The 57,671-nt window shown below is 62.1% G+C and carries 49 protein-coding genes and 3 pseudogenes (2 of these 52 cut by a window edge); 25 read left to right on the plus strand and 27 right to left on the minus strand.

Annotation, left to right across the window (positions count from 1 at the left end; translation table 11 throughout):
• Positions 1-2,818: the 5' portion of an efflux RND transporter permease subunit gene (locus tag BHE01S_RS06170; protein WP_042261694.1), read on the minus strand. 371 nt of this gene lie to the left of the window's left edge; only the first 2,818 of its 3,189 coding nucleotides appear in the window; it begins with the start codon at positions 2,816-2,818; its stop codon lies beyond the left edge, outside the window.
• Positions 2,819-2,893: 75 nt separating this feature from the next.
• A complete protein-coding gene (locus tag BHE01S_RS06175) occupies positions 2,894-4,123 on the minus strand; it encodes an MFS transporter (protein ID WP_042261696.1) in 1,230 nt (409 codons plus the stop codon).
• 142 nt (positions 4,124-4,265) lie between these two features.
• Here BHE01S_RS06175 and BHE01S_RS06180 point away from each other — a divergent pair, with 142 nt between their 5' ends.
• The 10 genes from BHE01S_RS06180 to BHE01S_RS06225 all read left to right on the plus strand — a co-directional run bounded on the left by BHE01S_RS06180 (position 4,266) and on the right by BHE01S_RS06225 (position 12,221).
• Positions 4,266-5,186: a LysR family transcriptional regulator gene (locus BHE01S_RS06180; RefSeq protein WP_042261698.1), complete on the plus strand. Its 921-nt coding sequence runs from the start codon at positions 4,266-4,268 to the stop codon at positions 5,184-5,186.
• Between the two features lie 93 nt (positions 5,187-5,279).
• A complete protein-coding gene (locus BHE01S_RS06185) occupies positions 5,280-6,179 on the plus strand; it encodes a LysR family transcriptional regulator (RefSeq protein WP_042261700.1) in 900 nt (299 codons plus the stop codon).
• Positions 6,180-6,486: 307 nt separating this feature from the next.
• Positions 6,487-6,768 (plus strand): BufA1 family periplasmic bufferin-type metallophore, encoded by a 282-nt coding sequence (locus BHE01S_RS06190; RefSeq protein WP_042261703.1) that lies wholly within the window; start codon positions 6,487-6,489, stop codon positions 6,766-6,768.
• A complete protein-coding gene (locus BHE01S_RS06195) occupies positions 6,765-7,259 on the plus strand; it encodes a DoxX family protein (RefSeq protein WP_084068605.1) in 495 nt (164 codons plus the stop codon). The genes BHE01S_RS06190 and BHE01S_RS06195 overlap by 4 nt, the downstream gene beginning before the upstream one ends.
• 109 nt (positions 7,260-7,368) lie before the next feature.
• Positions 7,369-8,133 (plus strand): alpha/beta hydrolase, encoded by a 765-nt coding sequence (locus BHE01S_RS06200; RefSeq protein WP_042261704.1) that lies wholly within the window; start codon positions 7,369-7,371, stop codon positions 8,131-8,133.
• A gap of 89 nt (positions 8,134-8,222) precedes the next feature.
• Positions 8,223-8,492 carry a BufA2 family periplasmic bufferin-type metallophore gene (gene bufA2, locus BHE01S_RS06205; RefSeq protein WP_042261706.1) on the plus strand — a complete coding sequence of 90 codons (270 nt, stop codon included), beginning with the start codon at positions 8,223-8,225 and terminating at the stop codon, positions 8,490-8,492.
• Positions 8,493-8,560: 68 nt separating this feature from the next.
• Positions 8,561-9,412, plus strand: a complete 852-nt coding sequence (bufB, locus tag BHE01S_RS06210) for an MNIO family bufferin maturase (protein ID WP_042261708.1) — start codon at positions 8,561-8,563, stop codon at positions 9,410-9,412.
• Positions 9,409-10,173: an HvfC/BufC N-terminal domain-containing protein gene (locus tag BHE01S_RS06215; RefSeq protein ID WP_042261709.1), complete on the plus strand. Its 765-nt coding sequence runs from the start codon at positions 9,409-9,411 to the stop codon at positions 10,171-10,173. The genes bufB and BHE01S_RS06215 overlap by 4 nt, the downstream gene beginning before the upstream one ends.
• A 59-nt stretch (positions 10,174-10,232) precedes the next feature.
• Complete coding sequence (locus tag BHE01S_RS06220) at positions 10,233-11,567, plus strand: acetamidase/formamidase family protein (protein ID WP_157025164.1); 1,335 nt, start codon at positions 10,233-10,235, stop codon at positions 11,565-11,567.
• Between the two features lie 270 nt (positions 11,568-11,837).
• Positions 11,838-12,221 carry a nuclear transport factor 2 family protein gene (locus BHE01S_RS06225; protein WP_042261710.1) on the plus strand — a complete coding sequence of 128 codons (384 nt, stop codon included), beginning with the start codon at positions 11,838-11,840 and terminating at the stop codon, positions 12,219-12,221.
• Positions 12,222-12,671: 450 nt separating this feature from the next.
• Here the strand turns inward: BHE01S_RS06225 and BHE01S_RS06230 are convergent, their stop codons facing one another.
• From BHE01S_RS06230 to BHE01S_RS06245, 4 genes are all read right to left on the minus strand, one after another.
• Positions 12,672-14,189, minus strand: a complete 1,518-nt coding sequence (locus BHE01S_RS06230) for a CoA-acylating methylmalonate-semialdehyde dehydrogenase (protein WP_042261711.1) — start codon at positions 14,187-14,189, stop codon at positions 12,672-12,674.
• A gap of 235 nt (positions 14,190-14,424) precedes the next feature.
• Positions 14,425-15,948, minus strand: a complete 1,524-nt coding sequence (locus BHE01S_RS06235) for an efflux transporter outer membrane subunit (protein ID WP_042261712.1) — start codon at positions 15,946-15,948, stop codon at positions 14,425-14,427.
• Positions 15,945-16,937 carry an HlyD family secretion protein gene (locus tag BHE01S_RS06240; RefSeq protein ID WP_084068636.1) on the minus strand — a complete coding sequence of 331 codons (993 nt, stop codon included), beginning with the start codon at positions 16,935-16,937 and terminating at the stop codon, positions 15,945-15,947. Before BHE01S_RS06240 ends, BHE01S_RS06235 begins: the two co-directional genes overlap by 4 nt.
• Positions 16,938-17,063: 126 nt before the next feature.
• The gene (locus BHE01S_RS06245; RefSeq protein ID WP_084068607.1) at positions 17,064-18,689 is read right to left on the minus strand and encodes an MFS transporter; all 1,626 of its coding nucleotides are present in this window, start codon (positions 18,687-18,689) and stop codon (positions 17,064-17,066) included.
• Positions 18,690-19,376: 687 nt separating this feature from the next.
• Between BHE01S_RS06245 and BHE01S_RS06250 the strand changes: the two genes are divergently transcribed.
• The gene (locus BHE01S_RS06250) at positions 19,377-20,393 is read left to right on the plus strand and encodes a LysR family transcriptional regulator (RefSeq protein ID WP_084068609.1); all 1,017 of its coding nucleotides are present in this window, start codon (positions 19,377-19,379) and stop codon (positions 20,391-20,393) included.
• On the opposite strand, the gene mug is transcribed toward BHE01S_RS06250, so the two are convergent.
• Together mug and BHE01S_RS06260 are read right to left on the minus strand one after the other, a co-directional pair.
• The gene (mug, locus tag BHE01S_RS06255; protein ID WP_042261715.1) at positions 20,351-20,911 is read right to left on the minus strand and encodes a G/U mismatch-specific DNA glycosylase; all 561 of its coding nucleotides are present in this window, start codon (positions 20,909-20,911) and stop codon (positions 20,351-20,353) included. The two genes, BHE01S_RS06250 and mug, sit on opposite strands and share 43 nt — an antisense overlap.
• Positions 20,904-21,869 (minus strand): GlxA family transcriptional regulator, encoded by a 966-nt coding sequence (locus tag BHE01S_RS06260; protein ID WP_042261717.1) that lies wholly within the window; start codon positions 21,867-21,869, stop codon positions 20,904-20,906. Before BHE01S_RS06260 ends, mug begins: the two co-directional genes overlap by 8 nt.
• A 478-nt stretch (positions 21,870-22,347) precedes the next feature.
• Between BHE01S_RS06260 and BHE01S_RS06265 the strand changes: the two genes are divergently transcribed.
• The 3 genes from BHE01S_RS06265 to BHE01S_RS06275 are packed head-to-tail and all read left to right on the plus strand — an operon-like array spanning position 22,348 to position 26,115.
• Positions 22,348-25,200 carry a 2-oxoglutarate dehydrogenase E1 component gene (locus tag BHE01S_RS06265; RefSeq protein WP_042261718.1) on the plus strand — a complete coding sequence of 951 codons (2,853 nt, stop codon included), beginning with the start codon at positions 22,348-22,350 and terminating at the stop codon, positions 25,198-25,200.
• Positions 25,201-25,206: 6 nt separating this feature from the next.
• Positions 25,207-25,785, plus strand: coding sequence for a DJ-1/PfpI family protein (locus tag BHE01S_RS06270; RefSeq protein WP_042261720.1), 579 nt, complete (start codon positions 25,207-25,209; stop codon positions 25,783-25,785).
• Positions 25,786-25,815: 30 nt separating this feature from the next.
• A complete protein-coding gene (locus BHE01S_RS06275) occupies positions 25,816-26,115 on the plus strand; it encodes an ArsR/SmtB family transcription factor (protein ID WP_042262105.1) in 300 nt (99 codons plus the stop codon).
• A gap of 62 nt (positions 26,116-26,177) precedes the next feature.
• On the opposite strand, the gene BHE01S_RS06280 is transcribed toward BHE01S_RS06275, so the two are convergent.
• The 5 genes from BHE01S_RS06280 to BHE01S_RS06300 all read right to left on the minus strand — a co-directional run bounded on the left by BHE01S_RS06280 (position 26,178) and on the right by BHE01S_RS06300 (position 31,717).
• Positions 26,178-27,473 (minus strand): HlyD family efflux transporter periplasmic adaptor subunit, encoded by a 1,296-nt coding sequence (locus BHE01S_RS06280; RefSeq protein WP_042261722.1) that lies wholly within the window; start codon positions 27,471-27,473, stop codon positions 26,178-26,180.
• A gap of 34 nt (positions 27,474-27,507) precedes the next feature.
• Positions 27,508-29,031, minus strand: a complete 1,524-nt coding sequence (locus BHE01S_RS06285) for an efflux transporter outer membrane subunit (protein WP_042261723.1) — start codon at positions 29,029-29,031, stop codon at positions 27,508-27,510.
• 54 nt (positions 29,032-29,085) lie between these two features.
• A complete protein-coding gene (locus BHE01S_RS06290; RefSeq protein WP_042262107.1) occupies positions 29,086-29,523 on the minus strand; it encodes a MarR family winged helix-turn-helix transcriptional regulator in 438 nt (145 codons plus the stop codon).
• A 105-nt stretch (positions 29,524-29,628) separates the two neighbouring features.
• Positions 29,629-31,191, minus strand: coding sequence for a DHA2 family efflux MFS transporter permease subunit (locus BHE01S_RS06295; protein WP_042261725.1), 1,563 nt, complete (start codon positions 31,189-31,191; stop codon positions 29,629-29,631).
• A gap of 1 nt (position 31,192) precedes the next feature.
• Positions 31,193-31,717, minus strand: coding sequence for a MarR family winged helix-turn-helix transcriptional regulator (locus tag BHE01S_RS06300; RefSeq protein WP_052405724.1), 525 nt, complete (start codon positions 31,715-31,717; stop codon positions 31,193-31,195).
• 276 nt (positions 31,718-31,993) lie between these two features.
• Here BHE01S_RS06300 and BHE01S_RS06305 point away from each other — a divergent pair, with 276 nt between their 5' ends.
• The 5 genes from BHE01S_RS06305 (at position 31,994) to BHE01S_RS06325 (ending at position 35,036) form a co-directional block, all read left to right on the plus strand.
• A complete protein-coding gene (locus BHE01S_RS06305; RefSeq protein WP_042261727.1) occupies positions 31,994-32,416 on the plus strand; it encodes a VOC family protein in 423 nt (140 codons plus the stop codon).
• Positions 32,417-32,720: 304 nt separating this feature from the next.
• Entirely contained in the window at positions 32,721-33,431 is a 711-nt protein-coding gene (locus BHE01S_RS06310; RefSeq protein WP_042261729.1) for an SDR family NAD(P)-dependent oxidoreductase, read from the plus strand.
• Positions 33,432-33,494: 63 nt separating this feature from the next.
• A complete protein-coding gene (locus BHE01S_RS06315) occupies positions 33,495-33,728 on the plus strand; it encodes a tautomerase family protein (protein WP_042262114.1) in 234 nt (77 codons plus the stop codon).
• Between the two features lie 87 nt (positions 33,729-33,815).
• Positions 33,816-34,298: a DUF3331 domain-containing protein gene (locus tag BHE01S_RS35955; protein ID WP_052405725.1), complete on the plus strand. Its 483-nt coding sequence runs from the start codon at positions 33,816-33,818 to the stop codon at positions 34,296-34,298.
• Positions 34,299-34,349: 51 nt separating this feature from the next.
• Positions 34,350-35,036, plus strand: a complete 687-nt coding sequence (locus tag BHE01S_RS06325; protein ID WP_042261731.1) for a type 1 glutamine amidotransferase domain-containing protein — start codon at positions 34,350-34,352, stop codon at positions 35,034-35,036.
• 10 nt (positions 35,037-35,046) lie between these two features.
• On the opposite strand, the gene BHE01S_RS06330 is transcribed toward BHE01S_RS06325, so the two are convergent.
• The 8 genes from BHE01S_RS06330 to BHE01S_RS06365 form a co-directional block, all read right to left on the minus strand.
• Entirely contained in the window at positions 35,047-35,484 is a 438-nt protein-coding gene (locus BHE01S_RS06330) for a carboxymuconolactone decarboxylase family protein (RefSeq protein WP_042261732.1), read from the minus strand.
• A 38-nt stretch (positions 35,485-35,522) separates the two neighbouring features.
• Positions 35,523-36,074 carry a 4-hydroxylaminobenzoate lyase gene (locus BHE01S_RS06335; RefSeq protein ID WP_042261734.1) on the minus strand — a complete coding sequence of 184 codons (552 nt, stop codon included), beginning with the start codon at positions 36,072-36,074 and terminating at the stop codon, positions 35,523-35,525.
• Positions 36,075-36,174: 100 nt separating this feature from the next.
• Positions 36,175-36,690, minus strand: coding sequence for a hypothetical protein (locus tag BHE01S_RS06340; RefSeq protein WP_157025166.1), 516 nt, complete (start codon positions 36,688-36,690; stop codon positions 36,175-36,177).
• 24 nt (positions 36,691-36,714) lie between these two features.
• Positions 36,715-37,968 carry a DUF3734 domain-containing protein gene (locus tag BHE01S_RS06345; RefSeq protein ID WP_042261738.1) on the minus strand — a complete coding sequence of 418 codons (1,254 nt, stop codon included), beginning with the start codon at positions 37,966-37,968 and terminating at the stop codon, positions 36,715-36,717.
• Positions 37,969-37,978: 10 nt separating this feature from the next.
• Positions 37,979-38,761, minus strand: a complete 783-nt coding sequence (locus BHE01S_RS06350; RefSeq protein ID WP_042261741.1) for a 3-hydroxybutyrate dehydrogenase — start codon at positions 38,759-38,761, stop codon at positions 37,979-37,981.
• A gap of 34 nt (positions 38,762-38,795) precedes the next feature.
• The gene (locus BHE01S_RS06355; protein WP_407669476.1) at positions 38,796-39,584 is read right to left on the minus strand and encodes an acetoacetate decarboxylase; all 789 of its coding nucleotides are present in this window, start codon (positions 39,582-39,584) and stop codon (positions 38,796-38,798) included.
• A gap of 148 nt (positions 39,585-39,732) precedes the next feature.
• The gene (locus tag BHE01S_RS06360) at positions 39,733-40,656 is read right to left on the minus strand and encodes an AraC family transcriptional regulator (protein WP_042261743.1); all 924 of its coding nucleotides are present in this window, start codon (positions 40,654-40,656) and stop codon (positions 39,733-39,735) included.
• 573 nt (positions 40,657-41,229) lie between these two features.
• Complete coding sequence (locus BHE01S_RS06365; protein WP_084068611.1) at positions 41,230-42,060, minus strand: aminotransferase class I/II-fold pyridoxal phosphate-dependent enzyme; 831 nt, start codon at positions 42,058-42,060, stop codon at positions 41,230-41,232.
• A 674-nt stretch (positions 42,061-42,734) separates the two neighbouring features.
• On the opposite strand from BHE01S_RS06365, the gene BHE01S_RS06370 reads away from it, so the two are divergent.
• Together BHE01S_RS06370 and BHE01S_RS06375 are read left to right on the plus strand one after the other, a co-directional pair.
• Positions 42,735-43,694 (plus strand): DNA-binding protein, encoded by a 960-nt coding sequence (locus BHE01S_RS06370; RefSeq protein WP_042261746.1) that lies wholly within the window; start codon positions 42,735-42,737, stop codon positions 43,692-43,694.
• On the plus strand, positions 43,691-45,184 hold the full coding sequence (locus BHE01S_RS06375) for a tyrosine-type recombinase/integrase (protein WP_042261748.1): 1,494 nt from the start codon (positions 43,691-43,693) through the stop codon (positions 45,182-45,184). Before BHE01S_RS06370 ends, BHE01S_RS06375 begins: the two co-directional genes overlap by 4 nt.
• A 79-nt stretch (positions 45,185-45,263) precedes the next feature.
• On the opposite strand, the pseudogene BHE01S_RS06380 reads toward BHE01S_RS06375, so the two are convergent.
• Positions 45,264-46,117: pseudogene (locus BHE01S_RS06380) on the minus strand (IS3 family transposase); the annotation flags it as partial.
• A gap of 84 nt (positions 46,118-46,201) precedes the next feature.
• Between BHE01S_RS06380 and BHE01S_RS36545 the strand changes: the two are divergent.
• A pseudogene (locus tag BHE01S_RS36545) lies at positions 46,202-47,012 on the plus strand (IS5 family transposase).
• Positions 47,013-47,069: 57 nt separating this feature from the next.
• On the opposite strand, the pseudogene BHE01S_RS36550 reads toward BHE01S_RS36545, so the two are convergent.
• The 4 genes and pseudogenes from BHE01S_RS36550 to BHE01S_RS06415 all read right to left on the minus strand — a co-directional run.
• Positions 47,070-47,352 (minus strand): annotated as a pseudogene (locus BHE01S_RS36550) (transposase); the annotation flags it as partial.
• Positions 47,353-47,687: 335 nt separating this feature from the next.
• A complete protein-coding gene (locus tag BHE01S_RS36555; RefSeq protein WP_084068612.1) occupies positions 47,688-50,639 on the minus strand; it encodes an AAA family ATPase in 2,952 nt (983 codons plus the stop codon).
• Positions 50,636-51,235, minus strand: coding sequence for an ABC-three component system middle component 1 (locus BHE01S_RS06410; RefSeq protein WP_052405727.1), 600 nt, complete (start codon positions 51,233-51,235; stop codon positions 50,636-50,638). Before BHE01S_RS06410 ends, BHE01S_RS36555 begins: the two co-directional genes overlap by 4 nt.
• Complete coding sequence (locus tag BHE01S_RS06415) at positions 51,225-53,126, minus strand: ABC-three component system protein (RefSeq protein ID WP_042261759.1); 1,902 nt, start codon at positions 53,124-53,126, stop codon at positions 51,225-51,227. The genes BHE01S_RS06410 and BHE01S_RS06415 overlap by 11 nt, the downstream gene beginning before the upstream one ends.
• A gap of 1,054 nt (positions 53,127-54,180) precedes the next feature.
• Between BHE01S_RS06415 and BHE01S_RS06420 the strand changes: the two genes are divergently transcribed.
• The 3 genes from BHE01S_RS06420 to BHE01S_RS06430 all read left to right on the plus strand — a co-directional run bounded on the left by BHE01S_RS06420 (position 54,181) and on the right by BHE01S_RS06430 (position 57,134).
• Positions 54,181-54,921 (plus strand): PadR family transcriptional regulator, encoded by a 741-nt coding sequence (locus BHE01S_RS06420; RefSeq protein WP_042261760.1) that lies wholly within the window; start codon positions 54,181-54,183, stop codon positions 54,919-54,921.
• A 79-nt stretch (positions 54,922-55,000) separates the two neighbouring features.
• The gene (locus BHE01S_RS06425) at positions 55,001-55,810 is read left to right on the plus strand and encodes a siderophore-interacting protein (protein WP_042261763.1); all 810 of its coding nucleotides are present in this window, start codon (positions 55,001-55,003) and stop codon (positions 55,808-55,810) included.
• A 61-nt stretch (positions 55,811-55,871) separates the two neighbouring features.
• Positions 55,872-57,134, plus strand: a complete 1,263-nt coding sequence (locus BHE01S_RS06430) for an MFS transporter (protein ID WP_042261766.1) — start codon at positions 55,872-55,874, stop codon at positions 57,132-57,134.
• Positions 57,135-57,330: 196 nt separating this feature from the next.
• Here BHE01S_RS06430 and BHE01S_RS06435 read toward each other — a convergent pair whose 3' ends face one another.
• Positions 57,331-57,671 carry the final stretch of a porin gene (locus BHE01S_RS06435; protein ID WP_042261768.1) on the minus strand. The gene runs 817 nt beyond the window's last position, so the window shows 341 of its 1,158 coding nt (coding positions 818-1,158); the start codon falls outside the window, past its right edge; the stop codon is at positions 57,331-57,333.

Consider the following 57,671-nt stretch of genomic DNA (forward strand, 5'->3'; position numbering starts at 1 on the left):
CGGGCACTGAGAGCGTGGTATCCGTCGCAAACAGCATCCAGACGATGCCGGCCAACGCGCCAGGCAAGGCCGCCACGATCACGAGCGGATCGGACCACGACTGGAAATTGACGACGATGAGCAGGTAAATCAGCACCACGGCGCCCAGAATCCCGAACGACAATCCGCCGAAGGCGTTGTTCATCGTCTGCGCCTGGCCCAGCAGAACGACCTTCGCCCCCTTGGGCGCTTCCTTGGCATTGGCCGAGACGATGTGGCGAATGTCGGTGGCGACGGCGCCAAGATCGCGGCCCTGAGTCGTGGCGAACACCTCGACCATCGGCTGCACGTTGTAGTTGCTCACCACTTCGTTGCTGGCCGTGCGGTGAATGCTCGCCACCCCGCCAAGAATCTGCCCATCGTTGGCCTCGGCCCCGCCGCTCACCGGAAGATTCACCAGAGACGAGAGCGAGTCCACGCTGTACTGCGGCGTCTGCAGCACGATCGAATACTCCACGCCATTGGCCGCGTTGAGCCAGTAGGTCGGGGCGATCTGGCTCGACCCCGCCATGTGCACCACCAGGCTATTGGTCACATCGCGTTCGGTGAGGCCCTGAAGCGATGCGCGGTCGCGATCGACATCGATATTGAATTGCGGATTGGCCTGCGATTGCTCGATGCGCGCATCGACAACGCCGGGCACGTGGCGGATCTGACGCAGCAGCGAGTTCGCGTAGGCGAAGTCGGCCGGCAGATTGTTGCCGCGAATCTGCAGGTCAATCGGTGCGGGCGAACCGAAGTTCAGGATCTGGCTCACGATGTCCGCGGGCGGGAACGAGAACGTCACGCCGGGGAACGCGCGCGGCAGCGATTCGCGCAACTTGCGCACGTAAGCAGCCGTCGGCCCGTGGCCTTCCTTCAGCGAGATCTGAATGTCACCGTCCTGCGGGCCGATCGTGCCCGTGTTGTTGTAGGCCGTATTGATGGAGCTGGTGGAGAGTCCAATGTTGTCCACCACGGTGCCCAGTTCGGACGGCGGAATCGTCGTGCGAACCTGGGCTTCCACTTCGGCGAAAATCTCGGCGGTTCGCTCAACACGCGTGCCCACGGGCGCACGCACGTGCAGCAGGATCTGGCCCGCATCGACGTCCGGGAAGAAGTTGCGCCCAAGCAGCGGCATCAACGCAAACGACACCACGACGAATGCAAAGAAGCCGATCACGAACGTGCGGCGACGCTCCAGCACCCGTTCGAGCATCGCGGCGTAGTTCCCGCGCACACGCTCGAAGCGCTGCTCGAACCCGCGGTGAAAGCGCGCCCACACGCCGGCAGACTCGTGATTGCCCTGCTCCTGCGCATGGGACTTCAGCAGGTACTTCGCCATCGTCGGCACGAGGGTGCGCGACAGAATGAACGAGGAAACCATCGCGAAGATCACCGACTCGGCCATCGGCACGAACAGGAACCTCGCCACGCCATTCAGGAAGAACATCGGCACGAACACGATGCAGATGCACAACAGCGAGACGAACGCGGGTGTCACGATTTGCGCCGCGCCATCGAGAATCGCGCTTTCGACGTCCTTGCCTTGCTCCAGGTGCCAGTTGATGTTCTCGATGGTCACGGTAGCGTCGTCCACGAGAATCCCCACCGCTAACGCGAGCCCGCCGAGCGTCATGATATTGAGCGTCTCGCCGAGCACCGAGAGTACGGAAATCGACCCGAGAATCGCCAGCGGAATGGAGGCTGCGATAATGACGGTCGAGCGCCAGCTACCCAGGAACAGCAGGATCATCACGCTCGTGAGCAAGGCGGCAATCAAGCCCTCACGCGCCACGCCCTTGATCGCAGACCTCACGAAGATCGACTGGTCGCCGATCGCGTCGATCTGAAGCACGTCGGGCAAGGAGGCCTTCGCATCGGCAACCTTCTGACGAATACCGCCGATGATCGACAAGGTGGATGCCGAACCGTTCTTGAACACGGTGAGCAGCACCGACCGCTTGCCTTCCACGTGAACGATGTTGGGCTGCGGCGGGCTGCCGTCGGTCACGTCAGCCACATCGTGCATATGCACAACGGTGCCATTGGCGGACTTGATCGGCAGATTCGCAATGGCCGCGATCGTCTCCGGCGCATCGTTCAGCTGCAGCGTGTACTCGTAGTTGCCGATCTTCTCCGTGCCGACCGGCGTCACGAGGTTCTGCGCCGTCAACGCATTCAGCACATCCTCGGCCGACAAGGAGCGCGCTTCGAGTTCGGACGGCTTGATGTTGATCTGAACCTGCCGGTCCTTCCCGCCAAACGGAAACGGGATCGCAGCGCCGTTCACTGTCGCGAGAATCGGCCGCAACTGGTTCTTGCCGAGGTCCGCCAGATTCTGTTCGGAAAGGCCCTTGCCCGAAAGCGCGAGCTGGATAATCGGAACGGTCGAAGCGTTGTAATTGATGATGAACGGCGGCGTCGCCGAGGGCGGCAGCTGCTTCAAAATCTCCTGCGAAATGGCGGTCACCTGCGCATTCGCGGTACCAATGTTGGTGCCAGGCTGAAAGAAGATCTTGACGATGCCGTAGCCGGTCAGCGACGTGCCTTCGATGTGTTGAACGCCGTTCACGGTGGTCGTCAACACCCGTTCGTACGGAGCCATCACGCGACCTTCCATCTGGTCGGGCGAAAGCCCCGTGTACTGCCATACCACGCTAATCACCGGGATATTTATCGGAGGAAAAATATCCGTAGGGGTACGAAACGCCGACAGAACGCCAACGATCAGGATAAACACGGCCAGAACGACAAATGTATAAGGCCGCTTCAGCGCAACGCGCACGATGCCAATCATGATAATTCCAGTATTGAAGCTGGCATCGCCCCTAACCGCGGCGGACTCCAGCAAGCAGATGCTCGATGCCTTGAATCAATCTGCGTTTGATGGGACCCGGCCCGCGGACTCGCGAGGCGCACCGATCCAGTGGATGGCGGAAGCCACGATGCCGAGTGCGACACCGAAGGCGACGATGCCCGACCAGCCGAGGCGGCTCATGAGCCAGCCGCTGACGGTCGCACCAACCGCGCCGCCGAAAAAGGTGGCCGTCATATAAAGGCTGTTGATTCGGCCTTGCGCTTTCGGATCGACCGAGAAAGCGCGGGTCTGGTTGGAAACGAGACCCGACTGCACGCCGATATCGAGCACGATCACGCCCACGATCAGCAGCGTGAGCGACGTGGCCGCGCCGGAGAGAAGCACGTAGGCAAGCGTCGCGATACCGATACTCGCGCCGATGACCTTGCGAAAGCCCACGCGGTCGGTGGCATTGCCGCCCAGCGAGGCGGCAAACGCGCCGGCTGCGCCGATGATGCCGAAGCCGCCTGCCCACGCGCTGCCGAGGTGCCACGGCCCGCTCTTGAGCAGCGCCGCGAGATTGACCCAGAAGGCGTTGAAACAGGCCCACAGCAACGCCTGGATGATCATCGATTCGCGAATCGGACGATTGTCGCGAACGAGCGGCCACAGCGAAGCAAGCAGACGCCCATACGAAAGATTCGTCGACGGCACGCCCTTCGGCAGCAGCGCAGCGGCGGCGATGAAGACCGGCACCATGAACGCGGCTTCCGCGCCGTACACCGCGCGCCACCCCCACGCCGCGCCGATCACACCAGCGATCGTGCGGCCGACCAGGATGCCGACCATGATGCCGCTCACGACGGTGCCGACGTTACGCCCGCGCTCGCTCGGCAGCGACATGACGGCGGCAAACGGAACAAGCTGCTGTGGCACGCAACTCACGATGCCAAGCGCGAACGAAGCCGCGATCAGCGCCCAGATGCCGGGCGCGACCGCCGAGGTCGCCGCAAAAACGAGCGCGAGCGCGATTTGCGTGAGCACGAGCTTGCGCCGGTCGAAGCGGTCGCCAAGCGGCAGCAGCAGCGCGAGACCGGTCGAGAAGCCGAGCAACGCGGCGCCGGCGACGAAATCGACGGCCGTGATGTTGACCCGCAGGCCCGCTGCGATCAGCGGCAGAATCGGCTGCGTGCAATAGATGTTTGTGATCACTGCTCCTGCGATGATCGCCATCATGACGATCTTGCCGCGCGATGCGACGGCGGGCGTAGCTGCACTTTCTGGGGTGCTGGGTAAGCCGCTCACGACAACCTCCTTATTCGTTGAAATTCTCCGGTCGTTGCAGCGATTTGCCGCGATCCAGATTGAGGTCGAACGTTACGCGCTTGCATTTACGAAGAGAATCCCTCACGATCAAGATTCATCCTTCCACTATTTGATAGGGTCCATGAATCGCCTCGAAGCCATGGCTATCCTCGTTTCGGTCGCCGATGCGGGCAGTCTCTCGGCTGCCGCGCGGCATCTCGACATGCCGCTCGCCACGGTCAGCCGCAAGGTGGGGGAGCTGGAATCGCACCTGAAGACGCGCCTCTTTCACCGCACGACGCGAAAGCTTTCATTGACGGAAGCCGGCGCCGCATACGTGGCCGCGTGCCGGCGGATTCTCGAAGACATCGGTGAAGCCGAGCGCGCCGCAACGGGGGAATACGCCGCGCCCAAAGGCGAACTCGTGGTCACCGCGCCCGTTGCGTTTGGCCGCTTGCACGTGGTGCCGGTAGTGGCGGAATTCCTCGCGCACTATCCGGAGATCGACATCAATCTCCTGCTGACCGATCGTGTCGTTCATCTGATGGATGAACACGCGGACGTCGCGGTGCGCATTGGCGAACTGCCCGACAGCACGTTGATCGCAACGCGAGTGGGCACGGTGCGCCGGGTCATTTGCGCCAGCCCCGCCTATCTGGCGAAGCACGGCGCGCCTGCCGAACCCGCGGACCTGGCCGGCCATCAATGCATTACCTTCGAGGCGCTCGCGTCGCTGCGCGCGTGGTCTTTCGGCTCCGGCAAGTCGGAGCAGTCCGTGCCCGTTCATTCGCGGCTTGCCGTGAACACGGCGGACGCCGCCATCGAAGCCGCGATCCTTGGCGTGGGTTTGATACGCGTGCTGTCCTACCAGGTTGCACGCGCCGTTCGCGCCAACGAGCTTCGCGTCGTGCTCGACACATTTGAAGCCGCGCCGCTGCCGGTCAATCTCGTGCATGCGGGACAAGCGCCCCTGCCGCTGAAGCTGCGCGCGTTCCTCGACTTCGCATCGCCGCGCCTGCGCGAACGCACCGCGGGCGAACTCGTCAATGCCGAGAGCGCATGACGGCCTGAGGCGCCCACGCAAAGGCGCTGCGCGCTCGCGCCGGAAGAGAATCCGTTAACATCGGGAATCTCCCTTCCAGTAATCGAGAAGACCATGGACCGTCTCGAAGGGATGTCCATCCTGGTCGCAGTCGTCGATGCAGGCAGTTTGTCAGCCGCGGCCCGGCAACTCGGCCAGCCGTTGGCGACAGTCAGCCGCAAGGTCGGCGATCTCGAAACGCACCTGAAGACCCGCCTGCTTCATCGCACCACACGGCACCTCTCGCTCACCGAGGCCGGCGAGGCCTATGTCGCGTCGTGCCGGCGCATTCTCGAGGACATCGGCGAAATCGAACGCGCCGTGACCGGCGAATACGCGGCCCCGAAAGGCTCGCTCGTGGCCACGGCGCCCGTGGTCTTCGGGAGGTTGCATGTCGTCCCCGTAATGGCGGCATTTCTCGCGCACTATCCGGAAATCGATGCGCGCCTCGTGCTAACCGATCGCAACGTCAATTTTCTCGAAGACCATGTGGACGTGGCGGTGCGGATCGGCCAACTGCCGGACAGCAGCCTCGTTGCAATACGCCTCGGCGAAACGCGCACTGTGGTGTGTGCGAGCCCCGCGTATCTGGCCGAGCGCGGTACGCCGCAGAGCCCGTCTGAACTCGCCAATCATGCGTGCATCGGTTTCGAGGGAATCAATTCCTCGCGCGCGTGGACGTTTTCCGGTGAAAAATCGGAGCAGAGCGTGCCGATCCACGCGCGCCTCGTGACGAACACGGCAGAATCGGCCATCGACGCCGCGACGCTCGGCACCGGGTTGACACGGGTTCTGTCCTATCAGGTTGCGAGCGCCGTACAGGAGGGCCGGCTGCAACTCGTACTGGAAACCTTCGAGCTGCCGCCCATGCCGATCCATCTCGTCCATGCGGGCCAAACGCCGCTGCCGCTCAAGCTGCGCGCGTTTCTCGACTTCATGTCGCCGCGCCTCAAAGCTCGCATGCCCGCCGTTTGAGATCGAAGCCACTGCGGCCCGCTCAGAGGGTCGAGGTTTGTATCGCAATGTATCCATGCGCCGCTGCGATACAGGTCGTTGCAGAAACGCCCAGTCTCCAACACAAACCGGATACAAGCCGCTGTTGAAATACGACCCAACGAGTGATGCATGCGAGTAGCCAATGCGCAATCGAATGCCCCATCACTTCCCCATTAATATCGCATGCGATTTACTCGCTACCGATATTTAGTCGATCCAACGGAACGAACTGTTGCGCTGAACCGGCCTGAACCTCGTATTCCTCTTCATATTTCAAGGAGATGTTATGAAGAACACCCGCGCGGCCCTTGCGGCCACCTTCGCATTTTCGCTGACGGCGCTTGCCACCGGTGCACATGCTGACGCCAGCCCCACCCATACCCCGCAGGAAAAATGCTTCGGGGTCGCGCTCGCCGGCAAGAATGATTGCGCCGCGGGCGCCGGTACGTCGTGCGCGGCCACTTCGAAAGTCGACTATCAGGGCAACGCATTCGTCCTTGTCGACAAGGGCACCTGCACACATATCAAGACCCCCAAGGGTTACGGCTCGTTGAAGGCGACCTCATGATATCCACGTCCCGACAGCACGCCGCTCGCGCCGAGAGCCGCCGCGCGACGACCTCACCCGGCACGCCCGCCGACACGTTGCGGCGCATCCTCCCACCGGCACTGCAACTGCTCGTTGCGCGCCTTGGCATTGCCGCGATTTTCTTTCTTTCTGGGCGAACCAAGGTCCATGGTCTATTGACGATCAAGGCGTCGACCTACGAACTGTTTCGCAACGAGTACGCATTGCCATTGATTCCGCCTGAGATCGCCGCGCATCTTGCGACGTATACGGAACACCTCTGCCCCATTCTGCTCGTGCTTGGACTCTTCACGCGGTCTGCGGCAGCCATGCTGCTGGGCATGACGGCGGTGATCGAAATATTCGTGTATCCGGATGCGTGGCCAACGCACCTTAGCTGGGCCGGCCTCCTGCTTCCTTTGATCGTCCGGGGCGGCGGCGCATGGTCGCTTGACAGACTGCTGCGCCGGGGAGAAACGCTTACGCAGTAATTTCAGCATCATCGAGTGCGATCCATCACTCAATATTTGATACGCAATCCTTTTTTTATCGATTCCCAACACATCGCATCGAGGCCACTCCCGCCTCTGGAGACACGCAATGCGAATCCTGTCGACCCTGACACTCGCCGCCGCGGCGCTGAGCGCCCCGTTGATCGTATCCGCCGCCACGCCGCAAGCGCCGGCGGGCATCAAAAACATCGTCATCGTCCATGACGCCTTTACGGACGGCTCTGGCTGGCGCGTCGTTTTCGACATCCTGAGCCATAAGGGCTACAACGTCACCGTGGTTCAGGAACCGCTCACCACGCTCGACGCGGACGTGGCCGCCACCCGCAGTGCGATCGTGTCGGCCAGCGGCCCGGTGGTCCTGGTGGGCGACGGCTACGGCGGCTCGGTTATCACGGTAGCGGGCACACGGCCCAAAGTGAAGGCGCTTGTGTATGTCGCCGCGTTCCAGCCCGACGTTGGCGAGAGCGTCACCCAACTCGCCGCGTCCGTACCCGAACCGACTGACGACATCCATGCCACTCGAGACGGACATCTGTTCTTCGATCCCGCGAAGTTCTCCGCCGACTATGCGGGCGACCTGATCGCCAATCGCACGAACTTCATGGCGGCCTCGCAGATGCCCGCGACGGCTGCCGCATTCGGCGCGCAAACCCCGGACGCGGCGTGGCACGACAAGCCCAGCTACGGCGTCGTCGCGACCCAGGACCGTGCGCTGAGCCCCGACCTGCAGCGCTGGATGTACCAACGCGCGGGGGCGAAGGTCACCGAGGTCGCCGCAAGCCACGCCATCGTCATCTCTCAACCCGAGGCGGTCGCACAGGTGATCGAAGACGCCGCGCTCCACGCGAACTGACCGCCTGCGCGTCACAGAAACGCTGTACCTGCGGCTCGCACCGGGCCGTTTCCATTTTGTTTGCCCTTTCATACCACTTTGGAAAACTTATGAACCTCAACCTCAAATCCCGCGCCAGCCTGGCCGCAGCAGCAGCCCTCATCGCCGTGGCCACCGCATCGGCCGCAAGTGCCGCCAACGCGGCGGGTGCCGAGCAGCCGGGGCGCTGTTATGGCGTCAATTCGTGCAAGGGCCAAGGCCTCTGCGCGACCGCGAAGAATGATTGCAAGGGCCTAAACACGTGCAAGGGCAAGGGCGTGATCGTCAAGACGCCCACCGAGTGCCGTGCGCTAGGCGGCACGTTGACGGAACCGAAGTAATCCTGTATCTGGCCCGCTGCTCACGGGCGGGCCAGACGCCACCGATATTCATTGGCGGAGTCCGCACGATGCCTGCATCCAACCTACCCTTCTTCGGCTATGGCCTCGGCCTGCGCAGGGAACACTATCGCGACTTCCTCGAGACCGCCGTGCCGGTCGATTTCGTCGAGGTCATATCCGAGAACTTCATGGTCGAAGGCGGTCAGCCACGCGACATTCTGCGCCGGGTACGCGAGCGGCATACCGTCGCCCTGCACGGCGTGTCGATGTCGATTGGCTCGGCAGACAGCCTCGACCACGACTATCTTCGGCGCCTGAAGGCACTCGTCGACGAGATCGACCCGCTCTTCGTCTCCGACCATCTGAGCTGGTCGCGCATCGGGCGCTTCAACTCGCACGATCTGCTGCCCGTTCCCTACACCGAGGAAGCACTCGACGTGGTCTGCGCGCACATCTCGACGGCACAGGACGCGTTGGGTCGCACCATGCTGGTCGAAAATCCGTCGAGCTATCTCGCCTTCGACAATGCGCCCATGACCGAATGGGAGTTCATCGCGCGCATGAAGAAGCGCACCGGCTGCGAGCTGCTGCTCGACGTAAACAACATCTTCGTGAGTGCCACGAATCACGGCTTCGACCCCATCGCCTATCTGGATGGCATACCGGCCGGGTGCGTGCGTCAGATCCATCTAGCAGGGCATTCTCAGGATGACGGGCTGCTCATCGACACGCACGACAGCCCTGTGTGTGCCGACGTGTGGTCGCTCTATGCGAATGCGATCTCGCGGCTAGGACCGGTCGCGACGATGATCGAACGCGACGCCGATATTCCGCCGCTCGCCGACCTGCTCGTCGAACTCTCGCGTGCGCGTGCGCTCGCCTCGAAGCATTCGTCGTCGCGCGTCGCGGAGGCTGCATGAAACTTGCCGAGTGGCAACAGCATTTGCAGACGTGGCTCGTACGCGGCTCGGAGGACGCGGCGCGCCGCCTTGACGACCCTGCTGCGCCGGGGCTGGCCGTATATCAAAACAATTACCGCAGCCAGCTCGTCGACTGCCTGCAGCAGTCGTTCGTGCAGGTGCGCGAATGGATGGGCGATGAAGCCTTCCTGCAAGCGGCACTCACACACATCGATCGCCATCCTCCGCATGCGTGGACGCTCGACGCCTACCCTCACGAGTTTGGCGAAACACTCGCTTCGCTCTACCCGGACAACCCCGATCTGCACGAACTCGCGTGGATCGAGCGCGCGCTCGACGAAGCGTTTGTCGCGCGAGACGCTTCTTGCGTTCCCGACTCGACGCTCGCCGCAATCGACTGGGGGTCCGCCAGCCTGCAATTCACGCCATCGCTCAGGGTCCGCGCCGCCACGACCAATGCAGACGATATCTGGACGGCGCTGTGCCACGGAGCATCGCCACCCGGGGGGGAGATGCTCGCCGAGCCAGGCGGCTTGCTCGTCTGGCGGCGCGGCTTGACGTCCAGCCTCAAGCGCGTGGACGCCATCGAATACGAGGCCTTGCTGCATGTGCTGCGCAACCGCAGCTTCGCGTCGCTTTGCGACAGGCTGGCTGCCCGCCTCGGGGAGGCAGACGGCATCGCACGGGCTGGCACACTGCTCGCCACCTGGTTCGCGAGCGAACTCATTACCGGCGTCGAACACAGCCAGCTCGACGTTTGATTCTATTCAGGTTTGCTAACTTTTAAGCGCCGCGATCGTTGCAGCGCATGGAGATGATCATGACAACCACTCTGCCCAACCCCGTTTCAAACCGTACCCCCGTTCAGCGTCTGCACGTAGCGTCTTACACCGACGGCCTGCTCGGACCCAGCCAACCCATGTTGGGTCCGCTCGCCGACGGTGGCACACTGATCGCCGGCACGCCGCCTGGCTGCTGGGGTCCGATGATTACGCCGGCATTTCAGGGTGGCCATGAAGTGACCCGGCCGGTCGCCATTGCGGGCGCGGAAGTGGGCGACGCCGTCGCGCTGAAGATCGAGCGCATGCGCGTCACGTCGCTGGCGACGTCGTCCGGCGTCATGCAGTTCGTGGAAGGACGCTACCACGGCGATCCGTTCGTCGCCAAGTTTTGTCCGGCATGCGGCACGGAACATCCCGCAAGTCACCTCGAAGGCATTGGTGCAGACGCGGTGCGCTGCGATCATTGCGGCGCGGAAGCCAACGCGTTCCGCTTCAGGCACGGCTATGTGATCGTGTTCGATCACGAAAACCAGGTCAGCCTCACGGTCAACCAGAGCGTGGCGGATCGCCTGGCTGACAATGCTTCGCAGTTGTCGGCACTGCCCGAGCTTGCGGCACAGCACTCCATCCTCTCGCTCGCGCGCGCCGACATGCCGGGCGTGGCAGCCCACATGCGCCCCTTCCTTGGCAACATCGGCACGACGCCGTCCCACGATCTGCCCGATTCGCACAACTGCGCCGATTTCGGTCAGTACCTGATTGGCGCACCGCACCGTTACGCGTTGAGCGAAGAATTGCTCCACGCTGCCAGGACCGACGGCCACATGGACACCAATTCCGTGCGCGAGGGATGTATCGTGATCTGCCCGGTCAAGGTGCCGGGCGCCGGCGTTTATCTCGGCGACATGCACGCGCAGCAAGGCAACGGCGAAATCGCCGGGCACGCCACTGACGTCTCGGGCGAGACGGAGTTGAGCATCGAAGTGATCAAGCGACTGACGCTCGACGGGCCGATCCTGCTGCAAAACGTCGAAGATCTCCCGCCCATGGCGCGCCCCATGAGCGCCGCGCAACGCCGTTGCGTCGCGGAACTCGGGGCCCGTTGGGGGCAGCATGAGGTCGAGCAAAGCGGGCCGGTCACCTTCATCGGCAGTGGCGTCAATCTCAACGAAGCCACGGAAAACGGCTTGCGCCGTGCGTCGTCCGTGACCGGTTTGTCGTATGAAGAAGTGCTCAACCGCGCGACCATCACCGGTTCGATTGAAATCAGCCGCCTGCCGGGCACGGTGCGCGTCACCATCCTGTGCCCGCTGGCTATCCTCGACCGGATCGGAATCGGCCATCTCGTGCGCGAGAAGTACCGGCTTTCATAAATTTTTCGCTTCACTATTGACCGCGAGTATCAACTGTTATTCATCGCAGGTGGTTTTTGCCAGCATCGATCGTGCGTAACCTTGCTAGCAATAGGGGAAACGAATGGACATGTCAGCGATCACCGCTATGAAGGCTTCCGCGCCGGTCGCGCATGCGCTTCCGAAGCACCCGGCGCGGCACCGCGTATTTCGCGAGGGGCCGGCACCTATATCTGCATCCGCGGCCCGATTACCCGTTCCGCGCGATGTCACGTTTTCCGGAGGTCTTTCATGCAAGACGCGAACATACGTGAAGCGCTAAACGCGCACTGGCAAGCGTCGGCCGATGGCGATCTCGAAGCCGAGCACGATATCTACGCCGACGACGCCATCTGCGACTATCCCCAGTCGGGCGAGCGAATCCTCGGGCGGCGGAATCTGCAGGCACTTCGTGCGCATCATCCAGACAAGCCATCCGGCTTCAAAGTCAGGCGAATTCATGGCGAAGGCAAGCTCTGGGTGACTGAATACACGATCACTTATCAAGGGCGGTCCGCCTACACCGTGAGCATCATGGAACTGCGTCAAGGCAAGGTCGTTCACGAGACCCAGTATTTTTCGGAATCCTTCGAAGCGCCGGACTGGCGCATCCCATGGGCTCAGAAGATCGCATAGCGCCGCAGGGGATCCTCACGAAGCATTCAGTTAGCCAATGGCTAACATGGAGCTAGCCCCTCGGCGCCGTCCCAAGGCTCAGGGGGAGCACGCATACTCGCCGCAAACGGAAGGCCACACGCGCGAGTCTCCGGTCAGAACAAGCGCTCCTGCGGATTCGACGAGCAGCTTTTCGCCAGCAAGCCTTGTTGCAGTTCGAAGCTCCGGGGACCTCTGTGATTGATGATTCTGGCTCGACGTTGGTGACGGGCGTGCCGATCGACTTGTGCATCTGGATTTGCTAACTGACGATGGCGGCGCGACATGGCGACAGGCGCTTCCGGCCATCCACGCAATGATCTTGCCGAACGCGGGCGCAGACCGATATCGGCGGGCACGCAAAATGACGATGGCCGGCCATGCCCGCGCCGGCTATCTTCAAGCGCGCGGCGTATTCACGCCGCGTCCGGCTTATTTGGCGACGGGCATCGCAAACTCTGCGCCCTTTTCGATGCTGTCGGGCCAGCGCTGCGTTACGCTCTTGTAGCGCGTATAGAAGCGCACCGCTTCCTCGCCGTATGCGTGATGGTCACCGAACAGCGAACGCTTCCAGCCGCCGAACGAATGCCAGGCCGACGGCACCGGACTCGGCACATTGATGCCCACCATGCCGATCTGGATCTGCCGGGTGAAGGTGCGCGCCGCGGCGCCATCTGCCGTAAACAGTGTGACGCAGTTCCCGAGTTCATGCGCGTTGACGAGCCCAATGGCACTGGCAAGATCGGGCACGCGCACCACCGAAAGAACCGGCCCGAAAATTTCCTCCCGATAGATTTTCATATCCGGCTTCACGTCGTCAAAGAGCGAGCCGCCGAGAAAGAAGCCCTCTTCGTGGCCGGGCACGGTATGGCCGCGCCCATCGACCACGAGCTTCGCGCCGGCCGCGACACCCGCGTCGATATACCCCAACACCTTGCTGCGATGCGCCGCACTGATAAGCGGGCCCATGTCGAGATCAGGCTCCATGCCCGCACCGATGCGCAGCGAACGTACGCGCGGCACGAGGCGCTCGATCAGTTCGTCGCCAACGCTACCCACCGCCACCGCGACCGAGGTCGCCATGCAGCGCTCGCCGGCCGAGCCATAGGCCGAATTGATGAGCGCATCCACGGCTTGATCGAGATTTGCATCGGGCATGACAACGAGATGGTTCTTCGCACTGCCCAACGCCTGCACGCGCTTGCCGCGTTTGGCGCCCTCGGCGTAGATATATTCGGCCACGGGCGTGGAGGCGACGACGGACATCGCGGCCACGTCGGGATGCTGGATCAGCGCGTCGACGGTGCCCCTGTCGCCATTCACCACGTTGAACACGCCTTTGGGAAAGCCCGCCTCGATGAACAGCTCCGCCAGCCGGATCGACGACGACGGCGTGCGCTCCGAAGGCTTGAGAATGAACGTGTTGCCGGTCGCGGCCGCCATGACGAACATCCAGCACGGCACCACCACCGGGAAATTGAACGGTGTGACGCCGGCAATCACGCCCACAGGCTGACGCAGATTCCAGCTATCGATGCCGGCGCTGCTCTGATCGGTGAAATCGGTCTTGAGCAGATTCGGAATGCCGCATGCAAACTCGACGATTTCGATACCACGCATCACCTCGCCCCTGGCATCCGAAAACAGCTTGCCGTGGTCGCGCGTAATGAGTTCCGCGATTTCGTCCAGATGCGCCTCGAGTAGTTCCTTGAACTTGAACATCAAACGCGCACGCTTGAGCGGCGGGGTTTCGCTCCAGGCCGCAAACGCGGTTTTCGCGGCCGCCACGGCAGCGGCCACCTCAGCGGTGTTGGCAACCGGCACGCGAGCCGTAATCCGGCCCCGCGCCGGATCGTATACGTCGTTGAATCGCCCGCTCACGCCAGCGGTGCCTTGACCGTCGACGAAATGATTAAGTTGGCGCACCGCGCCCTGGTTTGCTTCGCTCATACGTCCTTCCTTTAGGGGAATATGGGCGCCGCCGGTGGATCGCAAGAGGTCCGCGTCGCAGCGCGCATCACGTCAAGTGGCCGGGCATCTCCGTGACTCCCCGCCAGGATCAGCAGTCATCGACTGCTAACCAAAACAGTCTACTTTTTATGGCTCAGCGTCGATGCGCTAGCTACGACGGTTTGGGGACATTCCCGGATCATTTCGGGCCAGTTCCAGGCGCGCACGTAAATCATTACCCGCCGTATGTCGACTCCCAGCCCCCACCCAGCGCTTTACAGAGCGTGATGAGATTCGTAGCCGCCGTTGCCTTGCTTTGCTCGAGATTGCTCTGTGCTTCGAGCAACTGCTTTTGCACGTTCAATACGTCGAGATAGTCGAGCGCCCCAGCCTTGTAACGTTCGCGCGCGACCGAGAGCGCGCGCTCGTTCATGGTCACGGCCTGAGCCAGCCGATCGCGGCGACGCTGTTCGGCGTCGTAGGTGACCAATGCGTCGTCCACTTCCTGCCATGCGCGCAGCACCGTTTGCTTGTAGGCAATCGCGGCTTCCTGCTGTTGCGCCTCCCGCAGTTGGAGCGTCCCCTTCAGGCGTCCGCCCTCGAAAATCGGAAACGTAATGGAAGGTCCAACGACAAACTGCCCCGACGCCCAACTGGCCAGACTCGAGAGTTGAAGACTCTGAAAGCCCGCGCTCCCATTGAGCATGATGCGCGGATAAAAATCAGCCTTCGCTACGCCGATCGATGCCGTCGCCGCGTGCAGTTCGGCCTCCGCCTTGCGGATATCCGGCCGGCGCTGCACGAGTTCGGAAGGAAAACCGATAGGCACCTGCGCGGGAAGCACAGGCACCGCCTGCGGTTCTCCCAGCGTCTTGCGCAGCGCGCCGGGTTCCTCGCCGAGCAGCAGGCCGATCGCATTGATCGTCGTTTCGGAGTGCGATTCGAGCGTGGGAATCAGGCTTTCAATGTTCTCTACCTGCGCCGACGCATTCGAAACATCGAGATCCGTCGTGACGCCTTCATGCGCGCGGACCTGCGTGAGCCTCAGGGCATCGTTGGCAATCTCGAGGTTCTGATTCGCGATCCGCAGGAGTTCCTGCGTGTCGCGCAGTTCGACATAGTCTCGTGCCAGCTCCGCGCGCGCGCTCAGCAAGACCGCGTTGCGGTCCTCATATGAGGCTTCGGAAAGCGCCGTCGCCGCTTCGACGCTGCGTCGCACGCGGCCCCAGATATCGATCTCCCATGAGGCGTCGAACCCGACCTGATACAGGTTATAGGCGGGCGAGCCCTTGGAGCCCGGCATCGCCGAAACGCCAAGCGGCGCGCTGCCGGAAGCAGACTGTGACTGTGTTTGCGTAGGCGTGACGCCGAGTAACGACAGGATGCCGTTTTCGCTGCCGCGTTCGCGGTTATACGATGCGGCGGCGTCGAGCGTCGGATATTCGGCGGCGCCCGCCACGCGGCGCTCGGCCCGGCTCTGCAGCAGGCGTGCGGAGGCCGCCGCCACATCCAGGTTTGCGTCCGCCAGCCGCTTTTCCAACCCGTTCAATACCGGATCGTCGAACAGCGTCCACCATTCCGGACCAAACTGGCCTTCCACGGCCTTGCTCGGCGACTGTGCTGCCTGCGTACGGTTGAAGACCTCTGGCGTCGTCGCCTGCGGTGGTTCGAAGTTGGGGCCTACAGTGCAAGCCGTTATTGCAAGGCAAGCGAGAGCCGTGAGCAGGGTCCCGCGGGTCGAGTATCCGCTTGCGTTCATTTTCTTTCCGCTCCCTCTGCCGTCGCCTCTCCACCCCGGCCAACGGTCACTTCCGCTTCAACCGAGAGCCCAACGCTCAACGCCGATGCAGCCGGCTGCCCGCGATCGATCGTGATCTTGACAGGCACGCGCTGCACGACCTTCGTGAAGTTGCCCGTTGCGTTGTCTGGCGCAATGGGCGCGAAGCTCACGCCAGTCGCCGGCGCAAGGCTGTCGATGCGGCCTCGGATCACGACGCCGGGAAGACTGTCGACCGTCACGCGCGCGCTTTCACCCGGCCGCATATTGGTAATCTGGCTCTCCTGGAAGTTGGCGATCACATACGCGTCCGCGAGCGGGACGATTGCCAGCACCGGAGCACCGGGCGTCACGAATGCGCCAACCCGCGCCGACCGGCGCCCAACCTTGCCGTCTACCGGCGCCCGGATCTCCGTATAGGAGAGGTTGAGCTTCGCCTGCTCGAGCGCCGCTTCGGCGTGCTCCAGTGCGCCCGCGGCCTTGTCGCGCTGCGTGCGCAGGACGTCCAGATTCTGCTCGGTGGCCGACAACGCCGCCTGGTCGTGCGCCTGCTGCGCGAGCTGCTCGGCGAGTGTGCTCGACGACTGTTGTTGCTCCTGCGCGGTCCCCGCACCGGCCGTGGAAAGATTCTGATAGCGCGCAGCGTTGGCCCGCGCGAAGCCAATCGACGCTTCGTCGGCCCGCAGCGTGGCGCGCGCCTGATCGACCAGCGAGGGCTGGCGTGCAATCTCCGCATCGAAGTTTGCAACCGCTGCCTTTGCCCCCAGCACCTCCGCCTCGGCGCTCATCAATGCCGCGCGAAAGTCGCGGTCGTCGATCCGCACGAGCAGTTCGCCCGCCTTCACGTCTTCGTTATCGTTCGCCAATACCTCCGTGATCTGCCCCGCGACACGCGGCGCGACGAGCGTGAAATCCGCCGTGACGTATGCATCATTGGTGGATTCCGAATTGGAGCGGGACAAAAGCTTCATGCCGGCCCATGCAGCGACGCCGATCACGACGATGATGGCTGCAGTACGGATCCACTTAAACTTGGACGGGGTGAGTGTGGGGGTGGGTGTCAGGGTGGGTTTGGTCGATGACATGGAAAACGTCCCTTAATTCGAAGCGGGCGGCGTAGTGCTCCACGGCGGATAAATGCGCACCGGCAGCACAGGAACAAGAACAAGCAGAGCGAGCGCGACGCACGCCATCACACGATAGAGATCGGCGGAAGTCAGAACGACCGCCTGCTCGTGAATACGGTGTGCAAGTTGCCCAAGGGCATAGGGCGTGTCGAGGCTCTGGCCTGTCACCAGCGCGTGGTTTCCTAGCTGATCGACGAGCATGCTCGAATGGAAATGCTCGCGCGCGGTCCCCACCCCCTCTATCAGGCCCGTCGCCATGGCGGCCGAGAACGTCTTGACGGTATTGAACATCGCCGAAGCGAACGGGCCTTCCGTCGGCGGCAAACCCGTCGTGACACCCATCAGGATCGACATGATCACCATGGGCTGCGCGATGATCTGCAGCGACTGCAGCACGTAGAAGTTGTTACGAATCCACTCGGAAGTCATGAAGCTTCCCATTACGCACGTCGCGAACATCAGGGACAGACCTATGGCAATCACCCAGCGGTGATCGGCACGCCGCGTATTCAACAAAGCCGCTGTCAAAGGGAGTGTAACCAGCAACGGAACGGCCAGAAACAACGAGAGCGGCGCTACCTGTAGCGGCCTGTATGCGTGAATCCTGGCGAGAAATTGTCCGGGGATTGCCGCCACGCCCACCAGCAGGATCACGGTGCCGAGCAACGTCGAGAGTCCATGGGTGAAATTCCTGCGAGCCAGCAATTGAAGCTTGAAAAATGGTACCGGCTGAAACCACTCATTGACGAGAAACATCACGAGCAGCAGCCCACCTGCGCAGAACATGAAGCGGATGAACTCCGATTCGAACCAGTCGAGCCGATCGCCTTGAAAAAGCCCGGTCACAAGCATTGCAAACGCGGGGAAGCCCGTAACGACCCCGATCCAGTTGAACCTGCGAAAGCGTTCGAGCTTCACCGGATCGGCGGGCAGCCCCTGCTGAATCGCGATACAGCACAGCACACCGAGCGGAATGATTTGCCAGAATGCCATGCGCCAACTCACGAACTCCGTCCACAACGCTGCCAGCGGCGTGCCGAGCGCAGGGCCGAAGGTCGCCGTGAGCGCATAGCCGGCAAGGCCATACAGCTTGAATTCGGGCGGCAGATAACGCAGCGCCACGATGATCAGCATGGGGGGCAGGCAACCGCCCGCGATTCCCTGGAGGATACGCAAGACATAGAGCGTCGCCAGATTCGGTGCGAACGGGCAAAGCAATCCGAAGAACATGGTGGCAAGCACCGCGCCGATTGTGAAGCGCTTCAGCGTAAAGGTGATGCCGAACCAGGGTGCAAATACCATCGTGGCGACGTTGGCGGCCTCGAAGAGCGCGGTCAGCCACGTCCCATCGTCGTGTCCGATCAGGAGCGCGCCCTGGACATCGGCCATCGCCGCGGCGGTGACTTGCTCATTGAGGATGGCCAGCAGCGAAGCGAACAACATGCCGAGCAGGCCCACAACAATGCGGAGCGTAAACGCCGCTTGCGCAGGAGTCGGTTGCGTCGGCTCCGCCACCACGCGCACGGGGCGTTGATCCGGCAACTGCGGGGCGGTTGCCGCTTCCGTTCCAGTCGTCGAGGGGTTCGCGGTCGTCATGGGGATCAGCTACTGTTGGTCAGAGACATTGCTCGCGGCGATCGAACATGCCGAGCCAGCCGTTGAATCGACCCGGTATGGGTTTGACTTCGGGCATCGCGGAATACATCTCAAATTCTCTCGTTTCGTTAGCGCTACTTCTTTATGTGGACATTTCTCCCTGTAGCGATTCATCCGCCTGCACCCTCATCGATACGATGATTGCGCCGCTTTGCGGTGCCGGATCGCCGCGGATTGTTGCTGTCCGTTGAGTGCTTTATTGTCAGAGACGAACCCAATTTCTCAAAGTCTCGGTTGGTCCGATTTTGGGCCATCTAGTACGAGATTTTTGCCACGTTGTCCCGTCATCCGTGTGCGGCGCTCGTGCGCTGTGCCCCACCTTGTCATGTCAGGGCAATTACCCTGCTGCGCGCGACAAGCAGCGCGTACACAAGCAGGCGGCTCGACGCAAGCCTCACTGCTTACGCATGGGTCATTCATGCGCTGTTTTGAGCCAAACGAGGTTGTGCGGCGCTACCAGGCGGCACTCGATGCTTAGAATCGCGCCGTATGCACCGAGGTCGAGGGTAAATCGCGATAGACACGTTCAATCGACGTTTGCTAACGCACTCACATCGGCACGCGCGGGACGGCTTTTGGTTTTACTTTTACTTTCCGTTTGCAAAGGACTCAGATCAGGGAGTCAAGATGGACAGACTACGCGAGATGGAGGTTTTTGTGGCCATCCTCGAACGAGGCAGCTTTAGCGCTGCATCCGAAAAATTCGGCTTGTCGCGCGCGGCGGTTTCGCGGGCAGTCAACTCGCTCGAAGCACGCTTGGGCGCTCAGTTGCTGGCACGCACGACGCGCTCGGTCCGGCCCACGGATGCGGGCACCGCTTACCTCGATGCCTGCCGCAAGCTGCTGGATGGCATTAGCGACGCTGAGTCGCATATCGCCGCGGATCCCGAGAATCCTGTGGGCACGCTCACGATTACGGCGCCGGTCCAACTCGGTCAGCGGTTTATCGCTCCGCTCGTCAACGCCTATACCCATCGCTATCCCGACGTCAGCGTGAACGCGGTTTATCTTGATCGCCCCACGCGCCTGCTTGAAGAAGGCGTGGATATCGCCATACGCATTGGTCATCTCGAAGATTCGTCGACATTCGCGGTGCGGTTAGGGTCGGTGCGCCGGCAAACCTTCGCGTCGCCCGCTTATCTTGCCGAGCGCGGAGAACCCATGCACCCGAGAGACCTTGTCGACCACCATTGTGTTTCCTTTACCGGCGTTTCCCAACCGCTCGAGTGGATATTTTACGAGAACAATTCAAAGATTCCCGTACGGCTGCGGCCGCGCTTGATCGTCAATCTGGCACCCGCCGCCATTTCCGCGGCGCAAGACGGCGTGGGCATCACGCAGTTGCTGTCGTATCAAGCCACAACCGAAGTGTCCTCGGGAAATCTACTGCCAATCTTGAGGGCGTACGAGCCCGAGTCACTGCCGGTCAATCTGCTTCATGTCGAACGGCGCGGGACGAGCGGAAAGATTCGGTCCTTCGTGGAATTTGTTACCGAAACGCTGCGAAAAAATGCGCACCTTCAGTGCGGAAGCGGCGTGACATCCGAAGGGCTTTGCACGCCGGATTTCGAAGCGCACGTGCAATATCTACAGCCGCTTATTCATTCACCCGACACCTCAGCCACAACTCGAAGCTCGCGGTAAGCGCTCACGAGTGCGTCGAGGCTGAACGACCGGTTCAAGCCGCTCGGATTTGGCAAGACCCATGTGCGTGCGCCGCCGAATCGACTGGCTTGCGAACCCCACTCGAGATCTCGCTTGCCGGACATTTCGGCAAGCGCCATCTTGCCGAGAAAGGCGACGAACTTTGGCGCGTAGTGTCGAATCTTCAGTTCGAACTGCGCCGCAGCGGCTTGAATTTCCGCGCTCGACAATTCGTCCGCGCGCGCCGTCGCGCGCGAAACTGCCGTAGTCAGACCAAAGCCATACTGCAGCAATTCGCGGTCGTTCTCCGGCCGAAACTCTTCCTTCGTAAAGCCGGCGCGATGGAGAACTCGCCAGAACCGGTTCCCCCTGCCATCGAAGTGGTGACCCGTAGCCACCGCACGCAAACCCGGATTGACCCCGCAAAAGAGGACCGACAAACCGGGCTCGATGATATCGGGAAGGCCTCGCGCGGAACCAGCATTCGCACACTCCAGCAGGGAACTGTTGTTACGCACTCGCCTCCCCGCGGAAGCGCAGGCGATACTGTTTTGGCGTCACATTCAAACGCCGCGAGAACGTCGTGCGCATATGCGTCGCGCTATGAAACCCGCATTTGAATGCGACGGTCTTGAGCGGTGCGTCCGTGTCCTCGAGCAGTTTCCTCGCCGTGTCGACACGAACTTGCTCGACGAATACGGAGGGTGTGACTTTAGCGTTCTTCGCGAATATGCGCGACAGGGTACGGCGACTCACGGCTGCCGCGCTCGCAAGCGCCTCGATCGAAAGCGTGTCGGTGATGTGTTCGCTCACGTAGCGATACACCTTGCTGAGTATCGGGTCTTCGTCCTTACCAGCGCCGATATATGGGCTGTACTGGGACTGACCGCCTTCGCGCTGGATATACACCACCAGCCGCTTCGCAACGCGCACTGCCAGTTCGTGTCCCCAGTCTTCCGCAACGAGGGCCAGACATAAATCGATGCCCGCGGTCACGCCCGCAGATGTGAATAGCCGGCCGTCGCGAACGAAAATCCGGTCTGGCTGCACATTGGCGCGCGGAAATTCGGTAGACAGGCGACCGGCATCCGACCAATGCGTCGTCACTTCCTTCCCATCGAGCAATCCCGCATGAGCGAGCACGAATGCGCCGTTGCACACGGAGCCAAAGCGGCTCGCACTGTGAGCCTGATTTTGCAGCCACGCCAGCAACTCGTTCGACGGATGAGCGTCGGGCAACTGCGGCCCTCCGGCTACCAGCAGCAGGTCCCATTGAACGTCTCGATCGGCATAGCCGAGCGAGACCGCCAGTTGCATGCCGTTGGAGCAGGTCACGGTGCCCGCCTCTCGCCCTACGAGCGTCACCTCGTATCGCTGATGCTCGGAAAGGAACGTGTTCGCCTCGGCAAACACATCGAGTGGGCCTGCTACATCTAGCGCCTGCGCACCATCGAATACAACAATGGCGACTTTCATGCCGTGACCTTCATTGGTGGTAGCTCTGCTCGTGTCATACAGCCTGCCGGCGCGAGATCGACACAAGCCCTCAACGCGCCGCGTCCCGACGACGACCGTGGCGCAGCTTACCGCATCATCGCTGCGCCGTGCCGTCTGTCCCCGGAAAAAGTATTTTGCTTTGGTGTAACAAATCTGTGGCCAAAGCCAACATGCCGTGTGTTACGGGCAAAACGGCGCGTGTGGCCCAAAACGTCCACTAATTGGCAGTCCGCGGCGCCATACGCGCATTTTCCCCACTGCCCCGCTTAACTAGACTGTGTTCACGAATGCGGCTGGGATACAACCCGGGCGTACCGGGCAGTTTCCCGCTCAGGACAGCGATTGTGACGCGCGCTCGTCCCAGGTTAAACCGTGGGCGGACCGGAAGGCGTTATCGCCGTCACTCCACGCGTTGCGGTCGACGTTGGACCGCACACCGACCAAGGGCAGATTCATCATGTTGAAAGAACGTCAGAGCTCATTCCTGTTCGGGGGCAATGCGCCGTATGTCGAAGAGCAATATGAACTTTACCTGGCCGACCCGGATTCGGTCACCAGTGAGTGGCGGGCATGGTTCGATGCATTGCGCGAGACGCCCGCAATCGATGGCAGCGATCGCGACGACGAGCCGCACGCCCCTGTCATTTCCAGCTTTGTCGAGCTTGCGAAACGGCCGCCGCGCGTGATCAGCCAGGCCGACAACGCCCATGCCGATGACCTCGGCCTTGGCCTCGCACGCAAGCAGGTGGCGGTTCAGTCGCTCATCGCGGCGTACCGGATGATCGGCACGCGCACCGCCGATCTCGATCCGCTGAGATGGACGCCGCCGCGCGCCTACGCGGAATTGACCCCGGCTTACTACGGCTTGTCGGCCGCCGACATGTCGACGAGGTTCAGCACCGCCGACACCTTCCTCTTCGACGACGACGCTACGCTGCAAGAACTCGTCACGGCGCTGGAGCAAACATACACGGGCACGCTCGGCGCGGAGTTCATGCACCTGACCGACGCAGAGCAGCGGCGCTGGTGGCAAATGCAGCTCGAATCCACGCGAGCCATGCCGTCGCTGCAGGCCACGGAAAAACGCAGGCTCCTGGAGCGCTTGACCGCAGCAGAAGGCCTCGAAAAATACCTTCACGCGCGCTATGTCGGGCAAAAGCGCTTCTCGCTCGAAGGCGGGGAATCGTTGATCGCGCTGCTCGACGAAATCGTCCGCTATGGCGCTTCGAAAAAGGTGCGCGCGGTGGTCATGGGCATGGCGCACCGCGGCCGCCTGAACGTTCTGGTGAATATCGCCGGCAAGCCGTTGCGCGCGCTGTTCGCCGAGTTCGATGGGAAGGATCCCGAAGGCCTTCCCGCTGGCGACGTGAAATACCACAAAGGCTTCACGAGTTCGGTCGACACCCCCAACGGGCGGGTCGAGGTGTTGCTCGCGTTCAATCCTTCGCATCTGGAAATCGTCAACCCGGTTGTGCAAGGCATGGCGCGCGCCAAGGGCGACCTGCTGGGCAGCACCGGCGGCGTCGAGGTTCTACCGGTCGAAATTCACGGCGACGCGGCGATGTCCGGGCAAGGTGTCGTGATGGAAACCTTGAGCCTCTCCTACACGCGCGGGCACGGCACGGGCGGCACCGTTCACATCGTCGTCAACAATCAGATCGGGTTCACGACTTCCGATCCACGCGACACGCGTTCGTCGTTCTATACCACCGACGTCGCGAAGATGATTGAGGCGCCCGTCCTGCACGTGAACGGCGACGACCCGGAAGCCGTTGCGATGGCAGTGCGCCTTGCCCTCGACTATCGCACCGCCTTCAAACGAAGCGTGGTCATCGATCTCGTCTGCTTCCGCAAATATGGGCACCAGGAACAGGACACGCCGGGCATCACGCAGCCGCTCATGTATCGCTCGATCGCAAGCCATCCCGGCGTGCGGGCGATCTATGCCCAGAAGCTGATTCAGCAAGGTGTGTTGACAGCCGAAGAAGCGGATGCCTACGTCGGCGCGCGCCGCGACCTTCTCAAGCGCGCGAATGAAATCGAAGGCTCGGCCGCCTCTTCTCCACACCAGAACGGCGGCGACGGTTACTTGCCGACCGGAACGGCAAACCCGGCTTCCGACGCCGCGCCTTCGGCCGAAACGCTGCGCGGCCTCGCGCATCAGATTTCCAGCGTCCCCGAGGGGCTTGTGCTGCACCCGCTCGTCAAGAAGATGATGAGCGGGCGCCAGGAAATGGCCTCCGGAAAGCGGCCGCTCGATTGGGGCATGGGCGAACATCTGGCGTTCGCTTCGCTGATCGACGCAGGGGTGAGCGTGCGGCTGAGCGGGCAGGATAGCGCGCGCGGGACGTTCAATCATCGCCACGCCGTCTTGCACGATCAGACACGCGAGCATCGACCGGATGGCGTTTATATTCCGCTCGACCACATCGGCGAAGCGAGCAACAAAGCGCAGGGCCGGTTCAGCGTCACGAACTCCATCCTCTCCGAGGCGGCTGTGCTCGCCTTCGAGTACGGCTATACGACGGTGAACCGCGACGCGCTGGTGATCTGGGAAGCGCAATTCGGCGACTTTGCAAACGGCGCGCAAGTAGTGATCGACCAGTTCATCGCCGCAGCCGCAGCGAAGTGGGGCCAACGCAGCGGCCTGACGCTGTTCCTCCCCCACGGCCAGGAAGGCGCGGGACCCGAACACGCTTCGGCGCGTCTCGAACGCTACCTGCAACTAAGCGCGCAGGACAACATGCGCATCACCCAGCCAACCACGCCCGCGCAGCTATTTCATTTGCTGCGGATGCAGGCGCTCGCTGCCGATCGCCGTCCACTTGTTGTCATGACGCCAAAGTCGCTGTTGCGGCACGCGGAAGCGGTCAGCACGTTCGAGGAGTTGAGCGAGGGGCAGTTCCACGAAGTTCTGCCGGACGCTCAGATCGAGAGTTGGCAGACGTCCAGCGTCGAGCGCGCTATCGTGGCTACGGGCAAGGTGTACTTCGAATTGCTCGAGCATCGCCGCGCGGGCGCGACCGACACACCGATCATCCGTGTCGAGCAACTCTATCCGTTTCCTGCGAGACAGTTGGCCGCCGAACTAGCGCGCTATCCCAACCTGAAGACCGTAGTGTGGTGTCAGGAGGAGTCGCGCAATCAGGGGGCGTGGAGCTTTGTCGAGCCGCTGCTGCGCGACATGCTGCCTGCCGGCGCCAAGCTACTGTACGCCGGCCCTGAAGCCGGCGCTTCGACAGCGCCAGGCTACCACTCGGTGCATGTGGCAAGGCAATCTGCGCTGGTTGAGCAGGCATTCACGGGGTAACGGCGCATGCGTGTCGCGATGATGCTCTACGCGGGTTTTCAACTGCTCGAGGTGAGCGGCCCGATGGATGTGTTTCATGAAGCGAATCGCCTGTACGGTGGAGCGTTTTATGAACCGCACCTCGTCGGGACCTCACCTGGGTCCGTTGTGTCTTCCAACGGCACGGCGGTGGGTACGACGGAATGCTTGTTCGAAACGAGCGCGCCGTTCGATGTCGTCGTGGTGCCCGGGTCCCCGGTCGTCAGTTCGGCGCGCGAGCATCGCGAACTCGTAGCATGGCTTGGCGACACGGGGCCCAGCACGCGAAGGCTCGCCTGCATTTCCAACGGTGCATTTCTGCTGGCGCGCGCTGGCCTCGCCAACCGTCGCTGGCTCACCACACATTGGCGTGATGCTCATCGCCTGGCGGTCGAACACCCGTTGGTGCACGTCATGTCCAATCCTGGCTGCCTGAAGGACGGCAACCTCTATTCGTCGGGCGGCACAAGTGCCGGCATCCATTTGGCGCTCTCGCTCGTGCGGGAAGACCTTGGAGAAAGTGCCGTGGGGACCATCGCAAGAATATTGCTGATGCAGCCGCATTGAATGCTGTGAGGCATGCGTGCAAGGAACGTCATGATAGACATGAATCTGATTCACAAGGCCCTCGCCAATCCCCATCGGCGCGACATCCTGGCGTGGTTGAGGGTTCCGTCCGACGCCTTTCCGGAGGGCTATATCGATTTCGGCCGCGGCGTGCCCGCACACGTAATACAGACACGCAGCGGGCTCTCGCAATCGACCGTATCGGCGCATATTGCGGTGCTAGTAGAAGCGGGACTTCTCCTTTCGACACGAGTCGGACAATGGATGTTTCTTTCACGCAATGAAGACGTGATTCGTACGTTTGCCGAACAGATTAGCCTGCATTTATAGGAGAAGCTGGCGGCACGCGAACCTCGCTGCGCGGAAGCACATAGCCGGGCCGCCAGCCAACTCTAGCCCGCATTACCCTTGTGATCGCGCGCTGCCACACGTTGCGGCGAGGGTTGCGATGCAGTCGTGGGCGCGGCCATTTCGTTTTGCTTGATGATCTTTTCTATCTCGCCGCTTGCCTGCACATCGTACTGCGCGAAGACGTCCGTGCGATAGCGCGTATTTTGCGCCGCGCCGAGCCGCGAGCCGGAGTCGTCACGTGTATCCGCGTCCACCGTCATCGAAAGGCCGATGCGCAACGGACGCGCCGCGAGTTCGCGCGGATCGAGCTCGATGCGCACAGGCAAGCGCTGCACGATCTTGATCCAGTTGCCTGTTGCGTTCTGCGCCGGCAGCGTCGCGAATGCGCTACCCGTACCCGCCGAGAAGCCTTCGATACGGCCGTGGTACTTCACGCCCGAGCCATAGACATCCGCAGTGAGCGTCACCGGCTGGCCAATGCGCATGTGCTTGAGTTGCACTTCCTTGAAGTTCGCGTCCACCCACACACCGTTGAGCGGCACGATCGCCATGAGCGGCGTGCCGGGTGACACGCGCTCGCCAACCTGCACCTGACGCTGCGCCACGTAGCCTGTCACCGGCGCCGGCAAGGTATCGCGCGCATACGCGAGCCACGCAGCGCGCACTTTCGAGGCGGCCGCCTGCACGTCCGGATGCTGTTCGACCGACGTGCGATCGGTCAGCGCATGATTGGCCGCACCCTGCTGGCGTGCTGCGTCGAGCGCGGCCTGGGCGGCCTGTACGGCATCGCGCGCGTGGGCGATATCCTCGGCGGAAACGGCGCCCGAGTCCGCGACGGCGAGGCGCCGCCGCAGATCGTCACTGGCACGCGCAAGGTCCGATTCGCGCTGCGCCACGTTGGCCGCATAGAAGTCGTTGTTTACATACAGCCCGCTCACACGGCGCACGGTCTGGCCAAGCGACGCTTCGGCATCGGCGAGCGCGATTCTCGCGTCCGCCGGGTCCAGTGTCACGACGGGGTCCCCCTCCTTCACGATCTGCGTGTCGTCGGCATTGACGGCGACGACCGTGCCCGTGATCTGCGGCGTGAGCTGCACGAGATTGCCGCTCACATAGGCGTCGTCGGTCGATTCGTGAAAGCGGCCTTCCGTGAAGTAGTACGCGCCATACGCTGCGCCCGCAATCATGGTGACTGTGCCGAGCAACGCGATCAGGCGCTTGCGGCGTCCCGGCGCCGTCGGCTGCCTGTCGTCGTGCGCCGGGACCGCTTGCGCGCCGCCTTTCTTTTCGTCGACTTGATCGCCCCCCTCGCGGTCGGTCGTGATCGTTTCGCTCATTTCAGTTCTCCTGACGGGTTTGCAAACATGCCGTTCAACGTGCGGCGGCAATAATGGAATTGGCTCGAGGGCTGGACTGGACAGCAACGTCCGCATGGTGGCCGGCATCGGCTGAGCTGTCGACATAGCCCCCACCCAGATCCGAAGCCAGCGCGATCTGCTGGTCACGGCGATCCATCTTCAGATTGGCGACGGTTTCGTCGGCGTTCAGTGCCGTGACATCGGCATTGAGCACGGTGAGCTGATTGGTCAGCCCGCCCTTGTATTGTGTGATCGCGAGCTGGTCGGCGTCGCGCGCCGCCTGCTGCGCGGTTTGAACGTCGACCAGTTGCGCGTCGCTCGAACGGATCTGTGCGAGCTGCGTGGCCACGCCGCTGAGCGCAGCAATGAGCGTCTGGTCGTAGGCGGCCACCGCATAGTCGAACTCGGCGTAGCGGCCCTTCAACTGCGCACGCAGTTCGCCGCCGTCGAAGATCGGCAGATGGATCGCAGGGCCCGCCGAGACCGTGCGGCTCGCGGCGGTCAGGAAGCGGCCGAAGCCGAACGCGTCGAGACCAATGGCGGCGCTCAGATTGATGTCCGGATAGAACTCGGCCTTCGCCTCCTTCACCTCGTGCGTGATCGCGTCCACGCGCCAGCGCGCCGCGACGATATCGGGGCGACGGCTCACGAGATCGGCAGGCAGGTTGTCAGGCAAACGCACCTCGTCGCCCACGCCGAGCGTAGGCCGCGCGATCGCGAGTCCGCGGTCGGGGCCCTTGCCCATCAGCGCGGCCAACTGGTAGCGCGTGGTCAGAATGCTGCCATCGAGCGCGCTCACCCGCGAGCGGCTCGTCGCCAGATTCGCCTGCGCGGTCTTGCGTTCCACTTGCGTATCGAGGCCCGTGGCAATGCGGCCCGCCGTGATCCGGTCGATCTGCTCGCGGCGCGTGACTTCTTCCTGCGCGATGTCGCGCAATGCGTAGAGCCGCGCCAGCTGGTTGTAGGTGCGCGCGATCGAGGCATCCAGCGTGAGCTTGACCATTTCCTCGTCGGCCTCGCTCGCGGCGGTTTCCGAAACGGCGGCGCGCAGCGCCTCACGGTTCTTGCCCCACAGGTCGAGATCGTAGGAAGCGGTGAGCAGCCCCTTGTTTTCGGTCTGCCACGAGCCGGCGTACGGCGGCGGAATCAGCGCCGTGCTGCTGTACTGCTGGCGCGTGAGCGTGTAGCTCGCGTCGACGCGCGGCAGCGTGCCCGCCTTCGCGGTTTCGCTATAGGCTTGTGCCTGCGCCACACGCGCCTTGGCCTGCTCGACCGTCGGACTGCCCTGCAGCGCTTCGTCAATCAGCGCCTTGAGCTGCGCGTCGCCGAACTGGTCGACCCAATCGGCGGACGGCCAGCGGCCCTGCTCTTGCGGCAGGCTCTGCGCCGTCTCGAACTGTTGCGGCTGGGCCACCTGCTTGTCGCTGTGGATGCCCGCATAGTTGGCACAAGCCGCCAGCGTGGCCATTGCGATCGTCGATACACCCAGCTTCAGCGTACGGGCACCGATGCTTGCTTTAGAAGTCTGCGATTTCATTTTCTGACAAATCAGATTAATGGTCAAAAAAACGCGGCACCGCGGCCGCACCGTTCAGTCGTCTGTGAACTTGCGAAGCAGCCGGTTCAGTTCCGCAAACTCCGCCTTGGTGAATCTGCGCAGGCGTGCGTTCAACACGTGCGGTGCGACTTCGGGAATCTGTTTCGCTGTTTCCAGTCCCTTTGCGGTGAGATGCAAATTGACCACACGACGGTCGTCTGCGTCGCGGGAACGCTTCAGCAGCCCCTTCGTTTCCAGCTTGTCCAGCATCCGCGTCATGAGGCCCGTATCGATCCCGAGCAGTTTCGATAGTTCGAACGGCGTGGTCGCCACACCCTGCTTCAGCGAAAGCAGAATGCCCATTTGCTGGCCCGTGATGTCGAGGTCCTTGAGCGCCGCGTCCATCTCCGAGACGACCAGATTGCGCGCCTTGACGATCCTGAAACCGACACTTTCCGTGAGCATGAAATTTCCCGTGGTGTAGTGGTCCATCGCGACATCCTCCGTGTTGAAAATCACAATATCTGCATTATCAGATATTGTCAACACGAAAATACAAGGATGGTTTGCCCTCTGGACCAGGTCCGACTGCAATGATCAGTGTCCGCCCGCTGCTGCCGCGCCCGCGCCACCGCCCTTGACCGGCCTCGTCACCCAGATCAGCGGGATGATGACGATGAAGATCACGGCCGAAATCCAGAAGATGTCGTTCAACCCCAGCATGGTGGCCTGCGCGTTGAGCGAACTTTCGTAGAAGGCCGCAGCCTTGGGAACGCCGCCGCCCAGCGTCGCCTGCAGGTGCGCAATCGCGCTTGTGAAAGCGGGATTCTCCACGCTCGTTTGCTCGGCGAGCCGGGCGTGATGGAGTATCGTGCGGTCGTTCCAGGCGTTGCTCATCAGCGAGGTGCCCACGGCGCCCGCGAAAATGCGTGCGAAGTTGGACAGACCCGCGGCCGCCGGAATCTCGTCGGGCCGCAGACCCGACAGGATGATGCCGGTGAGTGGCGTGAAGAACAGCGCCGTTGGAATGCCCTGGAGCAGCGTCGGCAGGATCAGGGTCCAGGCGTCGACGCCGGTCGTGTAGTTCGAGCGCATGAAAAACACGGCGGCGAAGCCAGCGAACGCCAGTGTTGCGAGCACCCGCAGGTCGGAGCGCGGCATGACCTTGCCCATCACGGGGGCCAGGATCACGGCGAAAATCCCCAGCGGCGCGGTCACGAGCCCCGCATCCACCGCGCGGTAGCCGAGGAAGCCCTGGATCCACTGCGGCAGGATCACGAGGTTTGCAAAGAAGATCGCATATGCAACCGAAATCGCGACCGTGCCGCCGAGGAAGTTGCGTTTGGCGAAAAGCCGCAGGTTGACGATCGGTCTTTCCTCAGTCAATTCCCAGATCAGGAAGAACGCGAAGCTGAGCGCAGCGACGATGGTGAGTGTCCAGATGACCGGCGAGCTGAACCAGTCGAGGTCCTTGCCCTTGTCGAGCATGATCTGCAGCGGCGCCACCCAGGCAATCAGCGAGATCAGCCCGACCTTGTCGATCGGCAGTTTGCGCGTTGGCGACTCGCGGTCGCGGTAGATCGCCCAGATCACCGCGGCGGCAAAGAGGCCGACCGGCACGTTGATGTAGAAGATCCACGACCAGCTGTAGCTGTCGGTGATCCAGCCGCCGAGCGCCGGGCCCGCAATCGGCCCCACGGTTGCGGTCATCGCCCACAGCGCCAGCGCACTCGAACTCTTTTGCTTGGGGAACGAAGCAAGCAGCAAGGCCTGCGACAGCGGCACCAGCGGCCCCGCCACCGCGCCCTGAACGATACGGGCGACGAGCAGCGTCACCAGGTTCGGCGCCAGACCGCAGGCTGCCGACGAGAGCACGAAGAGCAGGATCGCCCAGACGAACAGCTTGACCTGGCCTACGCGCTGCGTCAGCCACCCGGTCAACGGAATGGACACCGCATTGGCCGCGGCAAAGAGCGTGATGACCCACGTGCCCTCGTCGATCGACACGCCGAGGTTGCCGGAGAGCGTGGGAATCGCAACGTTTGCGATCGACGAATCCAGCACGTTCATAAAGGTGGCGAGTGCCACGGCGAAGGTGCCGAGTGCGAACTTCACGCCAGTCAGCTGGGCGGGCCCGCCTGGGTTGGCCGATGGATTCATGTTACGTTCTCTCGTCTGGATGCAAATGTCCCGTCGAGCACGGGCCGTTATCTGACATGTCTGATAATGTGGTAAAAAAATTGCCGCCTTCGCCATGAAGCAATCTGGAAAGCAGCGTACTCAAGGCGTCGAAGTCGGACTTCGAGAAGTGCGAGAGCCGCTCGCTCCAGGCGCCAGGGGCAACGTCTGCGTTGCGAGCCGCGACCGCGCGGCCCTCCCGCGTCAACGAAACGTCCACGAGGCGCCGGTCTGTGCCATTGCGCGCGCGTTCCACGAGCCCGCTGGTTTCGAGCTTGTCCAGCACGCGCGTCACCCGGGCGGGGTGGACGCAAAGCCGCTTTGCCAGTGCCGCCGGCGTTTTTGCGCTGCCGCAGGCGAGCGTCAGCAGAATGCCGCGCTCCTGCAGGTTGAGTCCCGCGTCCTTGAGCCCTGCCCTAAGTTCAGTGGCCATCAGGTGATGCGCCTGACCGAGCACGAACACCAGATTCTGTGTCCGCTCGAAATCTTCATTGACGGGATCGTCCATCGATTGTCCCTCTCGATATCTGATTCACACTATATCTGACTATGCAGATGTATGCAAGTCAGTTTCACAGGCACATATGAGCCGAGCGAGAGCCCCGGACCCACGCCGGACCACGCTGCTCGTGCGACGCTATACACGTGTAAAAAGTGATGTGAACGGCAGGCGATTATCGGTATCGCTCTTCGAGGCTATATTGATTCCGCGCAGACTTGGCCAACGCCCACACGAGATGCGCAAGTGCGGATTGACGCTCTGTATTTTCAGGAGAATCGAAGAATGACTAACAAACCGCTTACAATGGGTATCGATCATGTCGGATTGACCGTACGCGACCTGAATCTCACCCGCGACTTTTTCGTGAATTGCCTGGGCTGGAGACAAGTAGGCGAAAGGCCCGGCTATCCAGCTGCGTTCGTTTCGGACGGTCACGTCATGTTGACCCTCTGGCAAGTTACCGACCCGAGTCGCCTCGTCGAATTCGACCGCAAGATCCACGTGGGCCTGCATCATCTTGCCTTGCGCGTCGGTAGCGAAGAAGCGCTCAACGATATCTTCTCGCGTGTGTCCTCCTGGCCGGGCGTGGAGATTGAATTCGCGCCGGAAAACCTCGGTCCTGGACCGAAACGGCACACCATGGTGTACGAACCGGGCGGGATCAGACTCGAGTTCGACCACGACCCGCGCACGCAAGCATCCTGAGCCTCGCGGCAAACCGCGTGCGGCCATGCTGGCGCGCCATGGCCGCTGCTCGCGCATCGCGGGCAGCAGACTCACGATCGCTCCGTTAGCTTCCGAAGAACAACTTACAGCAACTGGCTGGCCGTGCGCAATTTACATGACCTTTTCCACCGTGCGTCAGCGTGCCTGACTTGTTCCCGCGAGTCATAACTGTTTGTCCGTGTCTTGTATTCAAAACGCGAGCGTAGATGCGTACATTGATCGTAATCGGTGCAGTGCAGGCAGCCCGATCAGATAGCTGGTCCAACTTACTTCGAGGTTTGATATGAGTCACTCCCCCAAAGTCGTCGTGGTCACTGGTGCATCGCAGGGCATTGGCGCCGAAACCGTCAAGGCATTCCGCAAGCTCGGCTACAAGGTGGTCGCAACGTCGCGCAACATCAAACAGACCGACGATGAGAATCTCGTCGCGGTGGCCGGCGACATCGCCGACCCGGCCACCGCTCGCCGTGTGATCGAGACGGCCGTCTCGCGCTTTGGGCGCGTCGATACGCTCATCAACAACGCGGGCGTTTTTATGGCGAAGGCGTTCACGCAATATACCGCGGAAGACTACGCCACGGTCACGGGCATCAACCTCGGCGGCTTCTTCTATATCACGCAGCTCGCCATTGCAGAGATGGAAAAGCACGAGAGCGGACACGTGGTCAATATCACAACGACCCTGGTCGATCATGCGATCAACGGCGTGCCTTCGGTGCTGGCCTCGCTGACCAAGGGTGGTCTCGCCGCCGCAACGCGCTCGCTGGCTATCGAGTACGCAAAGCGCGGAATTCGCGCCAACGCGGTTTCTCCCGGCATCATCAAGTCGCCGATGCACGCGCCAGAAACCCATGCGGCGCTTGGCGCGCTGCATCCGATGGGTCATATGGGCGAAATGAGCGACATCGTGAACGCGATCCTCTATCTCGATTCGGCCGCCTTCGTGACGGGTGAAATCCTCCACGTGGACGGCGGCCAGATCGCGGGCCACTGAGCCGCCTTGAAGCAACAAGGAGCGCCGGCGCTTCTCCCAACGTTCACCATCGAGGATAGCGAAATGCCGATCGTCACAATCCAGGTTACACGCGAAGGCACACGGCCTGGAACAGATTCCGTTACGCCGGATGAAAAGGCCCAGCTCATTAAGGGCGTGAGTGAACTATTGCTCGACGTATTGAATAAACCGTTGGAGGCGACTTTCGTCGTCATCGAAGAAGTGCCAACGGAAAACTGGGGATGGGGTGGCTTGCCCACCGACGTCTACCGCAGACAGAAGGGCCTCATCAAGTAAGCGCGCGTGGCCTGCACGAGAGTCAGGCCTCGCGCGCCCGGTTACCGGTCGCATCGTGGCGCTTTCAATCTTCAATTGAGGCCTCGCATGAATACCGACGACGGACTTCGAACACAGTCACGCAACATGGGCGCGATGACGGGCGACAAGCTCGTCCTACGCCCGGACCCATGGGAGCAGACACTCCTGCTTCTCGACAGGCTTTGCACGAAAGAGCCACGCGCAGAGACCTTGAATCCCCCCGAACTCACGCGCGCGCCGCCGCGCCCCGACGACGGAAGGTGCCGTAAACTCCGGGAAAAGCGCGACACGACGCGCGACGCACCCTGCGTAGCCGTCATCACACTCCTCGAGCGCCTTTCCCCCAGAACCGTCGCATTGCGCTGGTGCTCAGCCTCATGCCACTACGGCTATCAAATCTGGGTTTGCGCAAAGGCGCGCCGAGCCGGCGTGTGCGCAGTGAGCGGCAAGGCAATCCGGCGCGACGACTTGATCTATCGGCCTTATACCCGCACGTTGGTCGTTCCCGTGAATGTAAACGCCATGATTCATTCCTTTGCTTTGGCTTGATAGGGATTTTCTGCAACCGGAAGTTGTGAAAACGTATTAAAGGAGAGCGTCATGAAGATTCTTATGGTTTTGACTTCGCATGATGAACTGGGCAATACAGGCCGCAAGACCGGGTTCTGGCTCGAGGAACTGGCTGCACCTTACTACGTGTTCAAGGACGCCGGGGTGCAAGTCGTGCTCGCGTCGCCCAAGGGCGGAAAACCACCGCTCGACCCCAAGAGCAATGAGCCGGACTTTCAGACGGACCTGACACGTCGTTTCGAAGCCGACCCCGCTGCGGCGGCGGATCTGGCCAACACCGCAAAGCTCAAGGATGTCGCCCATGGCGAATTCGATGCGGTCTTCTATCCGGGCGGCCATGGTCCGCTGTGGGATCTCGCTGAAGACCCCGATTCTATTGGCCTGATCGAGCGTACGATCGCAGCCGGGAGAGCCGTCGATTTCGTATGCCATGCGCCCGGCGTGCTGCGACACGTCAAAGGCCCGGATGGCAAGCCGCTCGTCAACGGAAAGCGGGTCACGGGCTTTACGAATTCGGAAGAGGAAGCGGTTGGGCTGACCAAGGTGGTCCCGTTCCTCGTTGAAGACGAACTCAAGGCGAAGGGCGGAAACTATTCGAAGGGCCCCGACTGGCAGCCGTATGTGCTCGAAGACGGCCTCCTGCTCACCGGGCAGAATCCAGCGTCGTCGGGACCGGCCGCCAAAGCGTTACTGGAGAAGCTGGGCAAGCGTCACTGACGCTCAGCCCTCAGGCCGGCATTTTGCGGAAGGAAATCGCAAGCCGGTTCCAGGTATTGATCGCCGAAACGAGTAAGGTTAGGTCGACGATCTCCGCGTCGCTGAAATGCGGCTTGACGGCTTTCCATAGCTCGTCGGGCACGTGATGCCGCGATACGAGTGTGACGGCTTCCGTCCATTCCAGTGCGGCGCGTTCGCGGTCTGTGAAGAATGGCGTTTCGCGCCAGACGACCACGGCCGCCAATCGGCGATCGGTTTCCCCGCCTTTGCGTGCGTCGGTTGCGTGCATGTCCACGCAGAATGCGCACCCGTTGACTTGCGACGCGCGCAGACGAACCAACTCGGTGAGGGACTTTTCCAGCGTTGATTTACCGATTTGTTCTTCTAGCGAGAGCAGCGCCTGAATGGCGTTCGGGTTGGCCTTAAAGAAGTCGAGACGTTGTTCCATGTTGGGCTTGGGGGAGAGTTAAGACGAGCCAGATTGTTTCAGTGCTGCGGCGCTTCTGCGCCGAACGCAATGCGCCCCGCGGGCAAGAAAGTGAGCGAAATGACGGCGCCGCCCTTGACTTCCGGAAAGTGATGGCTGCCGGGCTCGGGCGCCGTCCATCCGCCATGACACCAGCCATTTGGACCCGCGAGCGCTGCGCCGTCGTCAAGCGGCACTACCAGATTGATCTCGCCGTATGGATGAATATGGAAATCAGCGCGGAAGCTGCCTTCCGGGTTCTGCTGCGTGTTATCCGTGCTGTCCAGAAGCACTGCCGTGGCACTGAAAAAGAACGTCTGCGCACTCGGCGCGACGAGATGCGAGCGACGGTAACGTGGGCCAGCGATCTCGGTGTTCGCCGCCCAGCCCTCTTTCACGCCGAGGGTAATCAGGCGCGCGAGGTCCCGGTACAGCGCGCTCTCCAGACCGTACTTGTCATTCAGCCATTGCTCGACCTCGAAGCCGGCGGTCATGTCCTTGACCTCATGCAAGAAGGGAACGAGGCGGGCGACAAGCTCGTCTTTGCTGCTGGTGTATTGGGTCTGCGACATCGTTGCATGGAATTTGTGAACGTCGGAGCAAGCATTCTTCCTCACGGCTCCCATTCCATCCATCATCAATCGGCCAGATTTCCTATCGTATCGTCCATATTTATAGCGGCGACACGTCATCGCCACGGCGTTGTAGAACCGGGTCGCGAAATGCGCGGTAGACCACGAATGCCATCCACAACGCCAGCACGCCGAAACTCCACCACTGCAGGAATATGCCCCATCCCCAAATGAGCGTCCCGAACGCCGAAAGCGTCAGCCCACGCCTCGCCGCCATGACCTCGCTCAAAGCGTTATGGGGCCTGAATCCGGCGGCCTCGTTCGCGTGGGCGATCACCAGATCCGTCACCGTGTGTTCGAGATAGCGGCGCGAGGCCAGCAGAAGGCCAGTGATCGTGATGACCGATCCAGACCGTTCGAACAGATCCCACTGTGCCGAAGCCTGTGCAAAGCAGGCGCATACGATCGCCGGGGAAACAGCCAGCACAATCATTGCGACGCTGCGGAAAATATAGCCCCACGGCATTCGCAAGGCTTCCCGGTGATAGCAATTCACTGCGCAGCCATCCGCGCAGATATCAGGCTCTTTACTCACGATGCGCACTCTCTGATCCATTAGCCGATCTCGACCGCCAACCTGTCAAGCCGCGATTTTCCGTTCTTCCCCGAGGGGCAATATCAGTGCGTCACGGTCACACTCCGGCACCGCGCCAGGCAAGCGATGTACGTCGTGCGTCACGAAACCCTGCTCGCGGCTTGGCACATCGAACCACTCGCGATGGGAAAACGAATCGCGGATATCTTCGAGACCGCTTTCCCAATGCTCCCGCATCGTATCGATGCTGAATTCGTAGTCCTTATAGTGCCCTTCATAAGGTTTGTTCTTGTAAATGAGGTGCACCACGTTGATCGCGCTGCCGTCGGCCGCCTCTTCGGCGAGACGAAAGAGCGGATCGGTCCCGCGCAGTTCGGCTGGAATGTGCGCGAGCAGTTCCCTGATGAAACGCGCATGCTTCTGACGATCCGCCAGCATGCTGGTCACCGCGCGCGTGCGGCTCGAATACTGGATGTCTTTGGCACGCGCGGAGACGTCGAAGAAGTCCCCCGGCGCGTTGCCGCGCGCGCTCCAGAGATCGACCTGAAACACCAGTGCGTCCTTGTGGTCCGCATCGCGCAGCACCTCCGTCAATGGCGTGTTCGACACGAGGCCGCCGTCCCAGTAATACTCGCCGTCGATCTCGACCGCCGGAAAACCGGGCGGCAACGCCCCCGACGCCATGAAATGCTCGGGCTTCAAAGGCATTTTCGTGTTGTCGAAGTACACCAGGTTGCCAGTGCGTACGTTCACCGCCCCCACTGAAACACGGATGCCGCCGTCGTTGATCCGGTCGAAATCGGCAAACTCCAACAGTGTCTGCTTCAGGGCGGCCGTATCGTAGTAGCTGACCACGTTGGGGTTTTGCTTGCCGAAACCCGCCACCGGCAACAGCACGCGCGGCGAGAAAAATCCCGGCTGCCCCTCGGTCACGGCGCGCCCGGCCGCCCATACGCTGGCCCACTTGTGCGGGAAGTCGTGTATTCCGAACATTGGTGGCATCCATGCGCCCAGTCCGCCCACCCAGTCGCGTGGATGGCAGATCCGGTTCCAGAAACCGCGCAAGGCTTCCACGCGCCTTTCCGGCGCATTGCCTGCAATGATGGCAGTGTTGAGCGCGCCGATCGAAATGCCCGAGATCGTGCCCGGTTGCACCCCCATCTCGGCCAGACCCTCGTATACGCCGGCCTGGTAAGACCCGAGCGCGCCACCGCCCTGAAGCACCAGAGCCACTTCGTCGTAGTGCGGCAACAAGAACGTATCCGGCTGCCGGCTGGTTTGACTTGTGCTGCTGCGCATACCCGGCTCCTTATTGCATTACCCAGCCGTGGCTGACGATCAGCGACTGCCCGGTGAGCGCAGACGATTCGAAACCCGCAAGGAACGCAACCGTGTTGGCGACATCATCCAGCGTGGTGAATTCACTGTCGACGGTTTCCTTGAGCATGACGTTCTTGACGACTTCGGCTTCGGAGAGACCCAGCGCCCTGGCCTGCTCGGGAATCTGCTTGTCGACGAGTGGCGTGCGAACATAGCCCGGGCACACGACATTCGCCCGCACGCCGCGCGGCCCGCCTTCTTTCGCGACTACCCGTGCGAGTCCCAGCAGGCCATGCTTGGCTGTCACATAGGCCGACTTCAGCTTCGACGCCTCGTGCGAATGGACCGAGCCCATATAAACGATCGAGCCGCCCTTGCCGCCCGCGTACATATGCTTGAGCGCCGCCTTCGTCGTGAGGAAGGCGCCGTCCAGGTGGATCGACAGCATCTTCTTCCAGTCGGAAAACGCATATTCCTCAATCGACGCAACGATCTGGATGCCCGCGTTCGACACAAGCACGTCGATGCTGCCGAAATCCTTGACCGCCTGCTCAATGCCGCTATTGACCGCTTCTTCGCTGGTGACATCCATGGCGAGCGCCAACGCCTTGCCGCCGGTCACAACGATGCTGCTGGCGACCTTCTGGGCGTGCTCGAGATTCAGGTCGGCGATGACCACCGCGGCGCCGAGACTCGCGAGTTTTCGTGCGCACTGCTCACCAATGCCGCTCGCCGCACCTGTCACCAGCGCGACTTTGTTGTTCAAAGGCATGTTGTACTCCTTCTCTTTTGTTAACCCGCATACCTTATCGATTGACCGCGAGCTTCATGCTCTCAGCCGCAGCCAGATAGTCGAGCGCGACCTCACCGATATCCAGCGTGAGATTGGCAATCACATGCCGTGCGCCGACCACCCGCTTCACCGGCAAATCGGCCACCGGCGCCAACGCATGCGAATGCAGCTCGAGCCCGGCTGGACCCGTCCACGCCCCGAGCACGCTCACGTCGCGCAAGTAGAAACGCACGAGCTCGCATACGCGCGCCGAACCGTCTACGTGCGGGATCACCTTCAGCAGATAATTTGGGGTTTCCGCAAGCTTTTTGCGTTCGGCTTCGATATCGAGTGGCAGGTGCTTATAACCCATCGTGCCGGTTGCGATCCGCTGTGTGCCGTAGTCGAGCGTGCCGAGCAACGTGTCGTTGCCATCGACGCTCAAGGTCGGTCTCGCCAGCTTCTTCGGAAAGCCCCAGAGTTCCCGACCACCAGCGATCGGGCCTTCGTCATCGAGGTACATCGAATGGGTGTAGTTGCCGAGGCGACCGTCCTCGTCGCGCACCGAGATGACCTGTCCGGTTTCCGTGTAGTCTCCGAAACCCGACGAGTCCGGCATGCGAATAAATTCGTAATGCACAAGATCGTTTTCGGGAAGCAATGGCTCCGGCACGATGGCTCGCAGCGCCTCGAAATCAGTCTGGTAGGAAATGACGAAATATTCCCGATTGATAAAGCGGTACGGCGGCCGGGGATAGGCGGGGTTGTGGACAGGCATCGCAAAGGCGTCTTGGCGAATCGAAGCCAGGCTCAGGCGGGTCATGATGTTCTCTCGTTGAGATTGAATTGCACCGCAGCAGATGCTACTCACTCCCGCATGCCGAGAGAATCCGTTGGCATCAGGAATCTATCTTCCAGTTATTGGGAAGATCGTAGGCATGCTGCCGTTCGGCATATCCCATCCGAGGCATTCAAACCTTACTTCGCGCTTGCGAGCGATACCGGCCAGGGCTCTGACCAAACATCTTTTTGAAAGTCGCGCTAAACGTCGTCTCGGACGCATAGCCAACGGCGGTGGCGATGCTCGCGAGGCTGTCATTGCCAGTCTTCAGGGCATCTCTCGCGATCGTCATGCGCCAACGAATCAGATACTCCAGTGGAGGCAAGCCAACGAGATCCTTGAAGCGCTCAATGAACGCCGTGCGCGACATACCGACCTTCGATGCCAGGTCGTCCACTTTCCAGCGACGTGCGATTTCTTCGTGCACCATCCTTAGCGCGGAACCAATCCTTGGATCCGAGAGCGCGCCGAGCCAGCCGGCTGAGCAAGGGCTGGCGGCAAGATGAGCGCGCAGGACATTCACCAGCACAATATTCGCGATACTGCCCGCCATGGCCGCCGCTCCTGGCCGGACTGATTCCGTCTCCGCCCTGATCAGTTCGAGCGCTGCGCTCAGCGAGGTGCCCCCCGGCGAATCCGCGCGAATATGAACAAGCGGGGGCAGAAAATTGAGCAGCAAGCCGCTCGTGTCACCATCGAATTCAAAAAGACCTCCGACGCTAATCGTGCGCATATCTCCACGCCCATAGCGAACAATGCCGTCCGCATCCAGGTGACTGGCGAACACCTTCTCGCCGTCTTGCCGCGCCGCGCCGGGGTCGCTCGCAAAACAGTGAGGCAGTCCGTCTGTGAGCAGACAGAAGTCCCCCTCCTCCATTTTCGTGGGCGCGGTAACGCCTTCGATCCATACCCATCGAGCGCCCTTGACGACGCCGCCAAACTTGACATGACGATAGGCGGGAAATCGCAGTGCCCAGGCGCCGGCAGCCTCAAAACGCGCCGAAAGCACGCTTTTTACCTTCAGCAGGGAGAACACATCCGAAAGCGGGTCCATGGGGAATTCGTACGATGCAATAGCAGAATTGACCGGTTGAGTATCGTTCGAATGGACGCAGCGAGCAAGAATGCGTGCTCGCTGCCTCATGCGGTTCGATATTCATAAGCGGGTGACGCGATAGCATAGGGTTTCTCAAGTTTCCTCGAACACGCGGGACGAGTGTGAGAGCTGCCCCTTCCCGTCCTTGGTCTTCCAGACATGCACGTAAGACCCGCCCGAGGCGGCGCGAGCCCCGCGCTGAAAGCAGCGTGCCGTCCGGGCCGATCGAGGCGCCGCCTGGCGAGGTCGCGTCGCCACCCCGCGAGTTCGACGTCGAAATCGCCTGCGCGGCGCTGATAGGAAGTTGTAAATAGCCCTCTGTGCGACGGGGTAGCAACGGCCAGCGGGAAAGGGCTGGACATGGACGGATCCAGTTTCTGCGCGAGGAAGACGCAAACCATGTGACGAGGTCCGTCATCAGCAGTATCAATATTATTTTGTTCGCCATCCTTATTAATGCTTCGAGCCCCGCAGATGAAGGCTCCCTGTCGCGCGAAGTCGAGCGGCGACACGCCCCCTTCCCCGCGCGATTCAGGCCGAGTAAAGCCCTTCGGGCCCGGTGCGCAGCGTGCGTGCGAGCAGTTCCAGCCCCTCGCGCAGCGCTTCGTCGCTGCGCGCCCCGCCGAGGCTCAGCCGCACCGCATGCGGCGCCGATCCGCGCCCGATCACGAAGCTGTCCGCCGTCTTCGCGAGCACGCCTGCCTGGCGCAGCGCCGACGAAAATTCCGCCGCGCGCCACGGCTCCGCGAGCGGCAGCCATAGATGCGGGCTCGCCGGATCGGTGCGCCAGCTCCAGTCCGCGAGCACCTCGGCCGCGATTGCCTGACGCTGCGCCACCTGCAAGCGCTGCTGCGCGATGAGCTGCTCGATTTCCCCACCGACGATCCACCGCGCGGCGATCTCCGCCGAAGGCGGCGCGGTCATCCAGCAATCGCTGCGGATCACGGCAAGGATCTTGCCCACCCAATCCTGAGGGGCGTGCACATAGCCGATCCGCAACCCCGGCGCCACCGCCTTCGAAAGACTGCTGATGGCGATGCCGTGCTCAGGCAGGCGCGCGGTCAGCGGCACCGGCGGCGCGTCGAGCAGTGCCGCCGGCACGAGGTCTTCGATCACCACGAGGTTGTGGCGCACCGCGATTTCAGCGATCGCGGCGCGGCGAGCCCCGGAAAGCGTCGCCGAGGTGGGGTTGTGGAGCGTCGGCACACAAAAGAGCGCGCGCGGCGCGAGCAGACAGCAAGCGCGTTCGAGCGCGTCGGGCACGATGCCTTCGTCGTCGATTTCGATGCCAACGAGATTGAGCCGCAACTGGCGTGCAAGCGCGACGATCCCAGGATAGCTGGACGAGCTACATCTGGGCAAGCCTCAATCTGTACATGATGTTCCAATGCCATCCCCATATGTCCAGATCGGACGCACAGCCATATTTGGCCGGATCAAACCAAGCGGAAGGCACTGATAGATTGTTTTTACGTTCCATAAAGGTTCACTTCCCTGTTGTCCGCGTTCAAGCCGGCGCCTTCGATCGCTCGGTAGCCGGCAGACTCCCTACTCCGTAAGATCCAACGCAGTGTCGAGTAGCGTTGCATCGAACGCCACGCGCTGGGTAGCATACCCGCCACTCGTGGGTATCCGACGCGTCAAATTCCCAACCGCCCCCGGACTGATGCCTCCGGATTACCGGCCGGATCCCGCGAGCAACGGGCCCCGGCATCGCGCAGGCTCCACCCCACACGGCCTGCCTGGCGGTGATCGCCTTCCAGCCGGCCGTGCCCCTTCAGGCGGCCGCAAGCCGTCGCGTCAAGGCAGTTGACTGTCGGCTGACCGCGATAATGGGGTTTATCACGCCATTGGTCTTTCTAACCGCGCCAGAAACGGTTTTCTGGCGTCAGGCCTGTGCGTAATCTATGCTGGAATTCCCGCCCTGCGCGTCGCGCGGCCGGCTTTGCCGATCGCCCCGTCTCGCACCGGCGCTGGCTGCCCGCTTGCTGCCCGCTCGCAGCCTGCTTGCCACCCGTCCGCTGCCGGAGGCCCCCATGGCCCGCCCCGCCGCTGTCACCCCCGACGCGATCCGCGCTACCGTCCTCGCGATGCTCGCCGAGGCCGGCGACCCGGCGCCCGCGTCCGATGCCCGTTTCCGCAGGATCGTCTCGGTGCGCAAGCTGCGCGCGCGCCTGGGCGCCGGCGATCCCGCCACGCTCTCGCGGCACCTGAATGCCATCGAGGCGGAACTCGTGCAGGCGGGCCTCGCGGGGTTCGCAGTGCCCGATGTCCCACACGAGATCGCCGCGCAGATGCGCGCGCTGTGGGAGGCGGCCGTCGCCACCCAGCTCGACGGCATCGTGCGGCTGCGGCAGGAGGCGGAACAGGTCAAGGCGGCCGCCGATGTCGTGCGGCACGAAGCGGAACTGCGTACGGAACTGCTGCGCACGGAACTGGCTGACCTGCGCGCGCAGCTTGCCACACGCGCCGACGACCTGCTTGGCCTGCGGCTCGAAGGCCGGGCACTCCAGGAACGCGCCCAGGCGCTGGAATCGTCATGCGCCGGGCTGCAGGCCCGGCTCACGGCGGCCGGTACCGCCACGGCTGAGGCGACGCAGCGGCACGAACGCGAACTCGCCGCGGAGCGGGTGCGCTACGAGGGCCTGTCGAGACAGCTGCTGCGCGAAACCGCCCACCAGCGCGAGGCCTTCCAGACGGAGCGGCAACGCCTCGAGGCGGAACTGGGACGCACAGCGGAGCGCCTGGCCGCGCTCGAGTCGCTGCGCGAGCGCCTGCTCACGGACCTGTCACAGGAACGCGAGGCCCGGCAGCACGCCGTCGCGGAAGCCGCGGCGCTCGCCACGCTGGTGGACCAGCAGCGCCAGACGCTGGCGCGCATCGGCACCGGTTCAGTCAGTGGACGGGGCAAGGCGGCAGGTACGCGGCCAGCCGCCCACCGCACGGCCCGGACGACAAAGGCGGCCGCCGGCAGGGCCAGGGGGAAAGCGCGATGACTCCGGCTACTCTATCGAGCTGGCTCGATACCGGCTGCCGGCCACCGCAGCGCCTGCCGGACACCACCGATGCTGCGCTCGCGTACGTCGCCCACGCGCTCGGCCACCCGGTCTACCTGCGCTGGACGCTCACGGCCCTGAAGCGCGGCTGCCCGTCGCTCGCCGACGCGAAGCGCGAGCACCCTGCCGTGTTCGCGCTGCTGCTCGAGCATGACGCGGCCGTCGAGTACTGGGACCGTGGCCGTCTGCGCGTGGTGCCGGAGAGTTCGGCCCCGTCCGCCGCCACCGTGCTTGAACGCACGCTGCGGCAGCACCGGCGGCGCTTCCGTTTCATGACGGCAGGCCCTGTGCCGGACACCGCCGTCACGGTTCAGCAGGCCGTCACGGATGACGCGACCCTGCTGCCCGCTGCCGTCGATCCGGTGTGGCTGGCACGCGCCGGGCGCTTCGCGAATGCGGCGGCACTGACCAACACCCTCGGTGTGGCCGATGACGCGCAGGCCGTGAAACTTTTCCTGCGCGAGCGGGCCTCGCACTCACCGCACACCCTGCGTGCCTACGTGACGGAACTGCGGCGGCTCGCGGCCTGGTGCCGGCGCGAGCACCTGGGGCCGTTCTCGGATCTCACCCGCCAGGACCTGATGGCATACCGCGACGGCGTGCAGGCCCCGCGGGCCGGTGCCAGCGGTGAGGTCCGGCGTGCAGCACCCGCCACCGTCTCGCGTGCGCTCGCCGTGGTCTCGAGCCTTTTTGCCTGGTGGCACCGCACGGGCTATCTCACGGTCAATCCGGCGGAAGGCCTCGCGGCCGGGCGGCGCGCCCGCATGACCTGGACACCGCTGCGGTTCCTGCCCGCGGCGGCCCTGGCGCACTGCGATGCGGTCGCCGCCTGTGACGCGCCGGAAGACGTTCCGGCAACGGTCTGGGCCAGGCGCAGGGCCATCTGGGCGCTGTACCGCTTTGCGGGTATCCGGCTCGCCGAACTGGTGTGGCATGAGGAACGCTCGCTGCCGCGCATCGAGGTGGATGAGGCCCGGCAGTGGACCCTGCACGTCACCGGCAAGGGGAACAAACTCCGCGCGATTCCCCTGCCCTCAGGCTGCCTGCCGGTGCTGCGTGCCTACCGGCGCGCGCGGGGCCTGCCCGCCGACCCGCCGCCCGGCGAACAGTTACCGCTCATCCACAGCGAACGCGGCCGCGCGCTGGGTGCGAGCGGCCTCTACGACGAGGTGCGGGCGGTGTTTGCGCTGGCAGCAGCCCGGCTGCCGCCCGCGGACAGCGCGATGCGCGCGGCGCTCGAAGCGGCTTCGACGCACTGGCTGCGCCACGGCTATGCGCGCACCCTGGTCGTTGACAATCGCGTGCCGCTGCCGGTGGCGCAGGCGCTGCTCGGCCACGCCTCGGTGCAGACGACGGCGGCCTACGCGAGGACCGACATCACGCAGCTGCGTGCGTTTGTGGAGGGAAGTTTTCCAACCACTGATCGCTAAATTGCGCTCATAGACCTCGCACACGCTATCTTTGGTGGCTCGTGGAAGGAAGTGTTGCAGAGCTGACCTTGCCCTTGTTTTACGAATCCCATAGCTGAAGCCATAAGGCCGCTTGCCCTCGCTGAGCGGCGGCCCAATTCTTCTCGAACGTCAGGGGACTGACGCAGTTCAATGTCAAATGCAGGCTGCGGGCATTGCAGAAACCAAGCCAGTCGACGATTTCATCCATCGCCGCACGTCGCGTCGCCAAGTGCCGACCGTGCAGTCGTGCGACCTTCAGCGAATCCCACAGGCTTTCGGTCGGCGAACAATTGCCATGCCGGCTCATCGACGAACGCATGCCGTCGCCTTGAGCGTGTACTGGAAGAGTCCGCTGCAATACTGACTGCCACGGTCGCTATGCACAATTACACCACCTTCAGGGCGGCGCCGGAACCATGCGATGCGCAGCGCGTCCGTGACCAGTTCGGCCTTCATATGCGTCTGCATCGACCAGCCCACCACCTGCCGGCTGAACAGGTTGATTATGACGGCCAGATACAGGCAACCCTCGGCCGTCGCTACATACGTGATGTCGCTCGTCCAGACCTGATTCGGCGCTGCCGCCGTGAAGTTGCGCCTCAACAGGTTCGGCGCGACCGGCAGGTTGTGGTTCGAGTTCGTCGTTGCGATGTGCTTGCGCTTGTGCCATGCGCGGGTACCATGCTGCGCCATCAACTTGCGAACCCGCTCCTTGCCCACGCGTACGCCGCGCGCGACCAGCTCTTTCCACATGCGCGGCCAACCGTACTAGCCCTTCGCCTCCGCTTGAATCGCCTTGATGTGCGCCAGCAGTGCGTCGTTGCTCACGCGGCCCCGATGCGGATTGTTCTGCGCAACACGTTGCCGCCGCTGATAAAACCCGCTGGGACTCACATCGAGTACTTCGCATAAGAACCCTTAACAAAATGAACGAAGGGGCTGTTAACCCTCGACGAATGCTGTTAACCTTTTCATTGTTTCGACGACGAAAAGGACATGGCCAAGCCGATACTCGACGACGAACTTTGGGCACTCATCGAACCGTTGCTGCCCCCTCCCAAACTGCGGCGAACCCGTTATCCGGGGCGCAAGCCGCTCGACAATCGTGCGGTGCTCACCGGCATTCCCTTCATCTTGCAGACAGGCCTGCGTTGGGACCTGCTACCTCGCTAGATGGGTTGCGGCAGCGGCATGAGTTGCTGGCGTCGCCACGTGACTGGCAGGCCGCTGGCGTCTGGGAGCAGTTGCACGAAGTGCTGCTTGCGCGATTGCGTGCAGCCGACCAAATCGACTGGTCTCGCGTCATCGTCGATTCCTCTTCAATCCGCGCTGTGGGCTCAGGTCAAAAACAGGACCGAATCCCACAGACCGCGCGCGACCCGGTTCAAAGCACCACCTCGTCACCGAAGCGCAGGGCATCCCGCTCGCGGTGATTCTGACCGGCGCCAACCGCAACGACGTCACTCAACTTCAGGCGCTGGTCGAGGCAATTCCGCCAATCCGCGGCAAGCGTGGCAAACCACTGTCAAAGCCTCGGGTCGTTCAGGGTGACAGAGGCTACGACCATGACAAATATCGCCGTCCACTGCACGCCGCCGGCATTGCAACCGAAATTGCTCGACGTGGTCGGCCTCACGGTAGCGGGCTAGGCAAAACACGCTGGGTTGTGGAGCGGACAATCTCGTGGCTTCACAACTTCCGCCGACTGCGCATCCGCTTCGAACAGCTCGCTTGCATCCACGAGGCTTTCCTCAGAATCGCCTGCTGCATCATATGCTGGCGACACTTGCAAAAGTCATTCTGTTAACACCTCTAACACTGAAATCGGCCACTGACGGCGATTGCGTTCGATGAAGGCGTACTACACGTGGAGTCCTTCGCAAAGTACGCACAGGCCTTTTTTAGGATGTCGCGCTCAATCTTCAGCCGCGCCACTTCGGCACGAAGTCTCGACAGGTTCATCTGCTCTGGGGTTACCGGCTTCGTGCCCGCTCCGGCAAGCCTGCCTTCCTACTCAGCTTTGAACCAGTTGGAGATCGACTGCGCTGGCACGTCCAGCGCCGCGGCCACCGCCGCGACACTTTGACCAGCCGAACCGCCTCCAGCTTGAATTCGAGCATGTAGCGCGCCCGCTTCGTCTGGCTCATCTTCTTGACTCTCCGTGCTTGAGGTTAAACGCTCAGCAAGGATTCGTTTTTCGGGGCAAGCTTAAATGACTGGCGTATGCAGTCGTGCGTTGCCTCTGGCTTACCGCAATGGTCGCACAGCGCAACGTCTGTTGGGGGGTCAGCGAGCTTGGACTTCAGGAGTCGACTTCCACTTTATGGCAGTTCTCGCTTCGCTTGGTCCAGATAGTGATGCCACCAGTTACGACCGTCGAGATGATCGCCGCACCGAGTACGCTAGTCGGAGCGTCAAGCACATTCACTACGAAGGAAGTGGCTGTCATGTTTAAGCGTTTTCGCTGTTGTCTGCTGTATTGTTATACCGTTCTTCCCAAAGGCAGCACGTTGACGCCGCCATCCAGCGGAGCAAGCGTCAGCAACTGTACATCTACGCCATCGTTTTCAAGTTTGCGTGCGAAGAAGCGAGCTTGCACAGGGTCATGCGTCGTTACGAGCGTTTGAAACCCTTGCTCGACGATATAGTCCCGAAGCACATCAAATACGGCCGATGCATGCACCAAGTCATGATGCTGCGTGGGATCATCCAACAAGAGTGCCTTCCATGGCGACCAACGATGAACCTGTGCCATGGACAATAGGAATGAAAGTTGTAGATCCGCTTTCTGCGCTTCGCTTGCCACCTTATATGCCGGAGCTTCCCGGTCGCCAACAGGCACCTGCACATGAGCATGAGGTTTGTTGCGGCGGAGCAGGTACTGAAGGCCGGTCTGGCTAAATCTCGGTTCGCGAACGATTCGACCGAGGAGCGATTGCCATAGAGGCTCGATATCGACCAAACGTGCATGAATTTGCTCGACCTCGTTCGTCAAAGCCGTCGAGAACGTATCTAGCGTCGACCTGCTTTCGTCAACGCGCTTCAGCTCATTTGCTGCGGCGTCGAACTGCTGTATCAAGAATGCACCGTAGTCCAACTCGCTACGCTCTCCCCGATGCGCGTCGATGGTCTCTTGTGTCGTTCGATAGTCCACCGCACCGCGCAATCGAGCGATATGCTGCCTAATCAAGTCCAGTTCGGCAAACGAACCCTCGGCGCGTGAAATAGCCACCTCGCGACCGGCCAACGTTCTGTCCAGGACTGACTGATCCGGCTCTCCAGGCAGTTGTTGCAAAGTCCAACGTTCGCGGCATTCGACCATGCGGTCAACGGCAGATTGCCACTCTGAGCGTGCACCGTCGAAAAGCGCCTGAGATTGGCGCAGACTCGCCTCCTCAATCTCGGCTGACGCCTCGGCTTGTCGTCGCTCCTGCAACTTGCTTTCCGCAAGCGCTCCTTGAATAGTCACCTCCTCTTTGAGCGACTTCAAGGACCGCGGCGGCGTTGCCGGGGGCAAGCATGCGTCCAACTGTTGCTGAAGCATTGAAACCGTCGATTCGCGACGACGCACGGCTTGTGCGGCCTCGGTTTCGCTTCCTACCGCGTTGTGAGCGAGTTGGCGGTACTGCACAAGCGCCTCGGGCGTGGGTCGTTGAGCTAGATGCTGCGACCGCTCGTCCAGCGCCGCCTTTACTGCGTCGAGCTCCTTGCGCAGCGCAGTCAGGCGTTCGTTTGCGGTCTGAAGATTCGCCGCGTCGAAGATTTGAATGCGGCGCACTGCGTCGACTCGCCTCTGAAGAGCGTGTCGGTCACTGACAGCGGCATCACGAAGGGCAACGCTTTGACGATGCAATTGCGCCGCCTCCTCCTTCACTCGCTCAGACTGCGCGACCGCCTCCCGGCATTCGCGCTCGTGCTCTGCGAGGCTACGCATCGCTGGGTCGACCGCCTGCAACTGGTTCGCCATGCGCCGTCTTAGTTCGACCACTCCGTGCTCGAACCCACAAACTGGACAGTCACCCTGCTCGTCCGGTAAGTCCGCGGCAATAGCTGCCACCGCGGCCCTGACGCTGTCGCTAGATTGTTGCAAGGTTTGCAGGCGCTCTCTTGCTTCAGCCGCACGGGTTAGAGCTTGTTCGTGCGCGGCTTCTTTCTCGCTAAACGCTCGCTGATGATCAGCAATTGACTGGTTGATGCCCGTGATACGCTCGTCGGAAGTTTGAATTTGCTCGACGTCGGAGTTCCACTCCGACCAAGCGCGTGTAGCCTCTTCGAGCTCGCCTACCTTAGCTTGCCAATCGGCTCGAGCAGTAGTCCACTGGACATGAGCGTCCTCAGCTTCTTCCGCGACTTTCAGTGCATTAGAAGCGGACGTCCGCGCGACGACGAACTGAGCATGTGCCTGGCGTTCATTTGCCAGCGCCTCCCTCTCAGTCTGCTGGGTACGCTGCAGTCGGTCCAACTCCTCGACCTTAAGAAGCTCATCCCTGATGCGCTGCAGGCCAAGATCGGCTTCGATGTGCGCAGCGGCGGCTAGTGTGACTTTAGCTGCAGCTCCATCACGCGTTCGCTGCGCTTCTTCATGAGCTTGCTGGCGTTGTGCCTTCAACTCTGCCAGTCGAGTCACGTCTCCGACCGCTGACGCAAATGCAGTACAGACCGCGCCCATCTGTTGCAACGCAACGTGCTGTCCTCGAAGCTCCCGCAATTGCGTCTGATAGTTACTGACACAAACGACCTGAGCGGCCTCCAGACTATCCAGGTTTTCCGCGCTTACCGGGCCTATAGAATGGCCCCGCAGCGCCTGCGCCAGTTGCTCAAGCGTGGGCAATTCTTGGCTGACCTGCTCTCGCGCCTCGTTACGCCGCTGCAGGAGGTTATTCCAAATTTGGACAGCGTTCTTCGCGTCGTTAGCACTCCGCTCCCGTTCCGTCCGCACTTTGGTCACCGCCTGCTTAAGGCCTGTTATCAAACCGCTAGCGTGCTGGGCGTCCTTTCCAATCGGCAGCCGAGTCAGTTGATCACCGGCGCTCGAGGATTCCTCTTGGGTGAACCAGTGCTTATCGCGTTGATCGAGCAAATGAGTCAGGCGTAGCAAATAGCCAATGTCCGCTGGATTCACCTTCCCATGCAATTGGGACGGCCCACTCCAATACACCGGCGTCGTATCCGCCGTAACGGCAGCTCGATGCTCGAACTCACCAAAGTCCAAACTGACTTCCGCGCGCTGCGCACCCTCGCGCACAAGCGCGAACATGTGTTCATCAAGACGGGCCACAGTGCCAGTAAGAGCCAGTTCGATCGCCTCGAATAACGCTGTCTTGCCAGTACCATTCGGTGCAAGAAATATCGTTGCCTGCGAAGATACAGGTACTGTCACGTCCGCAGCGAATCTTCTGATATTGCTAAGCGTAATTTTCTTCAGTACCGTCATGCGTCTGCCCCAGAAGCATTCTCAAGGATCCGTGCCGCAAGTTCCTGACCGGTGACGCCAGACATTAAGGCCTGACGCCAATGCATTTGCTCCTCGGGGGAGAACCAACCGTGCACTTTGGCCGCTTGCATGAGCGATGCCGATAGCGGGTCCGCCATTTCGCCGACTCGTCGGGGGGAAACTGGCGCGGCAAGGAAAGTCCGCTTCAGGAACTCCTCACCGCTTTCGTTCGGCCGCCTGACATATTTTCTGCAATATTGATCGTCCGCCTCGAGCCTGAGGCAATCATCCAAAGAGGCTGACGCGATGTCCAAAAAGAGGTAGATGTCCGCGGTTGCGGGCTCCGGCAAGGCATCCCTCACATCAGCCGTCCAATGAAGCGCCGCGCCAGAAGCGCGGAGTGAGTCGGTATGGGCCACAAGGATCGTGCGATAGCCCCTATGCTCCCCGCTAGCGCGGCGGACCAGTAGGACACGAGCCGAGAATCCTTCGCCCGCAAGGCTTTCCAGGGAGGTCGACTGTTCCGTTGGCTCGCAAAACTCGAAGCGAGGATTGACGAACTCTTGCCAGGACGCAATCCAATGATCAATCTGCATGGGGATTCCCCGTCGTAAGCGTATTAATATGCTGCGTGCGCTGCGCGTCGCGACCTTGCAGCGCTTTAGCAAGAAAATCCTTCAGGCTCGCAATGGTCTTCTGCCGCAGGGCATCCTGATACTCTTGTGAATGCGTCACAATTGACGTCGGCGTGCGGGGTTCCGCAATGCTGTCCCCCCCATCGCGGCCATCGGCCAGCGTCTTGCCATAGACGGCGGACGCCGACGAGCGAGCTTGCGGCAACACCAGCACGTGTGCGGTTTCTTTTCCGAGAAACTCCGCTCGCTCGGAAATGTCATCGTCATCGAAAAATCGCCGTACGTGCTCGACTTGCTGATTTGGGCCTGCCCAAAAACGCAAAGCGACCGTCCTTACGGACAGGTCACTGCCAAGCTTTCGCCAGCTCCGGTCCTTCGCGTCCGAGGCAGCCGCCAGGTGTAGAAGCATGACGAGCGCGTCGGCGATTAATGAAACTGTACGCAGTCCCGAGCGCAAAGCACCAATGGTGAGACTGCCCTCACTCTTCGCGTAAAGCATCTCTGCTGCAAGCTCTTGCTGAAGCAACGGATTCGCGTCTATTTCGTCTTGCCATTCGCCCCACGTGGCTTCTACAGCATCACGCACCTCGTTGGGTCGGCCCTGAACAATTCTCTCACTCACCCGATTCTTTACATGCTTCCAAGTGAGGGCACTCATCCGCGCATCCAGCTGCGAGGCTTCTTGATCAACGTGCGTGGTCGTCCGTAACCTTCTGTGGTCGGTGGGGGTGGGAGCCGCGACCCAGTTACCCCACCTCAGCGCAGCGAGCTCGTCCTCGGAATGTCCAAGTGTTCTACGCACGGTCTGCGCGACCGTAGCGTGCCAGCCAGCGACACCCGAGGCCGATACTGCTACGCCTTGCGCAACATGCAAGGCGAGTCTCATGAGTGAGAGCTGCAAGGGACTGGAAGGTACGCCGTTGCATCCGTGCCCGAATTGCAGTTCGTAGTTACGGTCCTCGGCCGGCTCCCATAACCGGTCGACAACGGTTTCCGGCGTCTCAATATCAGTGCCGTGGCCCGACAACGTGCCCGAGACCTCCCAGTCGAGCGAATTCGCCATGCGGTAGCGAGCCCACGCGCGCTTCTGTGGGAGGACGTATCGGTCAATCTCACAGGCGATCATTCTGGGGGTGATGGACTGCTCAGAAGAGGCGTTTTTTACTAGGCAGTCCCGAACCGCGCGCCGAACTTCGTCTGTCGACGAGTACCAACCCGAGAGACTTACGCGGCAGTCCTCGTCAAGGCGACTTTCATCACCGTGCTCGCAAACTTCTAACGCTTGCAGACAATCGAACATCGCCTCTTCGCTCGCGAAGCCGCACCAAGACGACAGCCAGGTTCGAACCTTGTCTGTCGGACTACCCGCATTGGAAAAGGCTTCTACGGTTGCACCAACCTTGCTCCACTCTGCGCAGACGGCTCGCAGGTGCACAATCGTCAGGTCTTTCTTGATCCGAATATTTGCGTTCGGAATGGCCAGGCGGAATTGCTTCACGCCGCCACGTGTCGCGGCGGGCTTTGCGAAGTAGTTGGCCAGCTTTTCGAATGCGGAGTCGAGCGGCGTGAGTTCTTGCTTTTCGCCGTCTTTCCCGCCCTTCGACTTCAATCCGCGCGTCAGCCCTTGCGTTGAAAAGTCGAACATCTGACGCTTCACCTGGCAGTGAATCGTTGCACCATTTGCCCCATGCAAGACGACGTCGTCCCATTCCTCTACGTCACCTTGCTCGTTGCCGATGCGCTGGCACAGCTCTGCGCTGTCCATATATGCAACCACCGCTTTGGCGGCGTACAGCGTTGCAACCCGGTAATCGTAGTCATCCGCCTGCTTCAGGCTTAGCTTTCTTTGCATGTGAGCCAATATTTTGCCGTCGTCTTGCGGCGAAATACTACCTCAAAGCTTGTCATTTTTCGGACGGCAAATCCAAATTCGCCTAGGGCCTGGAAACTTGCCCGATCAAGTAGGCGACGCTGTGCGCTTCATCGAAGCGCCAGTGATCTTTCGCTACGAGGCGGGCTGATTAATACGGGCAATTGCGCGACGAGCCGCACTCGACCGCTTCGCGACGTTGACCCGCATCACATGCAAATCGCATAAATACACAATTGGCACCGACCGCGCGCCATGGATCAAGCACGCATAACAGGACGTCGACATTCGCTTCAAGTACCGGCGACCGACACTCAGAAGCCAGACAAACGCACCGGTGTCGCTCAAAATCACCTCTTGAGCATCCGGCGACTTCCGCCCAGGCCGTGTGCCGCGCCGGAGAATAGGTATCTGCACCGCAAGCAACGGGCAAAAGCACCCGACCGCCCCATCGGGATTTAGACGAGAAAGTGCGGATAGCCGCCAACCACACCACCGGTGACGGCACCCCATTGCACACCGAAGACCTTTGCATACGCGATGCACGCCTATCCGAGCGATAGGCGCCCGATTGCGCGCCAGCAGCGCATAGCCACGTCGGGCAGGAGGACAAAATTTCTGGCACTGAATGCAGGCTTTGCCTAGAAGCACGGCGCCCAGGCTCCAGACGCTCGGCCGCCAGCGAATCTGAAGGGCGAAAGCTGGCGCTTAAATCACGCGAGCTCAACAAAGAAAACGTCTCCCTAAATTATGGGCTAACGAAGATTCGGCCATGCTCTGCGGTGCGCTCAATCTACGCGACATTGCAGCGCACTTCGCCGCCATCAAACACAACTCGATTGCAAAACTAGCGAAATTTGTGCACTGCACATCGAATTTCGCGGTTCCCGCACACTTTGTTGTCTCTGAAACCCAATTTTTGCGTTCCCGCACACTTTGTTGTGCGCCGATAACCCCAAATATTCTCTTTGACAAACACTCTTACGATATATATCTTAAGACATGTTTTAAGACACTCTAGAGATAAGGAGGCCCTATGCGCCACCATCCGCACTTTGGTGATCCCGGCCGTCGCGGTTACGGCGCGCGCGAGCCGCGCGACTTCTTCGGCGGCCGCCACCCGGCCATGCAGGTGCTTCACGCGTTGCGCCATGCGATGGGCCGCCATCGCGGCGGCGAAGGTCCCGGCGACTTCGGCGATCGTTTCGGCGATCGTTTCGGCGAAGGTTTCGGCCGCGGCTTTGGCGGTTTCGGCGACGGCGACGGTTTTGGCCGTGGCCGCAAGTTCACGTCCGAAGATCTGCAGCTCATGCTGCTCGTGCTGCTCGCCGAGCGCCCGAGCCACGGCTACGAACTGATCAAGGCGCTCGACGCGCGTTCGAACGGCTTCTACAGCCCGAGCCCCGGCATGGTCTATCCGGCCCTCACGTATCTGGAAGAACTGGGCTATGTGAGCGTGACGCTGGAAGGCAACCGCAAGCGCTACGCGCTTTCGCCCGAAGGCCGCTCGTACCTCGAGGCCAACCGCGAACGCGCGGACCTCATCCTCGCGAAGCTCACGCACTTCGGCCGCAAGATGGAAGTCATGCGCCGCGCCATGGCCGGCGAAGATCCCGCCGAAGGCAGCGGCTGGGTGCGCGAACTGATCGAGGCGCGCCGCGCGCTCAAGCGCGCACTGCTGCGCCGCACCGACGTCGCGCCGCAAGAGCAGCGCCGCATCGCCGCGATTCTTGCGCGCGCCACCCAGGAAATTGAAAACGGCAGCGAGAGCGAATGAATTCGACACGCCGCATCGGTTCGCCAATGCGGCACGCGAAGGCCCGCGCCGCGCCACCCCGACATCATCGGAGCCATACATGCAGAACCCGTCCCAACTCGAAGTCGTCCGTGTGCGTCACCCGCTGAAGTTCCGACTGTTGCGCGTGGTGCGCGTCGCGGCGCTCTCGCCCTCGCTCGTGCGCGTGACGCTCACGGGCGAGCTGAGCGACTTCGTCTCGGCGTCGTTCGACGATCACATCAAGGTGTTCTTTCCCGCCGCCGGTGAAGAAAAGCCAGTCCTGCCCACTTTGGGCCCAGACGGCATCGTCTTCCCCGAAGGCGTCGAGCGTCCCGCCGCGCGCGACTACACGCCCCGGCGCTTCGACACGCAAACCAACGAACTCGATCTGGAATTCGCGCTGCACGAAGCCGGCCCGGCCACGGCATGGGCGGCACAGGCGCAGCCCGGCCAGTATCTCGGCGTGGGCGGCCCGCGCGGCTCCATGGTGATTCCCACGGGCTTCGACTGGCATCTGCTGATCGGCGACGAAACGGCGCTGCCCGCGATCCAGCGGCGTCTCACCGAACTGCCGTCCGGCACGCGCGTGGCCGTCGTCGTCGAAGTGGCGAACCGCGCGGCCCGCTTCGAGCTGCCCACCGAAGCCGATCTGTACGCCATCTGGTGCTATCGCGACGAAAGCGAGTCGGAGCATCCGCTCGTGGACGGCGTCTCCGGCGTGTGGCTGCCGCCCGGCGAGGGTTACGTCTGGGCCGCAGGCGAAGCCTCGGAGATTCGCGCGGTGCGCGCGCATCTGTGCAACGAGCGCGGCGTGGACAAGCGGCGCATTCGCGCCTCCGCCTACTGGCGGCGCGGCGCGCAGGCGGCCCACGAAACGATCGACGACTGAGCGATCCTGCAGGCGCGGCAACCCTGCCGCGCCTTTTTACTTTCAGGCTCGAAGCCCATACATGACCCCTTCTCTCACACCGCTGCGCGAACGCACCCTGCTCTGGCTGCTGGCGCTCACGCAGTTCACCGTCATCATGGATTTCATGGTGATGATGCCGCTCGGCCCGCAGATCATGCACGCGTTCGCGATCACGCCCGCGGCGTTCGCGACGGCCGTTTCCGCCTATTCGCTCTGTTCGGGTCTGTCAGGACTCCTTGCCGCGACGTATATCGACCGTTTCGATCGCCGCCGCCTGCTGCAGGCGACTTACGCGCTCTTCGCGCTCTCCAATCTCGCCTGCGCGCTTGCCACGAACTTTCATCTGCTGCTCGCCGCGCGTGCGTTCGCGGGCCTCACCGGCGGCGTGCTCGGCTCGATCGTGATGGCGATCGTGAGCGACGTGGTTCCCGCCGCGCGGCGCGGCGCGGCCACGGGCGTCATCATGACGGCGTTCTCCATCGCCGCCATCGCGGGCGTGCCGGCCGGCGTGCTGCTCGGCGCGCACTACGGCTGGAGCGCGCCGTTCATGCTGCTCGTGGCGCTCTCGGTGGCGATCTGGCTCGCGGGCTCGCGCGTCGTGCCCTCGCTCACGGCGCATCTCGGCCAGCGCACGCCGCTCGCGCAAGTGCTGCCGAACCTTTGGCGACTGCTGACGCTGCCGCGCCACCTGAAGGCCTTTGCACTCACCTTCACGATGATGGCCGGCCACATGCTCGTGATTCCGTTCATCGCGCCGATGCTCGTCGGCAATCATGGCATCGCGCCGCAGCAGTTGTCGTGGCTCTATATGGCGGGCGGCGCGGCAACGTTCATGACCTCGCGCGCGGTGGGCCGTCTCGCGGACCGCTACGGCAAGCGCCGCATCTTCCGCGTGATGGCGCTCGTTTCGCTCGTGCCGGTGCTGTTCGTCACGCATCTGCCCGCGTTGCCTTTCCTCGCGCTCGTGACGTTCTTCGCGCTGTTCATGATCTCGATGTCTGGCCGCATGGTGCCGATGCAGGCCTTGCTCACGACGATTCCCGAGCCCGCGCGGCGCGGCGCGTTCCTGAGCGCCAACAGCGCGGTGCAGGCGCTCGGCACGGGCATCGGCGCGTGGCTGGGCGGCCAGTGGCTCACGAACGGCGCGAACGGCGCGATCATCGGCTTCGGGCAGAACGGCTGGATCGCAGCGGCGCTCACGTGCGTCGCGGTGCTGTGGGTTTCGCGCGTGCGGGGGGTGTCGGAAGACGTGTCGAACGACGTCGCCGTGCCTGCGAATGCGGCGGCGGCAGCGAAATCCTGAGCCGCAAAAGAAAAGCGGTTCGCGGTGCGTGACGCGCCTCATGAGCGCGCCACGCACCGCGAACCGGTCGTGCTTCGGGTAGAAAGCGAATGAGACCGCGGGCCTCGGATAGATTCGCCCGCGTGAAGCGCGGGACCCGACCGGCCGATCGGGTGCGCGCGCTTCATCGCTGCGCGAGGCAGCGAGCCAGTGATGCTTAGAAGCGGTGACGCAGACCCACCGTTGCGGCGACCTGGTTCTGCGAGGTCGACGGCGACAGCGTGTTGATCATCGCAACGTTCGCGCCGGCGTCGCCGAGTTCGCCCGAAGCGTGCTGGTACACGGCGCCAGCGTAGACGTCGGTGCGCTTCGAGAGCGAGTAGTCAGCCGTCAGCGAGACGGTGTGCCACTTCGGATCGCCCGAACCGTTCGAACCCGTGACCTTGCCGTCCGTGAACGTGTACGACGCGTTCAGGGCGAGAGCCGGCGTGAGCGCGTAGGCGCCGTTCAGCTCGAAGTTGTCCATGTGCAGGTTCGTGCCCGACGGGATCGAGAACG

The sequence above is a fragment of the Paraburkholderia heleia NBRC 101817 genome (assembly GCF_000739775.1).
GTDB lineage: Bacteria > Pseudomonadota > Gammaproteobacteria > Burkholderiales > Burkholderiaceae > Paraburkholderia > Paraburkholderia heleia.

Coding starts and splice junctions, on each gene's coding strand:
- BHE01S_RS06180 (WP_042261698.1), top strand. CDS start 4,266: ATGAATCGCCTCGAAGCCATGGCTATCCTCGTTTCGGTCGCCGATGCG.
- BHE01S_RS06185 (WP_042261700.1), top strand. CDS start 5,280: ATGGACCGTCTCGAAGGGATGTCCATCCTGGTCGCAGTCGTCGATGCA.
- BHE01S_RS06190 (WP_042261703.1), top strand. CDS start 6,487: ATGAAGAACACCCGCGCGGCCCTTGCGGCCACCTTCGCATTTTCGCTG.
- BHE01S_RS06195 (WP_084068605.1), top strand. CDS start 6,765: ATGATATCCACGTCCCGACAGCACGCCGCTCGCGCCGAGAGCCGCCGC.
- BHE01S_RS06200 (WP_042261704.1), top strand. CDS start 7,369: ATGCGAATCCTGTCGACCCTGACACTCGCCGCCGCGGCGCTGAGCGCC.
- bufA2 (WP_042261706.1), top strand. CDS start 8,223: ATGAACCTCAACCTCAAATCCCGCGCCAGCCTGGCCGCAGCAGCAGCC.
- bufB (WP_042261708.1), top strand. CDS start 8,561: ATGCCTGCATCCAACCTACCCTTCTTCGGCTATGGCCTCGGCCTGCGC.
- BHE01S_RS06215 (WP_042261709.1), top strand. CDS start 9,409: ATGAAACTTGCCGAGTGGCAACAGCATTTGCAGACGTGGCTCGTACGC.
- BHE01S_RS06220 (WP_157025164.1), top strand. CDS start 10,233: ATGACAACCACTCTGCCCAACCCCGTTTCAAACCGTACCCCCGTTCAG.
- BHE01S_RS06225 (WP_042261710.1), top strand. CDS start 11,838: ATGCAAGACGCGAACATACGTGAAGCGCTAAACGCGCACTGGCAAGCG.
- BHE01S_RS06230 (WP_042261711.1), bottom strand. CDS start 14,189: ATGAGCGAAGCAAACCAGGGCGCGGTGCGCCAACTTAATCATTTCGTC.
- BHE01S_RS06235 (WP_042261712.1), bottom strand. CDS start 15,948: ATGAACGCAAGCGGATACTCGACCCGCGGGACCCTGCTCACGGCTCTC.
- BHE01S_RS06240 (WP_084068636.1), bottom strand. CDS start 16,937: ATGAAGCTTTTGTCCCGCTCCAATTCGGAATCCACCAATGATGCATAC.
- BHE01S_RS06245 (WP_084068607.1), bottom strand. CDS start 18,689: ATGACGACCGCGAACCCCTCGACGACTGGAACGGAAGCGGCAACCGCC.
- BHE01S_RS06250 (WP_084068609.1), top strand. CDS start 19,377: ATGGACAGACTACGCGAGATGGAGGTTTTTGTGGCCATCCTCGAACGA.
- BHE01S_RS06260 (WP_042261717.1), bottom strand. CDS start 21,869: ATGAAAGTCGCCATTGTTGTATTCGATGGTGCGCAGGCGCTAGATGTA.
- BHE01S_RS06265 (WP_042261718.1), top strand. CDS start 22,348: ATGTTGAAAGAACGTCAGAGCTCATTCCTGTTCGGGGGCAATGCGCCG.
- BHE01S_RS06270 (WP_042261720.1), top strand. CDS start 25,207: ATGCGTGTCGCGATGATGCTCTACGCGGGTTTTCAACTGCTCGAGGTG.
- BHE01S_RS06275 (WP_042262105.1), top strand. CDS start 25,816: ATGATAGACATGAATCTGATTCACAAGGCCCTCGCCAATCCCCATCGG.
- BHE01S_RS06280 (WP_042261722.1), bottom strand. CDS start 27,473: ATGAGCGAAACGATCACGACCGACCGCGAGGGGGGCGATCAAGTCGAC.
- BHE01S_RS06285 (WP_042261723.1), bottom strand. CDS start 29,031: ATGAAATCGCAGACTTCTAAAGCAAGCATCGGTGCCCGTACGCTGAAG.
- BHE01S_RS06290 (WP_042262107.1), bottom strand. CDS start 29,523: ATGGACCACTACACCACGGGAAATTTCATGCTCACGGAAAGTGTCGGT.
- BHE01S_RS06295 (WP_042261725.1), bottom strand. CDS start 31,191: ATGAATCCATCGGCCAACCCAGGCGGGCCCGCCCAGCTGACTGGCGTG.
- BHE01S_RS06300 (WP_052405724.1), bottom strand. CDS start 31,717: ATGGACGATCCCGTCAATGAAGATTTCGAGCGGACACAGAATCTGGTG.
- BHE01S_RS06305 (WP_042261727.1), top strand. CDS start 31,994: ATGACTAACAAACCGCTTACAATGGGTATCGATCATGTCGGATTGACC.
- BHE01S_RS06310 (WP_042261729.1), top strand. CDS start 32,721: ATGAGTCACTCCCCCAAAGTCGTCGTGGTCACTGGTGCATCGCAGGGC.
- BHE01S_RS06315 (WP_042262114.1), top strand. CDS start 33,495: ATGCCGATCGTCACAATCCAGGTTACACGCGAAGGCACACGGCCTGGA.
- BHE01S_RS35955 (WP_052405725.1), top strand. CDS start 33,816: ATGAATACCGACGACGGACTTCGAACACAGTCACGCAACATGGGCGCG.
- BHE01S_RS06325 (WP_042261731.1), top strand. CDS start 34,350: ATGAAGATTCTTATGGTTTTGACTTCGCATGATGAACTGGGCAATACA.
- BHE01S_RS06330 (WP_042261732.1), bottom strand. CDS start 35,484: ATGGAACAACGTCTCGACTTCTTTAAGGCCAACCCGAACGCCATTCAG.
- BHE01S_RS06335 (WP_042261734.1), bottom strand. CDS start 36,074: ATGTCGCAGACCCAATACACCAGCAGCAAAGACGAGCTTGTCGCCCGC.
- BHE01S_RS06340 (WP_157025166.1), bottom strand. CDS start 36,690: ATGGATCAGAGAGTGCGCATCGTGAGTAAAGAGCCTGATATCTGCGCG.
- BHE01S_RS06345 (WP_042261738.1), bottom strand. CDS start 37,968: ATGCGCAGCAGCACAAGTCAAACCAGCCGGCAGCCGGATACGTTCTTG.
- BHE01S_RS06350 (WP_042261741.1), bottom strand. CDS start 38,761: ATGCCTTTGAACAACAAAGTCGCGCTGGTGACAGGTGCGGCGAGCGGC.
- BHE01S_RS06355 (WP_407669476.1), bottom strand. CDS start 39,584: ATGACCCGCCTGAGCCTGGCTTCGATTCGCCAAGACGCCTTTGCGATG.
- BHE01S_RS06360 (WP_042261743.1), bottom strand. CDS start 40,656: ATGGACCCGCTTTCGGATGTGTTCTCCCTGCTGAAGGTAAAAAGCGTG.
- BHE01S_RS06370 (WP_042261746.1), top strand. CDS start 42,735: ATGGCCCGCCCCGCCGCTGTCACCCCCGACGCGATCCGCGCTACCGTC.
- BHE01S_RS06375 (WP_042261748.1), top strand. CDS start 43,691: ATGACTCCGGCTACTCTATCGAGCTGGCTCGATACCGGCTGCCGGCCA.
- BHE01S_RS36555 (WP_084068612.1), bottom strand. CDS start 50,639: ATGACGGTACTGAAGAAAATTACGCTTAGCAATATCAGAAGATTCGCT.
- BHE01S_RS06410 (WP_052405727.1), bottom strand. CDS start 51,235: ATGCAGATTGATCATTGGATTGCGTCCTGGCAAGAGTTCGTCAATCCT.
- BHE01S_RS06415 (WP_042261759.1), bottom strand. CDS start 53,126: ATGCAAAGAAAGCTAAGCCTGAAGCAGGCGGATGACTACGATTACCGG.
- BHE01S_RS06420 (WP_042261760.1), top strand. CDS start 54,181: ATGCGCCACCATCCGCACTTTGGTGATCCCGGCCGTCGCGGTTACGGC.
- BHE01S_RS06425 (WP_042261763.1), top strand. CDS start 55,001: ATGCAGAACCCGTCCCAACTCGAAGTCGTCCGTGTGCGTCACCCGCTG.
- BHE01S_RS06430 (WP_042261766.1), top strand. CDS start 55,872: ATGACCCCTTCTCTCACACCGCTGCGCGAACGCACCCTGCTCTGGCTG.